Source organism: Burkholderia sp. FW306-1C-G01B (assembly GCF_058781685.1).
The window spans coordinates 57,816-115,486 of sequence record NZ_JBYSWZ010000019.1; the positions used below are offsets into that span (position 1 = coordinate 57,816).

Consider the following 57,671-nt stretch of genomic DNA (forward strand, 5'->3'; position numbering starts at 1 on the left):
GCTGTCGACCTCGGCGTCGACAGGAATTTCGTCGGCCAACAGTTCGATCACGTCGCTGTCGACGTCGACGTCCACGGGTATCAGTTCGCTGTCGACGGGCCTGAGTTCGACCAACAGCACGGTGACGTCGCTGTCGACCTCGGCGTCGACAGGAATTTCGTCGGCCAACAGTTCGATCACGTCGCTGTCGACGTCGACGTCCACGGGCATCAGCTCGCTGTCGACGGGCCTGAGTTCGACCAACAGCACGGTGACATCGCTGTCGACCTCGACTTCTACGGGCATCAGTTCTCTGTCGACTGCAACCAACAATCTTGGCAGCAGCACAGCCTCGGCACTCGGCGGTGGCGCGACCTACAATCCGGCGACTGGCACGATTTCGGCACCGTCGTACACCACGTACAACGCGAACGGAACGACGACGACTGCCAACAACGTCGGCACGGCAATCGACAACATCAACAGCCAGGGTATCAAGTACTTCCACGCGAACTCGACCGCGCCGGACAGTGAGGCATTAGGCACCAACTCGGTCGCGATCGGACCGAACGCGGTGGCGAACAATACTGGTGACGTAGCACTGGGCTCGGGCTCGGTGACGGCGGCGGCGAATCCGACGGCCACAGGCACGATCGGTGGCGTGACGTACAACTACGCGGGCACGACGCCGACGAGCGTCGTGAGCGTGGGTGCGCCGGGTGCGGAGCGCCAGATCACGAACGTGGCGGCCGGTCAGGTGACGGCGACAAGCACGGACGCGATCAACGGCTCGCAACTGTTCGTGACGAACACAGCGATCAACAGCCTGTCGACCTCGACGTCGACGGGGCTGTCGAGTGCAACGAGTTCGATCACGTCGTTGTCGACGTCGACGTCGACGGGCATTGGCTCGTTGTCGACGGGCTTGTCGTCGACGAACAGCAGCGTGACCTCGCTGTCGACTTCGACATCGACTGGCCTGTCGAGCGCGACGAGTTCGATCACGTCGCTGTCCACCTCGACGTCGACGGGTATTGGCTCGTTGTCGACTGGCTTGTCGTCGACCGACAGCAGCGTGACCTCGCTGTCGACTTCGACGTCAACCGGCCTGTCGAGCGCAACGAGTTCGATTACGTCGCTGTCCACCTCGACCTCAACGGGGATCGGATCGCTGTCGACCGGCCTTTCGTCGACGAACAGCAGCGTGACCTCGCTGTCGACGTCGACGTCGACCGGTCTGTCGAGCGCGACGAGTTCGATCACGTCGCTGTCCACCTCGACGTCGACCGCGATCAACGCGGCGAAGACGCACTACTACAGCGTCAACGACAACGGTACGCAGCAAGGGAACTACAACAACGATGGCGCGACGGGTATCAACGCGCTGGCGGCGGGCACGAACGCTACGGCAGCGGGTGCGAGTGCGGTTGCGGTAGGCGATGGCGCGAACGGCAGTGCAGCAGGTTCGGTCGCGGTGGGTCAGAACGCGGTGGCGAACAACACCGGCGACGTGGCGCTGGGCTCGAACTCGGTGACGGCGGCGGCCAGTCCGACGGCGTCGGGCACGATTGGTGGCGTGACGTACAGCTACGCGGGCACGACGCCGACGAGCGTAGTGAGCGTGGGTGCGCCGGGCGCGGAGCGTCAGATCACGAACGTGGGAGCCGGTCGGGTGACGGCGAGCAGTACGGACGCGATCAACGGTTCGCAGCTGTTCGCGACGAATACGGCGATCGACAGTTTGTCGACTTCGACGTCGACGGGGCTGTCGAGCGCAACGAGTTCGATCACGTCGTTGTCGACGTCGACCTCGACGGGCATTGGCTCGTTGTCGACGGGCTTGTCGTCGACTGACAGCAGCGTGACCTCGCTGTCGACTTCGACGTCGACGGGGCTGTCGAGCGCGACGAGCTCGATCACATCGCTGTCCACGTCGACCTCGACGGGGATCGGTTCGCTGTCGACGGGCTTGTCGTCGACAGACAGCAGCGTGACCTCGCTGTCGACTTCGACGTCCACCGGCCTGTCGAGCGCAACGAGTTCGATTACGTCGCTGTCCACCTCGACCTCGACGGAGATCGGCTCGCTGTCGACGGGCCTGTCGTCAACGAACAGCAGCGTCACGTCGCTGTCCACCTCGACGTCGACCGCGATCAACGCGGCGAAGACGCACTACTACAGCGTCAACGACAACGGTACGCAGCAAGGGAACTACAACAACGACGGCGCGACGGGCATCAACGCGCTGGCGGCGGGCACGAACGCTACGGCAGCGGGTGCGAGTGCGGTTGCGGTAGGCGATGGCGCGAACGGCAGTGCAGCAGGTTCGGTCGCGGTGGGTCAGAACGCGGTGGCGAACAACACCGGCGACGTGGCGCTGGGCTCGAACTCGGTGACGGCGGCGGCCAGTCCGACGGCGTCGGGCACGATTGGTGGCGTGACGTACAGCTACGCGGGCACGACGCCGACGAGCGTAGTGAGCGTGGGTGCGCCGGGCGCGGAGCGTCAGATCACGAACGTGGCGGCTGGTCGGGTGACGGCAACCAGTACGGACGCGATCAACGGTTCGCAGCTGTTCGCGACGAACACGGCGATCGACAGTTTGTCCACATCGACGTCGACGGGCTTGTCCTCGACGAACAGCAGCGTGACCTCGCTGTCGACTTCGACATCGACTGGCCTGTCGAGCGCGACGAGTTCGATCACGTCGCTGTCCACCTCGACCTCGACGGGCATTGGCTCGTTGTCGACGGGCTTGTCGTCGACAGACAGCAGCGTGACCTCGCTGTCGACGTCGACGTCGACGGGGCTGTCGAGCGCGACGAGCTCGATCACATCGCTGTCCACGTCGACCTCGACGGGGATCGGTTCGCTGTCGACGGGCTTGTCGTCGACAGACAGCAGCGTGACCTCGCTGTCGACGTCGACGTCGACCGGTCTGTCGAGCGCGACGAGTTCGATCACGTCGCTGTCCACCTCGACGTCGACCGCGATCAACGCGGCGAAGACGCACTACTACAGCGTCAACGACAACGGTACGCAGCAAGGGAACTACAACAACGACGGCGCGACGGGCATCAACGCGCTGGCAGCGGGCACGAACGCTACGGCAGCGGGTGCGAGTGCGGTTGCAGTAGGCGATGGCGCGAACGGCAGTGCAGCAGGTTCGGTCGCGGTGGGTCAGAACGCGGTGGCGAACAACGCCGGTGACGTGGCGCTGGGCTCGAACTCGGTGACGGCGGTGGCCAATCCGACGGCGTCGGGCACGATTGGTGGCGTGACGTACAGTTACGCGGGCACGACGCCGACGAGCGTAGTGAGCATGGGTGCGCCGGGCGCGGAGCGTCAGATCACGAACGTGGCGGCTGGTCGGGTGACGGCAACCAGTACGGACGCGATCAACGGTTCGCAGCTGTTCGCGACGAACACGGCGATCGGCAGTTTGTCGACATCGACGTCGACGGGGCTGTCGAGCGCAACGAGTTCGATCACGTCGTTGTCGACTTCGACCTCGACGGGCATTGGCTCGTTGTCGACGGGCTTGTCGTCGACCGACAGCAGCGTGGCCTCCTTGTCGACTTCGACGTCGACCGGCATCGGCTCGCTGTCGACCGGGCTGTCGTCGACAAACAGCAGCGTCACGTCGCTGTCGACGTCAACGTCGACCGCGATCAACGGAGCCAAGACGCACTACTACAGCGTGAACGACAACGGCACGCAGCAGGGCAACTACAACAACAACGGCGCGACGGGCGTCAACGCGTTGGCTGCAGGCACGAACGCCACGGCGGCCGGTGCGAGCTCGGTGGCAGTCGGCGACGGTGCGAACGCGAATTCGGGGGGCGCGGTGGCGATCGGCCAGAACGCGATGGCAACGGGCGGGCAGGCCGTGTCGATCGGGGTGGGCAACACGGCAAGCGGCGACGGTGCGGTGGCAATCGGTGACCCGAACGTCGCGACGGGCACGGGCGCGGTGGCGATGGGTGCGAACAACACGGCGAACGGTCAAGGTGCCGTGTCGTTGGGCAACGCGAACATTGCGACTGGTCAGGGTTCCGTGGCACTGGGTAACACGTCGTCCGCGAACGGTGCGGGTTCCATCGCGCTCGGTTCGAGTGCGGTGGCGAACAACGCGAACGACGTGGCGCTGGGCTCGAACTCGGTGACGGCGGCTCCAAACCCGACGTCGTCGAGCACGATCGGCGGCACGACGTACACCTTTGCCGGCGCGACGCCGACGAGTGTAGTGAGTGTGGGCGCGCCGGGCGCAGAGCGCCAGATCACGAACGTGGCGGCCGGTCAGATGACGGCGACGAGCACGGATGCGGTCAACGGTTCGCAACTGTTCGCGACGAATACGGCGATCGGCAGCCTGTCGACGTCGACGTCGACGGGGCTGTCGAGCGCGACGAGTTCGATCACGTCGCTGTCCACGTCGACCTCGACCGGTATCGGCTCGCTGTCGACCAGCCTGTCGTCGACAAACAGCAGCGTGACCTCGCTGTCGACGTCGACGTCGACGGGGCTGTCGAGCGCGACAAGTTCGATCACGTCGCTGTCCACGTCGACCTCGACCGGCATCGGCTCGCTGTCGACCGGTCTGTCGACGACAAACAGCAGTGTCACGTCCCTGTCCACGTCGACTTCGTCGAGCATCAGTTCGCTGTCGACCTCGACGTCGACAGCGATCAACGCATCCAAGACGCACTACTACAGCGTCAACGACAACGGTACGCAGCAAGGGAACTATAACAACGACGGTGCGACGGGCATCAACGCGCTGGCGGCAGGCACGAACGCTACGGCGGCAGGTGCGAGCGCGGTCGCGGTGGGCGACGGTGCGAACGCCAAAGCGGCTGGCACGGTGGCGGTGGGTCAGAACGCGGTGGCGAACAACGCCGGCGACGTGGCGCTGGGCTTGAACTCGGTGACTGCAGCAGCCAATCCGACCGCATCGGGCACGATCAACGGGGCGAACTATGCGTATGCCGGTGCGACGCCCGCGAGCGTGGTGAGCGTCGGTGCGCCGGGCGCGGAACGCCAGGTCACGAACGTCGCGGCGGGCCGCGTGTCGGCCACCAGTACCGACGCCGTGAACGGGTCGCAGTTGTATGCGACCAATCAGGCGGTCGACACCCTGGGCAATACCGTCAACAACATCGAGAACGGCGGCGGGATCAAGTATTTCCACGCGAACTCGACGTTGCCGGACAGCCAGGCGCTCGGTACGGACAGCGTGGCGATCGGACCGAACGCAATCGCGACCAATGCGGGCGACGTGGCGCTCGGCGCAGGCGCGGTGACGGCGGCGGCGAACCCGACGGCGTCGGGCACGATCGGCGGCGTGACGTACAACTATGCCGGCGCGACACCGACGAGCGTGGTGAGCGTGGGGGCGCCGGGGGCGGAACGCCAGATCACGAACGTGGCGGCCGGACGCGTGTCGTCGACCAGCACGGACGCTGTCAACGGATCGCAGCTCAACACCGCGATTCTGGCGATCAATAGCCTGTCGACCTCGACGATGTCGAACATCGCGTCGCTGTCGACCAGCGAAGGCGGGAGCAGTTCGCTGATCACGTCGCTGTCGACGACGATCGGCCGGCTGTCGACGACGACCATCGCGAGCGGCTCGCACTACTACAGCGTGAACGACGGTAGCGCGCAGCAGGGCAACTACGACAACAGTGGTGCGACCGGTTCGAACGCGATGGCGATCGGCCCGAATGCGGCGGCTTCCGGTGCGAACGGACTTGCGGTCGGCAGCGGTGCGAACGCCAGCGCGGACGGCGGTACGGTGATCGGCGCGAACGCGTTGGTGTCGGGCAGCAGCGGCACGGCGATCGGCACGGGCGCCACGGCGTCGGCGGCCGGCTCGGTTGCGCTGGGTGCGAACTCGGTGGCGAGCGAAGCGAACACGGTGTCGGTCGGTGCGCCGGGCAGCGAGCGGCGGATCACCAACGTCGCGCCGGGCATCAATCCGACCGATGCGGTGAACGTGTCGCAACTGGGGGCGGTCCAGCAGGACGTCAACAATGTGGCGCGCAAGGCGTATGCGGGCGTCGCGGCGGCCACCGCTCTGACGATGATTCCCGAGGTCGATGCAGGCAAGACGCTGTCGGTCGGGATCGGCGGAGCGAGCTACCAGGGCTATAGCGCGGTTGCGATCGGTTTCACCGCGCGCCTGTCGGAGAACCTCAAGCTGAAGGGCGGGGTGAGCGGCAGCAGTGCCGGCTATACGTACGGCGCGGGTCTGGGTTACCAGTGGTAACGCGGAGAGCGCGATGCACTCGTCGGAGCCTCTGTCCGTTCCGGAAGGACACCACGTTTGAAAGGATCAATCATGTCTACTACAAGAACTGGAGTGCTCCTTGCCACCGTGCTGGTGGCCGGATGCACGGCCGCGTCGGGGCCGACCTACAACGCGTATTCGGTGGCATTGCCTGACGGAGCGCAGGCTTACCGCGTGACCTGCTACGGCCTGCTCGAAGGGCCGGGCGCTTGCCGCAAGGAGGCGGCGTCGATCTGCAAGGATCAAACGGTCATGGTACTCGAGGCTCAATCGGGGCTTGGCGTCACCTCCGGTGGCCAGCCGGACGACCGTTCCCTGCTGTTCCGCTGCGGCGCGCCCACGGTTGCTGCTGCGCCGGTTGCGCAGCAGCCGTCTCCCGCGCCGTCGCCGCCTGCGGTGACGACGCTTGACGCCGATACGAACTTCGACACCGATCGCGCCGATCTGAAGCCGATCGCGCGAGACCGGCTGGACCGGCTGATCTCCGAGTCGCGCGGGGTGAGGGTCCGCACCGTGACGGTCAATGGCTATACGGATTCGGTCGGCTCGGACGACTACAACGTAGGGCTGTCCGAGCGACGCGCCCGCGCGGTCGACGCGTACCTGCAGTCGCACGGGCTGAGCGCCGGGCGGTTCGTCAGTCGCGGATACGGCAAGGCCGATCCGGTCGATTCGAACGAGACGGCGGCCGGACGCGCGCGCAACCGCCGAGTTGAGGTGCGGCTGGACGTCGATCGGCCATAACGTTTGCCGGCAGCTCGTCCGCTATCACGCTGGTGTGCTTTTCCTCGTTAGCACATTGGGCGGGGCGAGTAGCCGTGGCGGGCCGTCACGTCATCGTGGCGGTTCTTTTTAAGGTGCGCATCCCGGCCGGCAACGGTGCAGCGCGACCCGCGGAAGCTGTGTCGCGCCTTGGGGAACAGCAGGCAGGACGGAACGGGAAATGGCAATGAACGGAACGCCCGGGTGTCTGGCACCGTTGCTGGCGGCGATGGTGATGTGCGGAGCGCTAACGCCGGCGCGAGCCGGGGGGCTTGAATCGCTGCCGCCGGTTGGCCCAGCGGTGGCGCCGGCGATACAGGCTGCGCCGGGCGCCAACGTGCTCGCGCGGTCGGCGCAGGCGGTAGGTGTCCGGCGCTGCTATCCGGCGGTGGATCAGGTGTCGTCACGGATGCTCGCGGGCACGCGGCGCGCCGATGTCGCGCTGGACTGGGATCGACACGATCCTGACGGTGAGCCGTTCTTTGCGCTCGCCGGTCTCGAGTACCCGAGCTCGTCGGCCGTGCTGTCGCTGACGACGGTGCCCGCGCCGGCGGGCGGCTGCACGATTCTCGTCGAACGCGTGTCGAGCGCGCCGTTGTCGTGCAAGGCCGTGGCTGCGTCGGAATTGCGCGACTACAACGGGACGCCGCTCGTGAAGGCGGTAACCGTTTACGTCAACCGCAGTCGTTTGCGGGACACGGTCACGCTGGTGGACGCGCCGCCGGTATGCCTGATCATCCGGCGCCAGGTGCAGTTTCGGTGGGGTGCAGCCCGGTGACGGGAGTGTGGCAGGCGTATGCGCTTCGCATCCGACGAGAAACGGATCGTATCGAGGAATGTGTCATGAAGTCCTATAGCGAACTGCTGGAGCAATTGGACCAGTTGAGAAAAGAGATCGATATCGCCCGCGAGCACGAAGCTCGGCGCATTGCGCAACGCGTGCTGGAGGTACTCGCGGAGAATGGGGTGAACGTTCAGGAGCTGACGACGCACTCGTCGCGTGGCCGACGGCGGGGCACGAAACTTGAACCGAAATACTGGAATCCGGAGACCGGCGCGACATGGGCGGGACGAGGACGGACGCCGAGATGGTTAATTGATCAGAATCTCGAAAAATTCAGAATCGATCCAAGTGATGAGTTACCGAAAAATGAGTGAGTGCCGGTGAATTCAGAACGTGATCAGAGCAAGCCGAATGACAGATGGCTGGAGAGCGAATTGCTTATGAAGCTGAGTCAATATTGTCGATCGACATTGTTTCGAGCAGCATGGCTTCAACCAAATGGCGTGAACATGGTGTATGCGCATGCGAGAGATCGGACTGCGGCCATTCGGTTGTTTGAGGAGATATTGAGCCGCTTATCTCGGACACCGTCTGGACGAGTTGAATTCAACCAATTATATTCATACTCTGAAATGAAGGAAATGGGAATTAGCCAGAATTGTGATTTCCGAATTTTTGAAATGGGCTGGCAGGACGGTGCGGTAAGCCGTTGGGTAGAGCAACCGCTCTTCCTCAGTAGTGATCAAACGTTGATTGGTCAATGGGTAGCGTTGCTGATTCAGCGCACAGTGTCCGCCGCGGCAATGCGAAGCTCGTAACGCTTAAGCCGGATTATGTGGCGTTGTCCGTCCGGCACCGACGCATCGTGAATTTGCTGTTGTATGTCAATTTGTCGTGAAACATCAAGTTGATGTCATGATTCCAAGGGGAGGTGGTGATCCGTTGGTGCACACGGCCACCGGAATCACGACGTCGACATAATTCGCCGAGTCAATTTGGGCGGCTGAAATTGTTCATAAATATAATTTTATTGATTGAAGTTGCGGAAATCTGGTCATAATATTTTTCGGGTGGCGGGGATATGTTGAAGAGGATCGGTTTTGGTGATGAAGTTGCGGAAATTGATGAGATATGTTGCTGGTTATTTTTCGAATGGTGCGACAGGAGATCGATCATCGCACTGACATACCTGCTGCAGGCGTGGCCGATCTCGATTTATGGGGATGAAAATTTAAAGAAGCTGCTTGATTCTATCAAGTGTTTGTATAATTTTCATATTGATTTATTCTCCCATGACGCTGCTGATAAGGTCGAAAAATTATTCGATGCAATTGAGCGTGTAATTGTTGTGCGTGACAGGGAGGATGGTTCACTTCATAGAGCAGCGAATGAGGCTTCATTGTACATCTTGTCGGAAAAGAATGAGGATGTCGATGGGACGGGGCGGTAGATTTATCTAAATCTTCGGCGTAGTAGTTCGGTGTTTGTGATAGGTGTCGTGGGTTGGCGCCAATCAATTTTTCTTGGATGGCGCGACTTGGGTCATGTAATTGTAAGTTCATGGGACTCATGAAATCACAATCCAACGAACACATGTGGCAATGTCAGTGTGGACCGGTTACGATCACGATCGGTTGAGCCAACTGACCCCGTGACCGCGAAGCGATGAGCTGGGCGGCCACGACGGCGGGCCACAGTGGCGACATCGTGCGCGACGTGATGCTGGCTGCAGTGGAAAATCGGTTTGGCACGAGCTGCATACACTGTCCGAAATCGAATGGCTGACCGACAACGGTTCGGGCTATACGGCCGACGATATACGCCTGTTCGCGACGGCCATCGGCTTGAAGCCATTGACTACGCCGGTGTGCAGCCCCCAAAGCAACGGGATGGCCGGGAGCTTCGTGAAGACGATGAAGCGCGACTACGTCGCCTTCATGCCGAAGCCAGACGCAGCGACTGCTGCACGCAACTTGGCCATCGCGTTCATATACATTACAACGAGAAGCATCCCCATAGCGCGCTGAAGTACCGCTAGCCTCGCGAGTTCCGGCGCTCGATGGATTCAGCAACCTTAGTGTGACGCTGTCTCCGGGATTACAGGGTCAACTCCAGAAGTCTTGGCCCGGCGCACCATTACGAATATGAATCTTAGAGGCCTGTTCAAGAACCCTGCTCAGCTTGCCGAAAGCTGTTCCAGCAGACGAGTGCACAGCCAAGTTTCAAGAAGGCTCGACATTCAACACGGTTACTCAGGTCACTTCCGAAGGTACCGGCGCAGCGTCCGAACATGAACACAATAGAGGGCCGCCACCTCTGCCTCCGTGCAGATATCCAATAGTACCCGCGCTCGAACTTGATCTTGTGTAGAGAGGGAAAATGGGCGCCCAAGCTTGCTACCACGACGTCTTGCGGCCGATAGTCCGGCTCGGGTACGCTCGCTAATCAACGCACGCTCGAACTCTGCGAGGGCAGCTATCATGTGAAACGTGAAGCGGCCGACCGGGGAACCCGTATCGATGCACTCGGTGAGCGACACGAACTCGACGCCCGTTTCGCCAAGCTGCGTGATGATCTGGATCAAATGGCTGATCGACCGCCCCAATCGGTCCAAGCGCCAAACAACCAAGGTGCTCCCATCCGATATCGCATCAAGTGCCTCTCTCAGCCCGGGCCGGTCGCAGCAAATACCTGAAATTCCTTGATCAGAGAAAATGACATCACATCCGTAACTTTGTAAAGCCGAAATCTGGAGATCAAGGTGTTGCTCTTCAGTTGAGACCCGCGCGTAGCCGACCTTCATCGTTCCTCCCAACAATTGTGTCGTGGTAAGGTCTGTAAGGAGAGAGATTTTGATAGGGAGGATTCCTTATTGTGCTAACGAATAGAACTGATTGGCAGCTATTCGCGCGATGCCGTCGTCCTTCATCTATCCATCCATGAGCCTGGTTCGATCGCCCGATTTTACCTGACCTCCCGGGCGTGACAGTACCCGATTGATTTCTTCTTTCTGTAATGAATCGATCGGGAGCGCACGTCCCGATCGTTACGCTAACCGGGCGCCACGAGGATCCAGCGGCGCTCCCGCCACCCCGACCTCAACGCAACCGGATGATCGTCGACTTCAGTTCCGTGTATTTCTCGAGCGCGTGCAGCGAATTGTCGCGCCCGTTGCCCGACTCCTTGAAGCCGCCGAAGGGGAAGTTCATGTCGTCGGTTTCCTCGTAGCCGTTCACCCACACCGTGCCGGCCCGCAGCCGGCGCGCGGTTTCGTGCGCGGTCGTCAGGTTTGCCGTCCACACCGATGCCGCGAGCCCGTAGCGCGTGTCGTTCGCGAGCGCGACGGCCGTATCGAGATCGTCGAATGCCGTGACCGCGAGCACTGGCCCGAAGATCTCCTCGCGCACGATCCGCGCATCGGCGCGCGGGCAGTCGAACACGGTCGGCTCGACGTACTGGCCGCCGCTTGCGGTACGTGCGCGCTTGCCGCCCGCCAGCAGCGTCGCTTCGTCGCGGCCGGCATCGACGTAGCCGAGCACGCGCTCGACCTGCGACGCGTCGATCAGGCTGCCCATCCGCGTGTCGGGCGACAGCGGGTCGCCGGGCGCATATTCGGGGGCGATCGCGAGCACGCGTGCGACCAACTCGTCGCGAATCGCGCGATGGACGAGCAGGCGCGAGCCGGCCGTGCACATCTGCCCGGTGTTGTAGAACACCGCATGCGCGACGGTGCGCGCCGCGCGGTCGAGGTCGGGGCAGTCGGGCAGCACGATCTGCGGCGACTTGCCGCCGAGTTCGAGCCACACGCGCTTCAGGTTCGAATCGGCCGCGCAGCGCGCGACCTTGTGGCCAACCGCGGTCGAGCCGGTAAACGCGATGCAGTCCACCTCCGGATGGCGCGCGAGCGCTTCGCCCGCGTCGCCGAAGCCCGGCAGCACGTTGAGCACGCCGGCCGGCAGCCCGGCCTGCGCCGCGAGCGCGGCGAGCGGCAGCGCACTCAACGGCGATTTCTCCGACGGTTTCAGCACGACGCTGTTGCCGGCCGCGAGCGCGGGCGCGCATTTCCACATCGCGATCATCGCGGGGAAATTCCACGGCACGACCGCGGCGACCACGCCGATCGGCTCGCGCGTGACGAGCCCGACGAGATGCGCATCGGCCGGCACGACTTCGCCGCCCGTCTTGTCGATCGCTTCCGCGAACCACTCGGCGCAGTACGCGGTGGACGGAATGTCGACCGCGATCGTATCGGCGATCGGCTTGCCGGTGTCGAGCGTTTCGAGCAGCGCGAGATCGTCCGCGTGCTCGCGGATCAGCGCGGCCCAGCGCAGCAGCACGCGCTTGCGTTCGCGCGGCGTCGCGCCGCGCCATGCGCCGTGCTCGAACGAGCGCCGCGCGGCCGCGACCGCGAGGTCGGCGTCGGCCTGCCGGCAATGGGCGACCTGCGCGAGCACGCGGCCGTCGATCGGGCTCGTGCACGTGAAGGTCGCGCCGTCGTGCGCGTCGCGGAACGCGCCGTCCACGAAGGCGCGGGATTCGATCTCGAGTTGGCCGGCGCGCGTGCGCCAGGCGTCGTTCGTCTGCATGGAAGGCTCCGTCGTGGGTTCAGCGTGAAGCGGGGGCGGGGCGGCGGATCGCGATCGCGCGACCCGCGTGAGGTTCGCGCGGCGCGCGCGCATGTTCGGTGTGAATCGCGTCGAGATGCCGGCGCATCGTGGCGGGAAACGGCGTCGAGCGCTTCGTGCGCATGTCGACGTGCGTCAGCAACTGTTCGCCGGTCGCGAGCTGCGCGCCGGTCGTCGCGTGGTGCATCGAGTGGAACACGTGCAGGCGCCGGTCGTCCGCATCGAGCAGCCGCAGCGTGAGCCTGAGCGGTTCGCCGAGCATCGCTTCGCGCAGGTGACGGATGTGCGTCTCCGCCGAATAGATCGAGCAGCCGGCTTCGCGATAGTCGTCGTCGATGCCGAAGTAGCGGAAGAACGCGTCGCTGCTGTCGCCGAACACGAGCAGGTAGCACGATTCGCTCATGTGGCCGTTGTAGTCGACCCATTCGGGCTGCACGGTGCAGCGGTGCAGTTCGAGCGGCGTCGCGATCGGCGCGCCCGGGTCATACGGGCGCGACTTCTGTCCTTCGTAGGCCGAGCGCAAGCGCGGCTCGGCGGCGGGGCTGAGGTGGTTCGTCATCCGGTGCACTCCCGAGGTTCGGAACGGGCCCGCACGTCGTCCGCGGGGCTGACGGTCGATGTTATTACGGGTTGAACGTTTTTTCAATAAAGAAGTTGCCGATGCGTGTAAACACCGGTGCCGGCCGACCCATCAATCGATTGAACATTCATTCAACGAAACCTATACTCGCCAGCGCCGCGATGCCGAAGCGAAGCAGGCGAGCGGTCTTTCTCGAACAACGACAATCGATCCGCGTCGCGCGGAAACTGGAGACACCGGAAATGAAGAAACGCTTCCTGCTGGCCGGCATGATGTCGGTGATGGTCCACGGCTATGCGCACGCGCAGAGCAGCGTCTCGCTGTACGGGATCATCGACGGCGGCATCACCTATGTGAACAATGCGGGCGGCGCGCATGCGTACCTGTTCGACGACGGCGTGTCGTACGGCAACCGCGTCGGCCTGATGGGCACCGAGGATCTCGGCGGCGGCAACAAGGTCGTGTTCAAGCTCGAGAACGGCTTCCGGCTCGGCACGGGCAAGCTGAACCAGGGCGGCGCGATGTTCGGGCGCCAGACCTACGTGGGGCTCGGCAACGACTGGGGCACGCTGACGTTCGGCAACCAGTACGACTTCGCGTACGACTTCACGGCGGCGTTCAACGTCAGCGCGTTCGGCAGCGGCTATGGCGTGCATCTCGGCGATTTCGACCGCCAGAGCGGCGACCGCCTGCAGAACGCGGTGAAGTTCGTCAGCAACAGCTTCCACGGGCTCGTGGTCGGCGGCATGTATTCGTTCAGCAACGACGCGGGCAGTTTCCACGACGGCAGCGCGTGGAGCGTCGGCGCGACCTACACGCATGGCGATTTCTCGGCGGGCGGCAACTATACGCGGCTTAATTCGCCGCGCGGGCTCGCGGCGCTCGATCCGTACGCGCAGATGGGCGTGACGACGATGCTCGGGCAGACGGTCGCGACCGTCGATCCGGCGACGGGCGCCGTCACCGACCTGCACGACTCGACGCCGTTCGCGATCAATTCGCAGTCGATCTTCGGGATCGGCGCATCGTATGTGCTCGGCAAGCTGACGCTCAGCGCCGATTTCAGCAACACGACGTTCAAGGGCTACGGGCAATCGTCGACGATGCGCGTGTACGAGGCGGGCGGCTTGTACCAGGCGACCGCGCCGCTGTCGCTCGTCGCGGGCTACCAGTACTCGACGTTCGAAGGCCATCACTGGCACGAGGTTGCGCTGGGTGCGCACTACGCGCTGTCGAAGCGCACCGACGTGTATGCGGCCGTCGACTGGATGCGCGCGTCGAACGGCGTCGACGCGGTGATCGGCTACAGCTTCGCGCCGTCGACGAGCCGCACGCAGGCCGCCGCGCGCGTCGGCATGCGGCATAACTTCTGAGCCGCCTTGCTTCATGGGCCGGCGATGGCCGGCCCTGTCGGCTTTCCACGATTCATCCCGGAACGGCGGCGGCGTCGCTGCTCGCGCAGCGATGCGGAGATCGCCGCGATACACAGGCACAAGCGCGCGGGCGGTCCGCTCGCGCTGCTCGATCGCGGCAAGGTGATCCGGGTTTCGCTCCGTCAATGTGAAACCGGCCCGCCCGCGCGACACGCGAGCGGGCCGGTGCGCTTCAGGCCCGATGTCTCACGCGTCGAGCCTCACCAGCGCGTCGACCGCGACCGCGCCATGTTCCATCGCCAGCAGCGGGTTGACGTCGAGCTCGACGAGCGTATCCGCGTGCGCCTGCGCGAAGCGCGCGATCGCCATCACGTTCGCGACGACGGCGTCGAGATCGGCCTTCGGCCGCCCGCGATAGCCGGTCAGCAGCGGCCCGAGCTTCAGCCCGAGCAGTGCATCGCGCACGTCGCTTTCCCGTACGGGCAGCAGCAGCGTCGCGGTGTCGCGGATCAGCTCGACCAGCACGCCGCCGGCGCCGAGCACGAGCGCGAGTCCGAAATTCGGCTCGCGCTTCACGCCGACGATCAGTTCGAGCAACGGCGTGTCGGCCATCTTCTCGACGAGGATGCGCTCGACGCGCACGTCGGGCGCATAACGTGCGACTTGCTCGGTCATCCGCCCGACCGCGGCGGCGACGGCCTCGGGCGACGCGAGCTTCAGCGCGACCGCACCGGCCTCGGTCTTGTGCGGCAGGCGCTCGCTGACGACCTTCACGCAGACCGGAAAGCCGAGCCGCTGCGCGGCGGCCGGCGCGTCGGCGGGCGCGACGCACTCGGCCGGCGGCACGTCGAGCCCGTGCGCGGCCAGCATCCGCTTGCTCGCCCATTCGTCGTGCAGCGTGGCGGCGCCGTCGCCGCCGTGGCCGGCCCGCAACACGGGCAGCGCGTTCAGCGCATCGGCATCGAGCAGGCGGCGGCGCGTGTCGCCGTAGGTCATGGCCGCGCCGATCGCGTCGATCCCGTCGGCGAGCCCCTGCAGCGGCGCGATGCCGGCCGCGGCCATGCGCGCCGCGTGATCCGGCGGCGTCAGGTCGGGAAACACCGAGATGACCGCGCCGACCACGCCGTGCTGGCGCGCGGACGCCGCGAACGCGTCGGCCGCGATGTCGCACAGCGGCCGTTCGCCGGTCGCTTCCTGCGGATAGTCGAGGATCATCGCGGCCGCGCCCGGGCGATCGGCCAGCAGCGCGTCGCAGCATGCGCGCATCTTGTCGGGGTCGCCCCACGGCGTCGTCGTGAAGTCGAGCGGGTTCGCGATCGTCGCGTAGGCGGGCAGGACGTGGCCGAGCGCGTCGCGGCCCGCGTCGCCGACGGGCGGGAACGCGATGCCGCATGCTTCGCCGAGGTCGGCCACGAGCCCCGCGTCGCCGCCGGACGTCGCGAGCGCGGCAAGCGTGCGGCGCTCGGGCACGCCGGCGATCGCGAGCAGCTTCAGCGTCTCGACGAGGCCGACCGGATCCTTCGCGCGAATCACGCCGAGCCGCCGGAACAGCGCGTCGTACAGCGCGTCCGAGCCCGCGAGCGAACTCGTGTGGCTCATCGCGAGCTGCGCGCCGAGCGTCGACGTGCCGCTCTTCAGCGCGACGATCGGCACGCCGCGCGCGAGCGCGCGTGCGGCGGCCTCGCTGAACGCGCGCACGTCCTTCAGGCCTTCGAGATGCACGCCGATCGCGCGGATGCGCGGATCGTCGACGAACGCGTCGACGAGGCGCGCGATGTCGACCGAGGCCTGGTTGCCAACGCTCGCGAGGTACGCGAACGGCACCGAGCGTGCGCTCATCGACAGGTTGTACGCGAGGTTGCCGCTCTGCGTGATCACGGCGACGCCCGATTCGACGCGCGGCGCGCCGTGCGCGACGGGCCACAGCGCGCTGCCGTTCAGGCCGTTGATCAGCCCGTAGCAGTTCGGCCCGAGCACGGCCATGTCGCCGGCTGCGTCGACGAGCGCCTGCTGCAGCGCGGCGCCGTCGGCGCCGGTCTCGGAGAAACCCGATGCGTAGACGATCGCGCCGCCCGCGCCGCGTTCGGCGAGCGCGCGCACGACGTCGATCGCCTGCCGCGCGGGCACCGCGACGAATACGGCATCGGGCGCGGCGGGCAGGTCGGCGACGCTCGCATGGCAGCGCACGCCGTCGATCTCGGGATGGTTCGGGTTGACGAGCCGGATGTCGCCGGCATAACCGTAGTCGCGACAGCGCTGCACGGCGCCCGCGATGCCGCGTCCGCCGACAAATGCGATGCTGGCCGGCTCGAGCAGCCGGCGCAGGTTGGCGGCGGCGGCGGCGCGGCAATCCCTGACTGCGGGAGAGGAGGTCATGAAAAGTCCTTTCGGAAGTCGCGCCGGACGTGCCGGCTCGGCGGTTCGCGTCAGCTGTAGCGTCGGAGGATTTCCTTGGACAGGATATGCCGCTGGATCTCGGATGTGCCTTCCCAGATGCGCTCGATGCGCGCATCGCGCCAGAAGCGCTCGATCGGCAGTTCGTCCATCAGCCCCATGCCCCCGTAGATCTGCACCGCATGATCGGTCACGCGGCCGAGCGTTTCGGTCGCCAGCAGCTTCGCGAGCGCGGCGTCGCCGTCGGTCATCGTGCCCAGATCGAGCTTCTGCGCGGTGTACAGCGTGACGAGTTCCGCCGCGCGGATCTCGGTCTGCATGTCGGCGAGCTTGAACGACGTGCCCTGGAATTCGCCGATGCGCTTGCCGAACTGCTGGCGCGTCGCCGCCCATTCGGCGGCCATCTCGAACGCGCGCTGCGCGCGGCCGATGTTGTTGGCCGCGACCATCACGCGGCCCGCGGTCAGCCAGTCGTTCGCGAGATCGAAGCCGCGATGTTCTTCGCCGAGGATCTGCGCGGCGCTGACGCGGCAGTCGGTCAGGAAGATCTCCGACTGGTGGTAGCCGCGCAGGCTCGTGCAGTGCGGGCCGCGCCGCACGGTCATGCCCGGCGTGTCCTTGTCGATCAGGAAGCAGGTCACGCGCTTGCGCTTCTGGCCGCGCACCTCCTCCTCGCCGGTGACCGCGAACAGGATCACGAAATCGGCGGTATCCGCGTGGCTGATGAAGTGCTTGCTGCCGTTGATCACGTAGTCGTCGCCGTCGCGCACCGCGCGCGTGCGGATGCCCATCGCGTCGGAACCGGCGCCAGGCTCGGTCAGCGCGAAGCAGTCCACGCGCTCGCCGCGCACGGCCGGTTTCAGGTAGCGCTCGATCTGGTCGCCCTTGCACGCCATCAGGATCTTGCTCGGCCGCGCGACGAACACGTGCAGCGCCCAGCTCGTGCGGCCGAGCTCGCGCTCGACGAGTGCCTGCGTCACGTAGTCGAGGCCCGGGCCGCCGGCGCTTTCGGGCATGTTGAATGCGTAGAAGCCGAGCTCGATCGCCTTGCGGCGGATCGAATCGGCGAGTTCGGGCGGCACGTCGTCCGCGCGGTCGACCGCGAATTCATGGGGCTGCAGTTCCTTTTCGACGAACTGACGCAGCGACGACACCAGCATTTCCTGCTCATGGGTCAGCGAAAAATCCATGAATCATCTCCCGACAAAATGAGGTGCGCGCCCCTCGACCGACGCGCGAAGTGCTTCCTTGCCGTCCTCGCTGTGACCGCAAGCGACGCAGGCTGCCAGCTCGCCGCGCAACTGCTCGGCGAGGGTGTGCGTGAGCGATTGCGCGAGCAGCGCCTTGGCATGCCCGAACGCGACGCTCGGCCCTTGCGCGAGACGCGCGGCGAAGGCGGCGACGTGCTGCGCGAACGCGTCGGCGTCGACGACTTCGGACACGAAGCCGGCCGCGAGCGCGTCCTGCGCGTTCCAGCGTTCGTTCAGGAAGATGAAGCGGCGCACGACGTCGGGCCGCGCGAGACGCGGCAGGAACCAGCTTCCGCCCATGTCGGGGCTGTAGCCCATTCCCGTATAGCCGCAGCGCAGCGTCGCGGCCGTGCTCGCGATGCGGAAGTCGCACGCGAAGCCGATGTCGGTGCCCGCGCCGACCGTCGAGCCGTTCAGCGCCGCGACGGTGGGGCGCGGAAATGCCGCCAGCGCCGCGACGAACCGGTGCGCGCGTTCGCTCCACCCGTAGGTGTCGAGTTCGCCGTTGCGCTCGGCCTCGGCCCATTCGTCGACGTCCGCGCCCGCGCAGAACGCGCTGCCCGTGCCGGTCAGCACGAGGCAGCGCACGGCCGGGTCGCTCGCGAGCGCGTCGAGCGTGTCGCGAAGAAAGTCGAGATGCGGCCGCGCGAGCGAATTGCGCTTCGCCGGGCGGTTCAGGCGAAGGGTCACGACGCCGTCGTGCCGTTCGATTCGGATGTCCTCGATGCGCATGCTGATCACTGTCTCCTTGGTGTTGGGTGTCGTGTTGTGTCAGGGCCGGCGAGGGTCGCCGCTACTTGCGAACCGCATTTCGGCATAGTATAAGTTCTGTTAAATGAACGTTCAACCCAATTGTGAGCCGACAGGAGACACACGATGAGCGCGGTGATGGAGACGTCGGCAGGTGTGGGGGAGGGAAGGCCCGGTGCGCATGCGGCTCGTGCGGAACCGGCGGGGCGCACGGCGAGCGGCGCGGGCCTGCAGATCGACCGCGTGTCGAAGCGCTACGGCAGCGTGCATGCGCTGCGGGAAACGACGCTCGACATTCCGCGCGGCGAATTCCTGACGATCCTCGGGCCGTCGGGTTCCGGCAAGACGACGCTGCTGACGATCGTCGCGGGGTTCGAGCACCCGAGCACCGGCGACCTGCGCGTCGGCGGCCGCAGCATCGTCGCGTTGCCGCCCGAGAAGCGCAACTTCGGGATGGTGTTCCAGGGTTATGCGCTGTTTCCGCACATGACGGTCGAGCAGAACGTCGCGTATCCGCTGATGGTGCGCAAGCAGAAGGGGCCCGACGCGGTGAAGCGCGTGAAGGCCGCGCTCGATCTGGTGCGGCTCGGCCATCTCGCGAGCCGTTTGCCGCGCCAGTTGTCCGGCGGCCAGCAGCAGCGCGTCGCGATCGCGCGCGCCCTGGTGTTCGATCCCGATCTCGTACTGCTCGACGAGCCGCTCGGCGCGCTCGACCGCAAGCTGCGCGGCGAGGTGCAGGTCGAATTGAAGGCGCTGCACGAACGGCTCGGCGCGACGTTCCTGTTCGTCACGCACGACCAGGAGGAGGCGCTGTCGATGTCGGACCGCATCGCGATCATGCGCGACGGACGGCTCGAACAGGTCGGTACGCCGGACGGGCTGTACGAACAACCGGCCAACCGCTTCGTCGCCGATTTCCTCGGCAAGAGCAACTTCATCGAAGGTGTCGCGCTCGGCGGCGATGCCGCGGCGACGCACTATCGCGTCGGCGATGCGCGTTTCGTCGCGCCCGCGTGCGGCGCGCGGCCGGACGACACGCTGCTGTTCGCGCTGCGGCCGGAGAAGGTCGCCGTGTCGGCGGCATCGTGCGGCGGCGCGCACAACGAAGTGGCCGGCCGGATTCGCCACTGGAGCTATTTCGGTTCGTCGTACCGCTTCGAGATCGAGACCGCGGCGCTCGGTTGCGTGACCGCCGACGTGCCCGCATGGCGCGGGCTCGCGTCGCCGCACACCGGCATGGACGTGTTCGTGCAGTGGGAGCGCGACGCCACTTGCCGGATCGCGTCGGACTGACGCGGCGCACGATGCATTCCGCGCGACGCGGCGAGCGCCGTCGTCGCCGGCAGATTCGCCGGTGCCCGGAAACGACGAGACGCGTGCGGGCGCTGCCCAGCCTGGAGGAGACACCATGACGAACCGCTATCTGCAGGACCTGCTCGACCAAGCGCGCGAGTTTCAAACCGCGACATCGCAGCGCCGCCGCGACTTCCTCCGGCTGTGCGTGGCCGCCGGCCTCGCGCCGACGCTGCTGGCGGCGAGCGCGAAGGATGCGCTGGCCGCGAATCCGAAGGAGATCGTGCTCAGCGCGTGGGGCGGCGAGGCGCGCTCCGCGTTCCGCTCCGCTTACATGGACCCGTTCACGAAGGCGAGCGGGATCAGGATGGGTTACGACTCGTCGCCGGAGGACGGCAAGATCAAGGCGATGGTCGAGAACCGGAACGTGATCTGGGACGTGATGGATCTCGACGGCTTCGCGGCGATAAAGCTCGGCAAGCAGGGGTTCCTGCGGCCGATCGATTATTCGGTCGTCGGCCGCAATACGTTGCCGGGGCTCGCATCGGATTTCGGCGTGCCGTCATACCTGCTGAGCTACGTGCTCGTCTACGACGCGCGCAAGTTCGGCGCGAATCCGCCGAAGAACTGGGCCGATTTCTGGAACGTCGGCAAGTTTCCGGGCAAGCGCGGGCTGTGGAAGTGGATGGGCGGCGCGCTCGAGGCCGCGCTGATGGCCGACGGCGTCGACAAGGACAAGGTCTACCCGATCGACGTGCCGCGCGCGCTGAAGAAGCTCAAGGAACTGCGCTCGAACGTGCTGCTGTGGGATTCCGGCGCGGACAGCCTGCAACTGCTGCGCAACGGCGAAGTCAGCATGGCGTGCATCTGGCATACGCGCGCGAACGTGCTGCAGCGCGAAAGCAGCGGACGGTTCCGCTATACGTGGGAGCAGGGGCTCGCGTCGTGCGACGTGTGGGGCGTGCCGAAGAACAATCCGTCGGGCGACGCCGTCTGGCAGTTCATCAAGTTCGTGCAGGGCGTCGAGCCGCAGGTGCGCCTGCTGTCGCTGCTCGGCAACGGGCCGGTGACGCCGGCCGCGACGGCCGCCGTGCCGCAGGCGCTGCGCGCGGACAATCCCGGCACGCCCGAGAACTGGGCGAAGCAGTGCAAGGTGAATCCCGAGTGGTGGGCGCAGCATTACGAAGCGACGCTCGCGCAGTACACCGACCTGATGTCGTCCTGAGCCGCCGCCTCGTGAGCGTGACGCGATGAATACCCTGTCTTCCCCTGTCGCGGGCGCCGCCCCGCTCGGCCGCGCGAAAGCCGACCGCTACTGGCTGCTCGTCGTGCCGCTGCTCGCGGTGCTGATCGTGCTGTACGTGTATCCGCTCGTGCGCGTGCTGTGGCTCGGCTTCGCGGTGCCTGAACCCGGCCTGCACAACTACGTGCGGCTGCTGGAAAACCACGGCGTGCACCGCGTGCTGTGGACGACGCTGCGCGTGTGCGCGGTCACGACCGTGTGCTCGGTCGCGCTCGGCTACGCGATCGCGTATGCGATGGCGCACGTCGGGCCGCGCCAGCGGATGGCGCTGATGTTCGGGCTTCTCGTGCCGTTCTGGGCGTCGGTGCTGGTGCGCGCGTTCTCGTGGTTGTTCCTGCTCGGCGAGCAGGGGCTCGTCAACACGCTGCTGATGGGCATCGGGCTGATCGACGCGCCGCTGCCGCTGATGCGCAACGAGATCGGCGTCGTGATCGGGATGATCCACTTCATGATCCCATACGCGGTGCTGCCGCTGTACGCGAACATGAAAGGCATCGACCCGCAGCTCGCGCGCGCGTCTCAGGGGCTCGGCGCAGGCGCGCTCGTCACGTTCCGCAAGGTGTATTTCCCGCAGACGCGGCCGGGCATCGTCGGCGCGGCGATCCTCGTGTTCATCTTCTCGCTCGGCTTCTACGTGACGCCGGTGATTCTCGGCGGCGGCCGCACGGTGATGATCGCCGAATACATCAGCACGCAGATCCTGCAGCTCATGAACTGGGGCAGCGGGGCGGCGCTCGCGTCGCTGCTGCTCGCGTCGATCCTGGCCGCGCTCGCGCTGCTCGCGCGTTTCGTCGACCTGCGCGAGCTGTTCGGCGCGCGCTGAATCCGACCGGAGGAATCGAAGATGAAGACCAGACTGACGGCCGGACGCGCGCTGGTGATCGGCATCGCATGGGCCGCGATCCTGTTCCTGATGCTGCCGCTGCTCGTGTCGGTGCCCGTGTCGCTGACGCCGAGCGACTACCTGTCGATGCCGGACGGCGCGCTGTCGCTGCGGCACTACCGCGTGCTGCTCGACGACGACGGCTGGGTGTCGAGCTTCCTGCAGAGCGGGCTGATCGCGCTCGTTTCGTCGGCGATCTCGGTAACGCTCGGCACCTTGTGTGCGATCGGCTTGTGGAAGGTCGCATCGCGGCGCGGCGAGCTCGTGCGCGGCGCGATCCTGTTTCCGCTGATCGTGCCGCCGATCGTGTCGGCACTCGCGTTCTACCGGCTGTGGGGCGAGCTCGGGATGCTCGACAGCTACCCGGCGGTGATCCTGTCGCATGTCGTGCTGTCGGTGCCTTACGTGGTCGTCGCGGTATCCGCATCGCTCGCGACGGTCGGCCTGCGGATCGAGCAGGCGTCGCGCAGCCTCGGCGCGAACCTGTCGCAGACGCTGCGCTACGTGATCCTGCCGTCGATCCGGCCCGGTGTGCTGTCGGCGGCCGTGTTCGCGTTCATCCTGTCGTGGGACGAACTGGTCGTCACGCTGTTCATTTCGAGCCGGGGCGTCTACACGCTGCCGCGCCGCATGTGGGACGGGATGCGCGAGAACGTCGATCCGGCGATCGCGTCGGTCTCCACGCTGTTGCTGGCCGCGACCTGTGTCGCGATCGGCCTGTCGCTGCTGCGCAGGCGCGCGGCCGGGCCCGTCTGATTTCAACGTTATGTCGCGGAGAAAAAAAGCACCATGAAAGTCCTGATCGTTCACGCCCATCCCGAACCGCAGTCGTTCACGACGTCGATGCTGCACCGCGCGGTGAGCACGCTCGAAGCGCAGGGGCATACCGTGACGGTGTCCGACCTGTACGCAATGCAGTGGAACCCGGTCGCGAGCGCGGCCGATTTCGGCGTGCGGAAGAACCCGGACTATCTCGTCTACGCGCTCGAGCAGCGCGAAAACGTCGCCGCGCACGCGATCGCGCCCGACATCGCCGCCGAACTCGACAAGCTGGTCGCGTGCGATCTGCTGATCCTGAGCTTCCCGCTGTTCTGGTGCTCGATGCCGGCGATCATGAAGGGTTGGGTCGACCGTGTGCTCGTGTCGGGCAAGGTGTACGGCGGAGTGCGTTTCTACGATCGCGGCGGGATGCGCGGCAAGCGCGCGCTGCTCGCCTATACGTGCGGCGGCCGCGACTACATGTTCGGCGCGGACGGCGTGCACGGCGAGATGGACCTGATGCTGCGCCACGTGCTGCGCGGCACGCTCGGTTATGCGGGCTTCGACGTGCTGCCGTCGTTCGTCGGCTATCACGTGCCGTATATCGGCGACGCCGAGCGCGCGGCCGTGCTCGAACGGTACGACGCATACCTGGCGCAGCTCGACCGGCTCGAGCCGATGGCGTTTCCGACGCTCGACGATTTCGACGGCGACATGCGGCCGCGCGAACGCGCGCCGCAGGAAGCCGCGCAGGACTGAACGATTCGATTCCGGGGGATGAATGAGCATCAAGGTACTGGTGGCAGTGAAGCGGGTGGTCGATTACAACGTGAAGGTCCGCGTGAAGTCGGACAACACGGGCGTCGACATCGCGAACGTGAAGATGTCGATGAACCCGTTCGACGAAATCGCCGTTGAAGAAGCGGTGCGCCTGAAGGAAGCGGGCGTCGCGACCGAAGTGATCGCGGTGTCGGTGGGCGTCACGCAGGCGCAGGAAACGCTGCGCACGGCGCTGGCGATCGGTGCGGATCGCGCGATCCTGGTCGAGTCGAACGACAGCGTCGAGCCGCTGGCCGTCGCGAAGATCCTGAAGGCGCTGGTCGACAAGGAACAGCCGCAGCTGGTGATCCTCGGCAAGCAGGCAATCGACGACGATTCGAACCAGACGGGCCAGATGCTGGCTGCGCTGGCCGGCCTGCCTCAAGCGACGTTCGCGTCGAAGGTGACGGTCGCGGACGGCAAGGCCACGGTTGCGCGCGAAGTCGACGGCGGCGCGGAAACGCTGTCGCTGACGCTGCCGGCGGTGATCACGACCGACCTGCGCCTGAACGAGCCGCGCTACGTGACGCTGCCGAACATCATGAAGGCGAAGAAGAAGCCGCTGGAAACCGTGAAGCCGGAAGACCTGGGCGTGGACGTCGCGCCGCGTCTGAAGACGCTGAAGGTGGTCGAGCCGCCGAAGCGCGCGGCCGGCGTGAAGGTGCCGGACGTGAAGACGCTGGTCGAGAAGCTGAAGACCGAAGCCAAGGTGCTGTAAGAGGGAGCGCAAAGAAATGACGATTCTGGTGATTGCAGAACACGACAACGCGTCGATCAAGGCCGCGACGCTGAACACGGTGGCAGCGGCGGCCGAGGTTGGCAAATTCGTCGGCGGCGACATCCACGTGCTGGTCGCGGGCCACAATGCGCAAGCGGCTGCAGACGCAGCAGCGAAGATCGCAGGTGTTTCGAAGGTGCTGCTGGCCGACGCGCCGCAGCTCGAAGCGGGCCTCGCGGAAAACGTCGAAGCGACCGCGCTGAACATCGCGAAGGACTACTCGCACATCCTCGCGCCGGCCACGGCGTACGGCAAGAACATCGCGCCGCGCATCGCCGCGAAGCTGGACGTCGCGCAGATTTCGGACATCACGGCGGTCGATTCGGCCGATACGTTCGAGCGCCCGATCTACGCAGGCAACGCAATCGCGACGGTGCAGTCGAGCGACCCGATCAAGGTCATCACGGTGCGTGCGACGGGTTTCGATCCGGTGGCGGCCGAAGGCGGCAGCGCTTCGGTCGAGAAGATCGAAGCGGCAGCCGACGCAGGCAAGTCGCAGTTCGTGAGCCGTGAAGTGACGAAGCTGGACCGTCCGGAACTGACGTCGGCAAGCATCATCGTGTCGGGCGGCCGCGGTCTGGGCAGCGGTGAAAACTACACGAAGGTGCTCGAGCCGCTGGCGGACAAGCTGTCGGCCGCACTGGGCGCATCGCGCGCGGCAGTCGACGCCGGCTACGTGCCGAACGACTACCAGGTCGGCCAGACCGGCAAGATCGTCGCGCCGCAGCTGTACATCGCGGTGGGCATCTCGGGTGCGATCCAGCATCTGGCAGGCATGAAGGATTCGAAGGTGATCGTCGCGATCAACAAGGATCCGGAAGCGCCGATCTTCAGCGTGGCCGACTACGGCCTCGTCGGCGACCTGTTCTCGATGGTCCCCGAACTCCACGCCGAACTCGGCTGACGGCGAACCGCAACCGCGATGCCATTGCGCCTCTCATCCACCCGACCGCATCCGAGTGCGAACGATGACCCTGACGTCGAGCGACGTGCTGCTGTTCCTGACGGGCCTGCTGACGCTGTTCTGTCCGCCTGTCGCGATCCCGATGTACGCGGCGGTCACCGGGCATTTCCCGGACGCGACGCAGCGGCAGATCGCGTTCAGGCTGTTCGCGTGGATCGCGACGCTGATGGTCGGCGCGGTATGGGGCGGGCAGTTCCTGCTGCGCATGCTCGGCCTGACGCTCGGCGCATTGACGCTGACGGGCGGCCTCGTGCTGTGCCTGTGGTCGATCCCGATGATGCGCGGGACGGCGAACGACGAGCGCAGCGGCGGCGACACGCGGCTCGAGTATGCGCAATGGCGCAACTGCATCGCGGTGCCGCTGATCTTCCCGCTGTCGATCGGCAGCGCGGTGATGTCGCTCGTGATCACGACCGCGACGCGCTTCCATACGCCGGCCGACCTGCTGGCATTGAGCGCCGCCTGCGTGCTGCATGCCGGCGTGATCGGGCTCACGTATGCGTGCTCGGCGTCGTGGTGCCGCCGGCTCGGCGAGATCGGCCGGACGCTGGTCGAGCGCTTGTCCGGCATCGTGCTGACCGCGATCGCGTTCCAGATGCTCGCGCAGGGCGTCCGCGAACTGCTGCCGGGGCTCGCGCATTGACGGCAGCGGCCGGCGTACGATCCTGAAACCTGTCCTGAACCATGGAACCCTTATGAGAACAGTAGGCATGTACCTCGTCGACCTGCTCGCCGCCTACGGCGTCGACACGGTGTTCGGCATTCCCGGCGTGCATACGATCGAGCTGTACCGCGGCCTGGCCGGCAGCGCGCTGCGTCACGTGAGCGCGCGCCACGAGCAGGGCCTCGGCTTCATGGCGGACGGTTATGCGCGCGCGACCGGCAAGCCCGGCGTGTGTTTCGTGATCACCGGGCCCGGCATGACCAACATCGCGACGTCGATGGCGCAGGCCTATGCGGATTCGATTCCGATGCTGGTCATCTCGAGCGTCAACGCGTCCGGCGACATCGGTTCGGGCAACGGCCATCTGCACGAATTGCCGGACCAGCATGCATTCGCGGAAAACGTCGCCGCGTTCAGCTACACGGTGCCGCGCGCCGACGCGCTGCCGCAGGCGATCGCGCGCGCATTCGCGGTGTTTTCGGGCGGCCGCCCGCGCCCCGTGCATATCCAGATTCCGCTCGACGTGCTCGCGGCGCCGGCCGCTGCATTGCCGCCCGTGCCGGCCGCGCCGCCGCGCATCGCGCCGGGCCCCGCGTCGGCCCACGGCATCGACGCATTCCGCGCGAAGGCGGTTGCCGCGCGCGCGCCGCTGATCCTCGCGGGCGGCGGCGCGCTCGACGCGGCCGACGACGTGCGCTGGCTCGCGGAAACGCTCGACGCGCCGGTCGTGATGACGATCAACGGGCGCGGCGTGCTGCCGCCCGCGCATCCGCTCGGCATCGCCTGGTCGGCGTCGAGCGACGCGGTGCGCGCGCTGATGCGCGACAGCGACCTGATCGTCGCGCTCGGCACCGAGCTGGGGCCGACCGACTACGATCTGTACGCGACGCGCAGCTCCGCGATGCCTGAGCCGCTCGTGCGGATCGACATCGACCCGCAGCAGTTGTGCCGCAACGCGGTGCCCGCGCTGCCGCTGCTCGGCGACGTCGGCGAAACCGTGCGCGCACTCCGGCGCATCTGGCCGGCCGATGCGCCCGCGCGCACGGACGGCGACGGCATCGAACGCGCGGCGATGTGCCGCGCGGCGGCGCGGCAGGAACTGAACGACGAGATGCGGCGCGACCTCGCGCTGCTCGACAGCGTGCGCGACGCGTTGCCCGATGCGGCGATCGTCGGCGATTCGACGCGCATCGTCTACGCGGGCAACGTCGGTTTCGCGGCGTCGCGCCCGCGCAGCTGGTTCAACGCGTCGGTGGGATTCGGCTCGCTCGGCTACGGGCTGCCGGCCGCCGTGGGCGCGAGCATCGGCGACGCGTCGCGTCCGGTCGTCTGCGTGGCCGGCGACGGCGGGTTCCAGTACACGCTCGCGGAGCTCGGCACCGCGGTGCAGCATCGCGCGCGCGTGATCGTCGTGCTGCTGAACAACGGCGGGTACGGGGAGATCAAGCGCGCGATGGTCGACGGCGGCGTCGAGCCGGTCGGCGTGGATCTGCACACGCCGGATTTCGTCGCGATCGCGCGCGCGTACGGATGGGGCGCGCAGCGGGTCGAAGAGGGGACATCGCTGGCCGGTGCACTGAACGAAGCGGCCGCCCACGACGCGCCGTACCTGATCGAGATCCGCGCGGCCTGAATGCGCGAACGGTCTTGCTGTGCGAGGCCGTCGTTCCTGCCGCGGGTTGCCCGGCGGCGCTTGCGCACGTTATACCCATTACACCCATTACGCCCGTTTGCGGGCCGTCTTCGGCGGCGGGAGGAACGTATCGACGACGCGCAGGCAGCTCGTCAGCGCGTCTTCCGCGGTGAACGACGTCGGGTCGCGCGCCAGCTCCAGCCAGAAGCCGTCGATCACGGCCGTCAGCGTCAGTGCGGCGAGATCGCTGTCGACGGTGCTGCCGCGCACTTCCGCGATCTGGTCGAACAGCTTCTTCAACGCTTGCCGGTAGCCGCTGTACAGCTCCTTGTGCGCCTTGCGGATCACCGGGTCGCTGTGCGCGACGCTCCAGAAGCCGAGCCATACCTTCACGTTCTTCGGCGCGAACACCGGCGCGGCGAAACAGACCCTGATGATCGCATCGAGCTTTTCCTCGGGGCCCGTCGCGTTCGCGGCCGCCGCGCGCGACACGTCGAGCAGGTCGGTCGCGAGTCGCTTGTAGGTCTGCGCCATCAGTTCGTCTTTCGACTGGAAATGATGATTGATCAGCCCGCGCGATACCTTCGCTTCCGCACAGATGCGGTCGATCGTGGTCTCGGAATAGCTGTAGCGCGCGATACAGCGCATCGTCGCGTCGATGATCGATTGCTGACGTACCGCGGGTGTTTCTCTGATGCCGCGGCTGCGTGCCTGAACCGGTGCCGTGCCAGGAGTCTTTTTCACGTGTTGACCTTACGGAATCGTCATGGAACCGATTATAGGGGAGTGCCGGACGCTTGTTCAATTACAGCAGTGAAAGCGTCGCGAAACCCGCGAAAACCCTCGCTCCGGATTTTTTTAAAACTGTTGAACCACTGTTCAACAGAGCCTATACTCGACTTCGCATGAGGTTGGTCGGCCATTCAACAAGACGCCGCGATCCCACGCGGGACGGGCGTGAGAATTCGACACAGGAGACAGCATGTTGGCGCGGGTGGAGAGCGTGAAAGCGAACGTCGAGGAACGCGTGCAGGTGGAAGATCTGCACAAGCGGTTTGGCGAACTGGAAGTGTTGAAGGGCGTGTCGCTGAGCGCGCACGAAGGCGAGGTGATCTCGCTGATCGGCGCGAGCGGATCGGGCAAGAGCACGCTGCTACGCTGCATCAACCTGCTCGAGACGCCGACCCGGGGGCGCATCGTCGTTGACGGCGAGGAGATCGGGCTGAAGGTCGACCGCAAGGGGCGCACGGTGCCGACCGATCCGCGCCAGGTCGAGCGGATCCGCACGCGGCTCGGCATGGTGTTCCAGAGCTTCAACCTGTGGGCGCATCGCACGGTGCTCGAGAACGTGATCGAGATGCCCGTGCACGTGCTGCGCGAACCGCGCGCCGAAGCGATCGCGCGCGCCGAGCAACTGCTCGAACGCGTCGGCCTGGCCGACAAGCGCAACGTCTATCCGGCCTTCCTGTCCGGCGGCCAGCAGCAGCGCGTCGCGATCGCGCGCGCGCTGGCGATGCGGCCGAAAGTCATGCTGTTCGACGAGCCGACCTCAGCGCTCGATCCCGAGCGCGTCGGCGAAGTGCTGAAGGTGATTCGCGATCTCGCGTGCGAAGGCCGCACGATGATTCTCGTCACGCACGAGATGGCGTTCGCGCGCGACGTGTCGAACAAGGTGCTGTTCCTGCACCAGGGGCGCGTCGAGGAGAGCGGCACGCCGGCGGAAATCTTCGACGCGCCGCAGAGCGAACGCTGTCGCCAGTTCGTCAACGCGCACCGGCAGCACCACTGAACCACGGGAGCCGCCCGCGAGCGCGCGGGCCGGCCCGCCCGATCCGTATCTTTCCCGCAAGGAGTCCGACCATGAAACGCGTCGTACGCAGTCTGCTGTGCCTGTTCAGTCTCGTCGTCGCGGCGCTCGCGCCGCTCGGTTCCGCGCATGCGTCGTCGGGCGTGCTGCGCTTCGGCGTCGCCGCCGAACCGTATCCGCCGTTCCTGATGAAGAGTCCGACCGGGCAGTGGAGCGGTTTCGAGGCCGACCTGATCCGCGCGCTGTGCGACCAGATGAAGGCGAAGTGCGAGATCAAGGAAGTCGCGTGGGACGGCATCATCCCGGCATTGCTCAGCGACAAGATCGACGTGATCTTCAACTCGATGTCGATCACGCCGGAACGCCAGAAGGTGATCGCGTTCTCGCGGCCGTACTACGAGACGCCGGGCACCTTCGTCGGCGCGAAGAACACGAAGCTCACGCTGACGCCCGACGGCCTGAAGGGCAAGGTGATCGGTGTGCAGGGTTCCACCGCGAACGCCGAGTTCATCAAGATGGCGTACGGCAAGAGCGCGACGGTGCGCCTGTACAACACGCAGGACGACTGCAACGCGGACCTCGTCGCGGGCCGGATCGACACGATATATCTCGACCAGCTCGGCATCCTCGATTTCCTGAAGTCGAAGGATGGCTCGACGTTCGAGCTGAAGGGCCCCGGCAGCGTGAAGATGGATCCGGCGATCTTCGGCTACGGCGTCGGCGCGGGGATGCGCAAGGCCGATGCGCCGTTGAAGCAGCAGATGGACCAGGCGCTCGAACAACTGCATGCGTCGGGCAAGTACGCGCAGATCGCGAAGAAGTATTTCCCGATCGACCTCTGGCCGCACTGATCGCGCGGATACGGGAATACCGGGACACGAGCGCAAGCACGGACGAGGAGGCGGCATGGACGGTTGGGGATGGGTGCGCTACCTGGGCATGGACCCGGACGGCTGGGGCGTCGCGCTGCTGCAGGGCGCGGGCGTGACGCTCGAGATTTCGCTCGGCGCGTTCGTCGTCGGCATCGTGCTCGGGTTGCTGGGTGCGGCCGCGAAGCTGTCCGGCGTGCGTGTGCTCGAGCGGATCGCACAAGCCTACACGACGCTGTGTCGTGCGGTGCCCGAACTGCTGCTGATCCTGCTGCTCTACTACGCGGGCACCGACGCGATCAACCTGCTGATGACGGCGATCGGCGTCGGGCCGGTCGCGGTCAACGGTTTCGCGGCGGCGGTGATCGTGCTCGGCATCGTGCAGGGCGCGTACGCGGCGGAGATCATCCGCGGCGCGATCCTCGCGATCCCGTACGGGCAGATCGAGGCCGGCCGCGCGTTCGGCGCGCGGCCGGCGCTCGTGTTCCGGCGCGTGACGCTGCCCGCGATGGCGCCGTACGCACTGGCGGGCTTCGCGAACCTGTGGCTGATCCTCGTGAAGGACAGCGCGTTGATCAGCGTGGTCGGCTACAGCGAGCTGCTCTACACCGCGAAGCAGGCGGCCGGCTCGACGCGCGAGTACCTGCACTACTACCTGATGGTGGCGGCCGTGTATTTCGCGATCACGTCGCTGTCCGGTGTGCTGTTCCGCGAAATCGAGCGCCGCTTCGGCCGCTGGATGCCGGCATCGTGAGCCGCGCCGCGCTTTCCCGCACGCCTTCCCACGCACTTTCCCATCGAACCGGATCAACGTCATGGATCTGAGCGTACTGTCCTCCTACGGGTCGCTGCTGCTGCTCGGCGTGCTGACCACCGTCAAGCTGCTCGTCATCTCGGCCGTATTCGGCTTCGGGCTCGCGATCGCCGTCGCGTTCGCGCGACTGTCGCCGAACCCGGTCGCCGCGCGCGTCAGCAAGGGTTTCACCGAGGTGATACGCGGCACGCCGCTGCTCGTGCAGATCTACCTGATCTACTACGGCGTCGGCTCGCTGTTCGCGGGCTGGCCCGCGCTGCGCGACAGCGTGTTTTGGCCGTTCCTGCGCGACGGCTTCTGGTATGTCGCGTTCGCGCTCGTGATCAGCGTCGGCGCGTATGTCGGCGAGGTGCTGCGCGCCGGCCTGCGCGGCGTGCCGAAGGGCGAGATCGAGGCCGCGCGCGCGATGGGGATGCGCCCGTCGATGATCGCGCGCCGCGTGTGGCTGCCGCGCGCGATCCAGATCCTGCTGCCGACGCTAGCCGGCGAGACCGTGATGTTGCTGAAATCGACGGCGCTCGCGTCGACGGTCGCGGTGATGGACGTGCTCGGCGCCGCGAACTACATTCGCGCGCAGACGCTGCGGACCTACGAGCCGTTGCTGGCGATCGCGGTGATCTATGTCGCGCTCGCGTTCATGATCGAGCGCGCGTTCGGCCGGCTCGAGCGGCGCGTGCCCGTGCGCATGCCGCGCTGAATGAACCCACTGACGGCGCGGCGGCCGGGCGGGCGCCGCGCGATGGAGGACGCATGAACTATTCGAAGCTGGTTGATCGCCTGCAGGGCAAGCGCACGACCGCATGGGACATTCACTATGCGGCGCAGCAGGCCGTCGCGGCCGGCGAGCCGGCGATCGTCCTGAGCGTCGGCGATCCCGATTTCGCGACGCCCGACGTGATCGTCGAGCGCGCGGTCGCCGCGCTGCGCGGCGGCGACACGCACTACAGCGAAGTGCGCGGCCGCGCCGAACTGCGCGCGGCGATCGCGCGCGAGCACGCGCAAGCGTCGGGGCAGGCGGTCGGCCCCGAGCACGTGATCGTGACGGCCGGCGCGCAGAACGCGCTGTTCGCGATGGCGATGTGCCTGTGCGAGGCGGGCGACGAGGTGATCGTGCCGGAGCCGATGTACCTCACCTACGAGGCGAGCGTGCGTGCGTCGGGCGCGACGCTTGTGCCGGTGCCGGTCGATGCGTCGCGCGGCTTTCATCTCGACTTCGACGCGCTCGAAGCGGCCTTGACGCCGCGCACGAAGGCGATTTTCCTTGCGACGCCATGCAACCCGACCGGCGTCGTGATGCCGCGCGCCGACCTCGAACGGATCGCGCGGCTCGCATGCGAGCGCGATCTGTGGGTCGTGTCCGACGAGGTGTATGCGGCGCTGACGTTCGAGCGCGACATGGTCAGCATCGCGTCGCTGCCGGGGATGGCCGAGCGCACGGTGACGCTCGGCAGCCTGTCGAAATCGCATGCGATGCCGGGCTGGCGGGTCGGCTGGGCGATCGGCCCGACGGAACTGATCGAGCATGCGGAGCGGCTCGCGCTGTGCATGCTGTACGGGCTGCCGGGCTTCATCCAGCAGGCGGCCGTCACCGCGCTCGACAACCGGGCCGCGATCGTCGCGGACATGCGCGAACTCTATCGGCGCCGCCGCGATCTCGCGTACGCGCGCCTGCGCGACGTGCCGGGGCTGCGCTGCCTGCTGCCGGAGGCCGGGATGTTCATGATGGTTGACGTGCGCGGCACCGGGCTGGACGCGCATGCATTCACGTGGGGGCTGTTCCGCGCGAAGCAGGTCGCGCTACTCGACGCCAGCGCGTTCGGCGACACCGCGTCGGGCTTCGTGCGCTTCGGCTTCGTCGTCGACGAAGCGCGACTGACCGACGCGTGCGAGCGCATCGCGGCCTTCGTCGCAAGCCTCGGCGCCGCTTCGCGTTCGTCGTCGTGAATCGTCGTGAATGACGCACCGGTCCTGAAGGGGGAAAGACGATGATCGAAACGCTGACGTGGCAGGTGCCGGGCGACAACGGGCAGCCGCTCGCGATCCGCGCGTGGCGGCTGTCGGCCGGCGACGGGCCGCGCGTGCACCTGCAGGCCGGCGTGCATGCGGACGAGATCGCGGGCATGCTCGTGCTGCATCGGCTGCTGCCGCAACTGTGCGCGGCGCACGATCGCGGCGTGTTGCGCGGCACGGTGACGGTCGTGCCGCAGGCCAACCCGCTCGGGCTCGCGCAGTTCCGGCAGGGGCGGCTGCTGGGCCGATTCCACGAAACGACGCACCGCAATTTCAACCGGCATTTCCACGAATCGGCGGCGATGCGCCGGCCCGCGACGACATTTGCCGCGTGGCAGCGCACGCTGCTTGCCGCCGCGTGCGACGCCGATATCGTGCTCGATCTCCATACCGATTCCGAGGCGCTGCCGTACGTGTATCTGCATCACGAACTGTGGCCGGCCGGCCGCGACCTCGCCGCGGCGCTCGGTGCCGATGTCGCGATCCTGTGGGACGAGGACGACGACGGCGCGTTCGAAGGCGCCGTCGCCGCGCACTGGGCGCGCGACGGCGGCCTGCGCGACCGGCTCGTCGCGACCGTCGAGCTGCGCGGGCAGTCCGACGTATCGGACGCGCTCGCCGAGCGCGACGCCGACGGCGTGCTCGCGTTCCTGCGCGGCCGTGGCGTGATGGCGGAATCGCCCGGCGTGCTCGACTGGCATGGCGAAGCCGTGCCGATCGCGAACATGGAGACGGTGATCGCGCCCGTGTCGGGCGTGCTCGTCTACGAACGCGAACTCGGCGCGACGGTCGAGGCCGGCGAGCGCGTCGCGCGGATCGTCGCGCATCCGGGCGTGCCCGGCAGCGAGCATGTGCTGGTCGCGCCGCAGGCCGGCCGTATCGTCACGCGCAACCGCGAGCGGCTGGTCGCGCAGGGCGACGTCGCGTTGAAGCTGACGGGTTCGCGGCCGTCGGCCGGTTGGTCGGGCGGCGCGCTCGATCCGTGAACGACGACGCGACAATGAATCGACTCGCACGATAATGCGCAAACGTTTTACCGTTATTCAATAAAATCGATTGGGCGGAACGCGAATAAAACAATGAATATCCGTTACTCCGCCGATTCGGCAAACTCCGCAGCGTTGGTGGTCGGGTGTTAACGGCAAACCCGCAAAGAACTTTAGCTTTTTCCTGCCGTAATTAATCATTCCAATTTCCTCAATGATCGATTGATTAACGGTCATCGGACAGTCATACACCATCCCCGATAATTCGCCGCTCATATTCTTTCAATAGACCAAACGGCGATCGAAGCCGGATCGCTGCGGGGAGCTGTACTCATGACCATCCGTCATCGCATTACGCTGCTAGTCGTCCTGACGTTCTTCGCGCTGTCCGCGATCGGCATCTATGCCGTGTACCAGACGCGCAAGAGCGCGTCCGAGGTGCGCCAGGTTACCCAGGGCATCGTGCCGAGCGCGCTCGCGTCGGCCGATCTCGTCGCCGAGGTGAAGAACATCCAGATCGCGACGATGACGCTCGTCTATGCGCCCGACGCGAATACCGCCGCGCAGGCGCGCGACGAGCTGAAGGCGAAGCAGGCCGCGCTGCGCGCCGCGCTCGACGCGCAGGCGAAATCTGCGGTCGGCCGCGCGCAGGAAGGCCTCGTCGCGCAGGCGAAGGACAGCGCCGCAAACTATTTCGCGGCGATCGACGACACCGTCAAGATGAAGGCCGACGGCAAGGCCGAGATGGCGCAGGCCTACCTGTTCGCGAACGTCGCGCAGTATCGCGACGAACTCGAAAGCATCGTCGACACGCTGCGCGTCGAGAAGAACCGCCAGAAGGACGACGCGATCAGCGCGCTGAACGGGATGCTCGCGACGACGGCAACCGCGATCGCGGGCGTCGCGGGCACGGTGATCGTGCTGCTGACCGCACTCGGCTTCGTGCTGTATCGCCAGATCACGCGTCCGCTGATCGGGATGCAGACGATGATGAGCGAGATCGCGACGAGCCAGGATTTCACGCGCCGCGTGCCGGTGGGCCGGATGGACGAGATCGGCCATTCGATCGTCGCGTTCAACGGGATGATCGAGAAGATCCAGGAGAACGCCGCGCAGCTCAAGCAGAAGACGGCGGACATCCAGGCTATGCTGCAGAACATGCAGCAGGGGATCCTGACCGTCGTCGAAGGCGGCGTCGTGCATGCGGAGTATTCGGCGTACCTCGAAACCATCTTCGAGACGAACGACATCGCCGGCCGCGACCTGATGGCGCTCGTGTTCGACGATTCGGCGATCGGCGCCGACGCGCGCTCGCAGGTCGATGCGGCCGTGCACGCGTGCCTCGGCGAAGACAGCATGAACTTCGAATTCAACGCGCACCTGCTCGTCAACGAAGTCGCGAAGCGGATGCCGGACGGCCGCGAGAAATGGCTCGACCTGAGCTGGTCGGCGATCACCGACGAGACCGATACGGTCGTGCGCCTGATGCTTTGCGTGCGCGACGTGACCGAGATTCGCGAGCTGACCGCGCAGGCCGGCGAGCAGCAGCGCCGCCTCGAGATGATCGGCGAGATCCTGTCGATCAGCCAGGACAAGTTCCACGACTTCGTGCACAGCGCGAAGGGCTTCCTCAGCGAGAACGAGCGGATGATCCGCCAGCACGAGCGCGCCGATCATTCGATCGTCGCGGCGCTGTTCCGCAACATGCATACGATCAAGGGCAATGCGCGCACGTACAGCCTGCAGCACCTGACGAACATCGTCCACGAAGCGGAGCAGGCATACGAATCGCTGCGCCGCGCGGACGGCGGCCCCGAGTGGAACCGCGATGCGCTGATGGACGACCTGGCCCGCGTGCGCGAGGCCGTCGAACGCTACGCGACGATCAACGCGGTCACGCTCGGCCGCAGCGGCGAACCGGCGCAGGGCGGCACCGACTACCTGATGGTCGAACGCGCGCACATCAGCGAAAGCCTGCGCGTACTCGACGGCGCCGATCCGGCGAACGCGGCCGACTGGCAGGCGGCACGCGATGCCGTGCGCCGCATGCTGAGCCAGCTCGGCACGCAGGGCATCGGCGACACGCTTGGCGGCGTGATCGAGTCGCTGCCGTCGCTCGCGGCCGAACTCGGCAAGCCGGCGCCCGTCGTGCATATCGACAGCCACGGCCATCGCGTGCGCAGCGAGATCGGCGCGACGCTGAAGAACGTGTTCATGCACCTGCTGCGCAATTCGATCGACCACGGGATCGAATCGTCCGAAGAGCGGCGCGCGGCCGGCAAGGCGGCGTCCGGCACGATCGACATCGCGGTCGGCGTCGGCGGCGGCGAGTTGTGGTTCGTGTTGAGCGACGACGGCCGCGGCCTCGCGCTCGACCGGATTCGCGGCATCGCGCGCGAGCGCGGGTGGATCGATGCCGGCAACGAAGCGGCGCTCACCGACGAAGCGGTGGCCGAGCTGATCTTCCGGCCGGGCTTCTCGACCGCGCACGCGGTAACCGAGGTGTCGGGGCGCGGCGTCGGCATGGATGCGGTGCGCAGCTTCCTGAAGCGCGACGGCGGCGACATCGCGCTGCGCTTCACCGACGATCGCGTCGGCGCGCCGTATCGCGCGTTCGAGACGATCGTGTCGCTGCCCGCGCGCTTCGCGGCGGACGGTGCCGGTCACGGCGCCGCGCACGAGCGCATTGCAGACGTCGGCGCAGCGGAGTGATGGCGTGATCGTGGAGGCGTGGATGATCCCGATTGCCGCCGCGCTGGCGGGCGGCTTCGTCGTCGCGGTGGCGGCGGCGGTCGTGTTTCGCGTGATGCGCAAGCGGCTTGTCGCGGCGCTGGAACGCGACGCGCATGCGTTGCGCGGCGCGCTCGACGCGGCCGGCGCGAGGGCGGCAGAAGCGGCGTCGGCACATGCCGAAGCCGCCGACGCATGGGCGCAACGCGAGGCGCAGCTCGAGGATGCGCTGGCGCGCGAGGCGTCCGCGGCCGGTGCGCAGCGCGACGCGCTGCAGGCGCTGTCGGCGAACCGCGCCGCGCTCGCGCAGCATGCGATGAAGATCGCCGACGAAGCCGCGCGCCTGCGCGGGCTCGCCGGCACGTTCGAGCGCTGGCACGAGCAGATGATCTCGCTGACCACGCAGAACCAGGACATGCGCTCGAAGAACCAGGAGCTGTCGGCGATCGTCGCGCACGTGTCGATCGTGTCGCTGAACGCGTCGATCGAGGCCGCGCGCGCGGGCACGGCCGGCCGCGGCTTCTCGATTGTCGCGAGCGAGGTGCGCGGGCTGGCCGCGCGCTCGCAGGAGCTGTCGAACAGCTATCGCGACAGCCTGAACCGCAACGATCTCGTGACGGCCGCGACGTTCCAGGACATCCAGGCCGGCGGCAAGATGATCACGGCCGCGCTAGCGACCGTCGAGACGCTGGCCGGGCAACTGCACGCGCGGATCGAAGGAGCGGCGGCGTGATCAGCGCGCAGGCGAAAGCCGGCTTCGAGCGGATCTTCTTTGATGCGGCGCGCACGCGGCTCGCGTCCGGCGGCGCCTGCGAGATCCGGCCGTCGGCCGGCGATGCGCCCGATTCTGCGCGCGCGACTTCGCGATCGAAACCGAAGGTGCCCGAGTACGTCGTGGTGCTGACGATCTCGGCGCTGCATTTCCGCCTGCTGCTCGCGCTGCGCTTCGGCGACGACGATGCGACGCGCGGCCATTTCTCCGGCGCGATGGCGGGCACGAGCGGCCAGCGGCCGCTGCCCGAAGCGTTCATGGAAGTCGCGAACCTGTGCTGCGGCGCGATCAACCAGGCGCTGACCGTGCCGTTTCCCGATCTGGGAATGTCGACGCCTTCCCTGCTGAGCGGCGCGAGCATCGACTGGCTGCCCGCGCTCGCACCCGATTACGCGGCCGCCTACGATCTGACGCTCGACGGCGACGTGCGGGTCGGCGCGACGCTGTGCGTGTGTGCGAACGCACCGGTCGATTTCCATGTGCCGGAAACGGCCACGGTGGATACCGGCGGCGAACTCGAACTGTTCTGATCGACCATGAGGAACCCTTGAGATGACCGAAGACCAACCCGTCAGCAAGGTGCTCGTGCTCGACGACAGCCGCACGCATGCCGATGCGATCAAGCGTTTCTGCGACGAGCACAACCTGGTCGGCCTGACCGTGCGGCGCAGCCGGCTGCTGAAGGTGCTGCGCTCGAATATCGATCTCGGCGCGATCCTGCTGGCCGAGGATTACGGCGGTTCGCCGGTCGAGAGCGCGATCATCGCGACGCAGATCGACGCGCTGCGGCCCGAGCTGCCGATCATCCTGCGCCGCGAATCGCTCGCTTCGCGCGACGGGCTGCCCGACGCGCTTGCGCGGGTGGCATGCGCAGCCTACGTCGCGGACGACATGACGCCGCTCAAGCGCGCGATCGACGAATACCTGTTCGGCCGCGACTACCCGAACGCGCTCGTGCGCGGCATCTCGGAGATCACCGAGGCGCGCATCGACAGCCTGTTTCCGGACATGACGATCGAGCACGAAACGCCGTGCATCGTGCGCGACCAGATCATCTTCGGCGAGGTGTTCAGCCTGATCGCGCTCGAAAGCGCGTGGTGCCGCGGCTACATGCTGCTGCAGACGAGCGAGCAGCCGCTGCTCGACATGCTCGGCGGCACGCGCGACGACGGCCGCGCGCCAGACTTCCGCGACGTGAACAGCCTGCTCGGCGAGCTGACCAACCTCGTGTGGGGAGCGTTCAAGAACCGCTATCTCGGCGACGCGGAGGCGCTCGCGCGCCATCCGGTGCAGGTGCCGCTCGTCGTCAATCACAAGCAGAAGTTCATTTCGTTCGGCGGCGACTGTCCGCAGCTCTGTTTCAAGTACCGGATGACCGACCGCGCATCGGGGCGGTCGGTGCAGCTCGATCAGCGTTTCGTGTTCAGCCTGAGCTGGTCGCCGGAGGATTTCCGCGAATCGGTACAGGACGTGGGGCCGATGGTCGAATCGGGTGAACTCGAACTGTTTTGAATGTTGAAGTAGTCACAACGAAAGAGGAACACGGCATGGCAAAGATTCTGGTGGTCGACGATTCGGGCACGGTGCGCGATGAAGTCGCGGGTTTCCTGCGCAATCACGGGCTCGACGTCGCGACGGCGGTGGACGGCAAGGACGGGCTCGCGAAGCTCAAGGCGACGCCCGGCGTGCGCCTCGTGATCAGCGACGTGAACATGCCGAACATGGACGGCCTGACGATGGTCGAGAAGATCCGCGGCGAACTGGCGAACGCGTCGGTCAACGTGGTGATGCTGACGACCGAAAGCAGCCCGGCGATGAAGGAGCGCGGCAAGGCGGCCGGCGTGAAGGGCTGGATCGTGAAGCCGTTCAAGGGCGACGCGGTGCTCGACGCGCTGAAGAAGCTCGCGGGCTGAGGGTGGGTCGGAGAGCGCGGCGACGGGAGCATCCTGTGCTATGGGGTTGTATCGAGAGAATCGTCACGGCCGGTGTACATTCGATGAATTGTATTTACATCGTGTCTTTCGCGCGTGCCGGCCAAGATGAGTCGGACGTTGTTGGGCGACGAGGCATAGGCACGAATCGAGTTCGTATTACCGGGCAAGGAAGGCAGTCGGGGGCGAACGGCGGCGAACAGTCGTTGGTTTGTCGAAGCCGTTTTCCTGGATCGATCAAACGTGCTGCCTGTGACACGATTTTCCGAAGGACGTCGGCCGATGGCACATGGTGTACTTGCGCTTCTTGTGGTGGCGTCGTCAAGGTGTGTGGGAGCGCATGCCGCGCGCAGTATCCGACGAGCTGGAGATCAAATGTATTAGCTAGGACAGCACCGACGGGTGGTCGGGCCGGTACGCCAGTGTTTGTGCATTGCAGTACGGGAACTAGCGTTCACGCGGCGTGGGCTTTTGACCGAGGCGCACGCGGGCCACGTAGTGTCCCGATGGATCGAGCGTCCACAGCAAGGCGCGCAGGCGTCGTAGCCACGACAACACCGTCGCTCGCGTGACGTGCATTTCGGCGGCGACCGAGTCGAGCGGATGTCGATGCGCTAGATAAGGTAGGAATTCAAACAACTTCTCCTTGTTTTTCAGATTTTGAATTGACGTGCCGTGAAGACGCGTGAAGGTTCGGTTGCAAGCGTCACAGCAAAATGTGGGAATGGGGTAGCTGCTGCTGCTGCGATAAACGAGCCACGTGTTGTCGCTTGCGCACCTCGGACAAGATGGCGGGGCGGGATCATCGGACAGGATCTGCCTAATGGCGCGTGTGAGAAACGCTGTCAACTCGGGATCGTCCGTGCGGCGAAGCGACGTATCGCTCGCCTCCATTCCGAAGCGGTGCCGAAAATGCCGGGCCACCTGATCCAGGCTGATTGACCACTGCGCCATGAGCTCAGTGATCTGATCGAGCGGACCACCCACTTCCTGTTCGCGGGTGATCCGAATTTCCGCGTCGAGGCGATCGAGTTCGCTCTGCAGTTCTGCTGCTGTCTTCGTCATCTCGTTTTTCCAACTTCGCGCTGAATATCGGGCCTTCCCTCGCTGTCCAGCGTGTCTGCACACCTGTGTATCCACACGGGCTAGGCAGCAAGATGTCCGTTGCTATCCACTCTCGGTTTCTTCCCACTGCGCCAGCAGCTCGGCTGGAATTGCCGTGACGACCTCGGCGTAAGGCTTGCCGACGAACTGCTCCGCACGTTTGAGCAACACAGGAATCGGGCTGCTGGGTTCGTGGGTCTCGAACCACGTTCGCGCCGTACGAATCAGAGCGAGCGCGGCCTGACGGTCCGCCGGTGCGGATCTCAGTTGGGCCGTTATGCGCTCGGTGGCGCTAACCGATCCGTCATTCGGCGGTTCGAGCGGCGCTGACGCATCACTTCCTGATGATTCGCCGGAGACCGATGGGGGATCATAGGATTCTTCCAACTGCTCGATCGCGTTCGCCGATGCGGGCGCATTCAACCTGCCGAGGAGCCGCGTGAGCGACGACAGCTCCGGCAGGTAGCCGTCGAGATGCACGGCGCACCATGCATCGATTGCAGCGAGATGCGTAATCGCATCGTCGAAACCTGCCATCACTTCGGGCTGTTGCGCGCGCACATCCTGCAACTGCTGCGTAACGGACTCGGGCGCGAGAGCATCGGCGGGGCGGGGATGCGCAAACGCACGCTCGACATCGCGCACCTGCAGCCGCGCGAGCGTCGACTTCGAAAGCACGATCTCGCGCACGTCGGCGAGCAGTCCGTCCGGATCAGCGAGCGCCTGTATCGCATTCATCCGCATTTCACGTGCGGCGTCGCGCCCACCGTCGACATCGGGCTGTGGATGCACCTGTTCGGCAAACGCATCGAGCCAGGCGGCCAGCAATCCTGTGCCATCTGCAAGACCTGCGGCACCGGCGAGCCGCGTGCGGCTTCGCGTGTACAACACAGCGACTCGAATATCCTTCGTGCGCAGCATGAGCCGCTGGCAGTCGCGTTCGATCTCGCTCCAGTTGACCGGATCGGGGGCACCGACGAATGCGCCGTACTGCACGTCCTGCCTGGGCGCCGCACTCGCGAACAGCACCACGAAATCGTGGTCATATTCGAGGTCGGGGCCGCAGGGCATGGAGTTGCTCACGGGCGCGAGCCAGTCGTGATGCGGCGTGTCCTTCGCGGTACCTTTACCGGATATGGACTGTCGGGGTGACTGCTTTTTGCTCATGGTCGATTGTCGGATTCAGTCGTGTGCTGTTCGAAATGTCGCACGTAACGCTCGGGCTCGAACCGCATGCCGGTAATCGGCCGGTCGGGGTTCGGACGGCCCAGCCACCCGGACCACCCCATGCGCTGCCGGCCGCCCATGACGGCTGGTGGCGCACTTTCGGGTTTGATGCGCAGCTCGAGCTCCCATTCCAGTTCATAGCCAACGAACGCACGCACCCATTCGACGAGACGCGGCAGATCCTGGCCCAGTGGCGTGAAGCGCAGATATGCGTCGAGATCGACCGGGCCGATCACGATGCGGAATCGGTGCTGACGGTCCGGCGCTACGCGCCCGAGCATTGCTGCCTGCCCCATCGTCGCGGCCGGACCAGGGCGCCCCATGCGTCCTTGATCGACTGGATCGATCGCGATCCAGTGGAACACGTTCTCCTCGATCGCTATCGGCACGCCGAAGTAGTGATCGAGTGTGGCGCGAAGTCCATCCGAGTTGCGCGATTCGCGTACGAGATGTGCTGATGCGGCAAGTCGCGCGTGGGAAGGCAGGGGGCGCCGGCCGATTTCGGCGGTATCGAGGCCCGTGAGGCTCGCGATGTAAAACGAAAACTGCTCGTCGTCTTTCCGGTCGAGGCCGGCCGTCGACTGTGCCGATGCCCACGCGCGATAGAACAGCGTCAGGAAGCGGTGATGGAAGATGTCGAGGAAGTCGACCGTCGTCGTGTCGCGACGGCCCTCTTCGCGTTCGCGTGCCCATTCGGTTACATGGATTGGCAATGGCCCGTTCGGCCCGAGCATGCCGAGACCGAAGAGCCGCACCTTGAGTCGTCCCGCTGCTTCCTGGACGCTGGCGATTTCGCGCGGCGCGAAGGCGAGACTGGGTTGCTGACCGAGCCGGAACGGCTCCGCCTGCGGCCGGCGCGCGGTGCCGACCGGATCGACGGTGGAGTTCGCACCGACGCGTCGCAACAGCGACAGGAACCCGAAGCGCCACGGCTCCATTTGAAGACTTTCCAGCAGGTCGGGCGAGAGCGTGCTGTCGCGCACGAGCGCCGGCAGGGTGGCACGTTTCATCACAGCACTCCGCGTGTCCCGGTGCGCACGGGCCAGCGTGCGATACGGCCACGCTGCATCGAATGCAATTCGGTCTGCGTGAAGCTGTTGATCGACACGTGCCGTGCCAGCCAGTGCTCGAGAATCGTACCGAATAGATAGGGGCTGACGCCGGAGAAGCCTGCCTCGTCGACCGTCACTGCACACTCGATGCCACGCCCGAACGTCATCGGACCCGTGCCCGGCAGCTTGCGTGTTACCGGGCGAGTCTTGACGCCGACGAGGCTTTCGACTTGCCGCGAATGTTCGTTGTTGTCGTTCGAAAGGTATAGGCGCAGCAGGTCGCGTAGTCCCTGACCGCCGTCACGGTGATCGAGACCTTCGAGCGGCAGGTAGTTGAAGTTGAGCTGGCGGATCAGGCGCCATGCCATCTCTCGCTCCGCATACGGGGCTTTGGGCGGACTCGGCGGGCGAATGAGACCGATGCTTTCGACGGGTGCGGACTCCTCCATTGCCAAGTCACGCACGCCGTCGCGCGGCACGAGCGTGGCGAGATCCCGGTTCGTCAGCAGCGCATCGACTGACAGGAAACGGATGTCTTCACCGTAGGGAGCCTCGTTCTGGTCAACCAGCGAGAGAAACACTTCGGTGCCGACATAAGGGGTTCGCGTGCCGTAACGGCGAGCCGAATCGGACGCGAGCCGCCGTTCGCGCCGTGTCGAGAAGTACCGCCCGTGGTTACCTTCGTCGTTGTTCAGCGTTTGATACAGCGGACGGAATTCCAGTTCGTCCGAGGTCGCTGCGACCTGCCCGTACACCGTCTCTACCGAAAACACTTCATAGTCCAGCGGTGCGAGTCGCGCGGGTACCAGATGAAATTCGGTCTCGCGGGGAGAAATCTCGATGCGATCCGTGTGCCGTTTGAAGAGGTTGATGACGGGCGTGCAGAACAGCGCGAAGCGCGACGCGTCGACAAGGTTCGCGAGCTGGCCCGGCGCCCGGTCGAGCAGCACGACGATTTCGACCTCGCGACCGTTCACGCGGGACAGGCCTTCGGCAAGGCCGTTGAGTGCGAAGAACCAGAACCGTGCCGGGCACGCGAAGTATTCGTGCAGCAGGTTGTGTCCGTGGAACTTCGTCCAGGTGAGTGGCAGCAAGTTCTGATCGGTGCACAAACCCTCGTGTTCGACCGCACCGTGAATCACGGCGGCGGGAGAGCGGCCCGGTACGCCGAATTCTCCGGGCGCGGCAATCACGGATGCGACGCCGGCGACGTGCAGCAGCTCGAACAGGTGCGAGGCGACCTGTTCGTCACCGGCCAGATACACGGGCAGCCGGTCGAGCCCCTTCAGATCGGCGATGCGAACGTCGCCGGTCGTCGCCAGCCGCAGCCGCAATGCACCGCGCACGTGTCGGTCGGGCGGAACATGGCGGTCGAGCGCCGGAATGTCGGGCGGAATGCCCGTCAGGCGCGCATCGGTGATTGTGAGCGGCCAGAGCGTGACGTCCTGTCCGCTCGTAAACTGGCAAGCGGTTTTTTCGCCATCCGGAACCCGCGCCTTGAACGACGTGCCGCGCGCAATACGATAGCCGGCGGCCAGATTGCCTTCGGCCTGACCGGGATACAGGCGCGCGACCGAGATCGACGGCGTGGGCGCGACGTAATTCGGGTAGATCACTTCCAGCAGCCGCCCCGTGAAGCGCGGAAACTCGGCATCGAGCTTGAGCTGCAGGCGCGCGGCCATGAAGCAGAACGACTCGATCAGGCGTTCGACGTAGGGGTCCGCCACTTCACCGGCCTGCATGCCGAGCCGGCGCGCGATTTTCGGGTGCGCCTGTGCGAACTCGGTGGCGAGCTCGCGCATGTAGATGAGTTCCTGGTTGTAATAGTCGAGTAGTCGCGGGTCCATCGGAAAGGTCTCGTTTTGTCGTTATGCCGTGCCTACCCGGAGCGCATGCCGGTGATCTGGATCTCGCTCGTCTCGAGATCGAGCGAGCTCTGCACCATGAATTCGAGCGGATACGGGTCCATGTGAACCAGGCCGCGCACCTCGAACGCGAGCACATTGTGATGGCCGCTGGCGTCGTCGCCCTGACGGGGCGACACCGCCAGCGAATCGGGGATCAGCCGTGGTTCGAAATCGGTGATGGCCTGCCGGATCATCCGCTCGATGTCGTTCCACTGGCGCGACGCGAGAAAGGTGCCCGCGAGCGGCGGCACGCCGAAATTGACGGTCGATGCGGCCGCCTGTGGGTGGCGTTCGCGCTCGATCCGATCTTCAATGCTTGTCGTGTTGAGCAGATAGGCGAGATCGCGCTGGACGATGTCGCGCATCTGCTTGCGTGTGACGGCATATTCCTCGGGTGCTTCGATGAGCCGATGTGGTGCGTCGTCCCGTAGCCGGTCGAGCAGGGTCGGCATCAGATGCGCGTTTGGCCGCCGCGGCGGGCGCGCGACGAGCGAGTTGCCCAGCGTGAGAGGTCGCTTGCGCTCAGTCATCGACCGGCTCTCCGGTGGTGGCGCCGTCCGCAACACGCGAGCCGAACTGCGCGTGGGCCAATTCGAATAGACCGAAATCGCCCCGATCCGTTGTCCAGGTTTTTTGTCCGTGCGCGATGACGGCGGTACGTCCAGCCTCATGCCAGGCCGTTTCGCGCCCCAGACGCAGTGCATCGGTCGCGGCCTCCGAGCCGGGGTAGCGGGCAGGCATGAAGCCGTGCACGGTACTGCCGTCGGTCAGTGTCAGCACACACGACGCCCAGACGAGATCGATGAGGTTCGCAGGAGGGACCATGCGCCACGCGGCGAGATCGGCGAACGGTACCCAGCGGTAGTGGCCGGCCGTCATGACTTCGCACACCGGTCCGAAACGCGAATCGCTGTCGGCGATCCAGCTCGCGCCCCCCCGGGGCGTGTGCGCTGCGATGAGCGGCGCCGCGTCGAGTGCTTTTTCTCGCGCTTCGTCGGCGTGTCCGCGTTGCCCGTCGCCAGCAAGTCGCAGTGCGAATGCCAGTTCCATGACCCACGGAGCCGGTTCGAGGACGAACCCAGGGCGTTCGAATCCCGCGACAACCTTCTGTCGCCAGCGCTCGGCCCGGACCAGGTCACGATAAACCTGGGCGGCCTGCGTTTGTTGCGGCTCAAGCTTCGCCCACGTCTGCAGTTGAATCGCGGCGCGTGCCCAGTCGCCTGTTACGCACAGCCACTGGAACAGCGCCCACCGATGGGCGGCGAAGGTCGGCTGCGCGCGAATATGCGATTCGATCCGCTCGATCTGCGCGGCGATCGGCACATCGTCCAGGCCGTGGCCAGACGGTTCTTCGGCAGCAAATGGCATCTTCATGCGTCGTCCTTGCATACAAGCGCGGCGGCCAGCGGGCTATCGACCGACAGCATGTGATGCTCGCGCCGGGTGAGCGTAGGCGGCAGGGCTGATGCGCGGTGGGCTTCGGCCGCATGGAATTCGGGGGGCGCAAAGAGGCGCAGGACTTCCGGCACGGGTTCGATCTCCAGCTCGGGAGTGAAACCAGTGTCCAGGTGGCCGAACGCGTCCTCGAGGCTGCGTTTGCCTGACAGCATCACTTCGATCGAACCGAAGGCGGCTGCGTTTGCCGGTGTTGGCCGGACATCGTGCGAATCGGGTGTAACTGACGCAACAGGTGTCGCAGGCGAATCCAGCTGTTCGCCCCATGAGCAGGGAAGAGCGGTGTGCGGGTCCGTCAACGCACCCCAGTATTGCGCATGAAGTGTTTCGACGAGGTCGTCGGTGTGATCAGGAAACGGCATCGTCTGCAACCCGGTGCCGCGCTTCCCACGAGCGGCATTCGCAGTCCCGCCGTGGCTGCCGATCAGATCGAGGATCGACTGATTGCTCCCCACTCGATCTGATGATTCGAACAGGAGAGGGGCCGCGCTGTCCTGCTGCTGCTGGGGACCGCACGGCTCGTGACGCAGTTCGGGCTCGGTAAGCGAGGTGTCGGGCTGGCGGTGCCACGGCAAGCGGAATGAGCGCATGGAAGAGGCAGGTATGACGGAGTGCGCATTTTACCCACGGGAGTGTGTAATTCGTCCATTAGAAATGGGGTATCGCTATTTGAAAATATTATCGAGATTAAATCTCGAAATAATCAATTAATTTGAGTGGTGTGACTGTGGTAATTTGTGAATATCAAGATATTGGCTGGTCAATGTGGGAAATTGTTAAAAATTTTTTCACATCTATGGCGGAATTGATCAATTGCAACAAAGGCTTGCGTATCGTGCTTGCGTGTCGTAATGTTTGTGTAATGCGTGCGTTTGTGCAACGCAGTTGGTAATTGCTGGGTTCTTGGTTAGAGTGAGGTGACAAGGCGTTATTCGGTGCGGATTTTCTCATTCGCATGGGTTGATGGCGCCGCAAATTACTTGAAATAATGCGCAGCCCGAGAGGATTTCACTTTCTTAATGTATGAAATGCGGCAGTAGTCCAATGCCGGCTGAATAAGATTCCTGATCGCTACGGCCAGAGCCAGGAACATACCGAATAAACAACAAGAAGGTTCGCATGACGATTTCACGCCAGGCTCTATTCGGCAAGCTCGGGGTTCAGCTCTACCGCAGCATCGAATCGGCGACACAGTTCTGCAAGTTGCGCGGCAATCCGTACGTGGAACTCATTCACTGGTTGCATCAGCTCCTGCAGCAACCCGATAGCGACCTGCATCGCATCGTGCGGCACGCGGGCATCGAGCGCGACGTGCTCGATCGCGACTTCGCGCGGGCGTTGGCGATGCTGCCGGCCGGTGCCAGTTCAATCAGCGACTTTTCCTGGCACATCGAGGCGGCGATCGAACGCGCGTGGGTTCTCGCGACGCTGAGTCATGGCGATCGCCGTGTGCGCGGCGCGTGGCTCGTTGCTGCGCTTGTCTCGACGCCCGAGTTGAGGCGTGTTCTGCTGTCGATCTCTCCCGCGTTCGGCAAGATCCCTGTCGACGGGCTGGGCGATGAGCTGCCGGCATGGATCGACGGCTCGCCCGAAGCCGCCGATGCGCCGTACGACCACGGCGACCTTTCGGCGGCAACGCCGGGCGAGGCGTCCGGCGCGATTCCAGTCGCATCGAAGCGTGGTTCGCTCGACCAGTATTGCGCTGACCTGACAGCGCGCGCTCGCGTTGGCGAGATCGATCCGGTCATCGGCCGCGAACTCGAGATTCGCACGATGATCGACGTGCTGCTGCGCCGTCGGCAGAACAACCCGTTGGTGACGGGTGAGGCCGGCGTTGGCAAGACGGCCGTCGTGGAAGGGTTGGCGCGCGCGATCGCATCGGGCAATGTGCCGCCGAAGCTTGCCGATGTGCGGCTGCTGTCGCTCGACGTCGGCGCATTGCTCGCCGGCGCGAGCATGAAGGGGGAGTTCGAAGCGCGTCTGAAAGGGCTGCTCGAAGCCGCTGGAAAATCGCCGACGCCGGTGATCCTCTTCATCGACGAGATTCACACCCTGATCGGCGCGGGCGGCCAGGCGGGCACGGGCGATGCCGCCAATCTGCTGAAACCCGCGCTTGCGCGTGGCACGATCCGTACGATCGGCGCGACGACCTGGGCCGAGTACAAGCGCCACATCGAGAAGGATCCGGCGCTCACGCGACGCTTCCAGGTGCTGCAGATCGCGGAGCCGTCCGAGGCTGCTGCGATCGATATGGTGCGCGGGCTTGTGCAAACGTTTTCCCGACATCACGGCGTCGTGGTGCTCGACGCAGCGATCCGTGCGGCGGTGACACTATCACACCGGTATATCCCATCGCGTCAGTTGCCGGACAAGGCCATCAGCCTGCTCGACACCGCCTGTGCGCGTGTGGCGCTGTCGCAGCATGCGACGCCGCGTGAACTGGACGACGTGCGTCAGCGTCTCGCCGCCGCGCGTGCCGAGGAGGCGTTGCTCGTGCAGGAAGCCCGTATCGGCCTGGATACCGACAGGGCGTTGACGGGCGTGCGAGCGCGCATCGATACATTGGGAGCCGAAGCGGCGGCGGTCGAGCATCGCTGGCGCGCTCAGGCCGCCGCCGCGCAGGCGTTGCTGGCCGCGCGCGAGGCCATTGGACCCGACGACGGGAAAACCCCACGGGACGATGTGGCGGCGCTCCCGAAGCTGCGCGAACTCGAACACGCGCTCGTTGCGCTGCAAGGCGATGCGCCGCTCGTATTCCCCGAGGTCGACGAGGCGATCGTCGCGGAAATCGTATCCGATTGGACCGGCATTCCTGTTGGCCGGATGGTGACTGATGAGGTCGCCGCGGTGCGCAAGTTGCCCGAGACGCTCGAGGCACGCGTGATTGGCCAGACCGACGCGCTGCGTCAAATTGGCGAACGTGTGCAGACCGCACGCGCAGGCCTAACGGACCCGAGGAAACCGGTCGGCGTGTTCCTGCTCGCCGGTCCGTCGGGCGTCGGCAAGACTGAAACCGCGCTGGCGCTGGCCGAAGCGCTGTACGGCGGTGAACAGAACCTGATCACGATCAACATGAGCGAGTATCAGGAGGCACACACCGTTTCGGGCCTGAAAGGGGCGCCGCCGGGGTATGTCGGCTACGGCGAGGGCGGGGTGCTGACCGAGGCGGTGCGCCGCCGTCCGTATTCGGTCGTACTGCTCGACGAGATCGAGAAGGCCCACCGCGACGTGCATGAGATGTTCTTCCAGGTATTCGACAAGGGCTACATGGAGGACGGCGACGGCCGCTACATTGATTTCCGCAATACGACGATCCTGCTCACGAGCAACGTCGGTTCCGAACTGAGTACGAGTCTCTGCGCCGATCCGTCGCTCGCGCCGAATCAGGATGGCCTGCGGGAAGCACTGACGCCCGAACTACTCAAGGCTTTCCCGGCGGCATTCCTCGGGCGCGTGACCGTCGTGCCCTACCGGCCACTTGCCGACAGCGTACTCGCCAGCATCGTCCGCCTGCATCTGGGGCGCATCGTCAAGCGTATGGCCGACGGCCACGGCATCGCGCTGACGTATGACGACGCGGTCGTCAATTACATCATCGGCCGCTGTCTCGTGCAGGAGACCGGTGCGCGCGTGCTGATCGGATTTATCGAGCAGCACGTATTGCCGCGACTGTCCGCACTATGGCTCGACGCCTTCGCTTCGAAACGGGCACTGTCGCACATCGTGATCGGCGTGGCGGATCCGTCCTGCATGCCGGCGCAGGCACTCTCGTTTGACGCGATCGCCTTCCATTCAGACGAGCCGGTTCTCTGAGCTCGCCGCCCAACCACCACCGTCCAGGAGCCTCATGTATGTCCGCTTCCAGCAGTTCGCAGAAATTCATTGCGCGCAACCGTGCGCCGCGTGTGCAGATCGAGTACGACGTCGAGGTCTACGGCTCGGAGAAGAAAGTCGAGCTGCCGTTCGTGATGGGGGTGCTCGCCGATCTGTCGGGGAAGCATCCGGTCGAGCCGCTACCGGCGGTGTCGGACCGGCGCTTCCTCGAGATCGACATCGACAATTTCGATGAGCGCATGAAGGCGATCCGGCCGCGCGTCGCGTTCGCCGTATCGAATACGCTGACGGGCGACGGCCAGATGATGGTCGACATGACCTTCGAGAGCATGGAGGATTTTTCGCCGGCTGCGATTGCCCGCAAGGTCGAGCCGCTGCGCCAACTGCTGGAAGCGCGTACGCAACTCGCCAATCTGCAGACCTACATGGATGGCAAGTCGGGTGCAGAGGCGCTCGTCACGCAGTTGCTGCATGACCCGGCGCTGCTCAAATCGCTGGCTGCCGCGCCGAAGCCCGAGCGGCAAGCGGACGAAACTGCCGATCAAGACGGCGCGAACTGACCGACGAACCGATAAAGGATGAGCATCATGGCGAAACAGGAAGTACGGCCCGCAGTTGCGCAGACGGCCACCCAGTCCGATTTCACTCAACTGCTGGAACGCGAGTTCCGTCCCAAGACCGACGACGCGCGCGAAGCCGTTGAACTGGCCGTTCAGACGCTCGCCGAGCAGGCGCTGGCACAAACGGCGACCATCAGTGACGACGCCTACAAGAGCATCGCGGCGATCATCGCGCAGATTGATCACAAGCTCTCCGAGCAGATCAACCTGATCCTGCATCACGCGGATTACCAGGCGCTCGAATCCGCTTGGCGCGGCTTGAATCACCTCGTGTCGAACACCGAAACCGATGAACACCTGAAGATCCGCTTCATGGATGTCTCGAAGGCCGAACTGCATCGTACGATGCGTCGCTACAAGGGCCTTGCCTGGGATCAGAGCCCGCTCTTCAAGCAGATCTACGAACAGGAGTACGGCCAGCTCGGCGGCGAACCGTACGGGTGCCTCGTTGCAGACTACTACTTCGACCATACGCCGCCAGATGTCGATCTGCTCGGCTCGATCGCGAAGGTATCGGCTGCCGCGCACACACCGTTTATCACCGGTGCCGCACCGTCGGTGTTGCAGATGGAATCGTGGCAGGAGCTGGCGAATCCGCGCGACCTGACGAAGATCTTCACGCAGAATCTCGAATACACCGCGTGGAACTCGATGCGCAGCACCGAGGACGCGCGCTACGTAGGGCTCGCGATGCCGCGATTCCTCGCGCGCCTGCCATATGGCGCGAAGACCAATCCGGTCGACGAATTCGATTTCGAGGAAGACACGAACGGTTCGGACCATGGCCGCTATGGCTGGGCGAACGCGGCGTACGCGATGGGCGTCAACGTCAACCGCTCGTTCAAGCAGTACGGCTGGTGTTCGCTGATACGCGGCGTCGAGTCGGGCGGCACGGTCGAGAACCTGCCGACCCACACCTTCCCGACCGACGATGGCGGCGTCGACATGAAGTGCCCGACCGAAATCGCGATCTCGGACCGCCGCGAGGCCGAACTGTCGAAGAACGGCTTCATTCCGCTCGTGCACCGCAAGAACACCGATCATGCGACCTTCATCGGCGCCCAATCGCTACAGAAGCCTGCCGAGTATCACGATCCCGATGCGACGGCCAACGCGAACCTGTCCGCACGCCTGCCGTACCTGTTCGCGTGCTCACGCTTCGCGCATTACCTGAAGTGCATCGTGCGCGACAAGATCGGCGCGTTCAAGGAACGCGAAGACATGCAGCGGTGGCTGAACGAATGGATCATGCATTACGTCGATGCCGATCCGACCAACTCGTCGCAGGAGACGAAGGCACGCCGGCCGCTTGCGGCCGCTGAAGTGGTCGTCGAGGAGGTCGAAGGTAATCCCGGCTACTACAACTCGAAATTCTTCCTGCGCCCGCACTTCCAGCTCGAGGGGCTGACCGTCTCGCTGCGGCTCGTGACGAAGCTGCCGTCGATCAAGGAAGCGGCTTAACCATCCGATAGGTCCCGCAGGGCCGGACATCGAATTGCTTCGGTGGACGATGATGCCCAGTTTCCAATCATTTAATAGAAGGAGTACTACGCATGGCACAAGACATTTTCCTGAAGATCGACGGCATCAACGGCGAGTCGCTTGACGAAAAGCACAAGGACGAAATCGAGGTTCTGAACTGGGAGTGGGACATCCAGCAGGAATCGACGATGCACGCTGGCAGCGGCGGCGGTGCGGGCAAGGCGACCGTCAAGGATCTGACGTTCGAACACAACATCGACCGCGCCAGCCCGAACCTGATGAAGTACGCGCTCACGGGCAAGCACATCGACCAGGCAACGCTGGTCATGCGCAAGGCCGGCGGCAACCCGCTTGAATACCTGAAGCTCACGATGAGCGACGTGATCGTCACGCGCGTGAAGCCGTCGGGCAGCAAGAACGATGCGGAAAAGAGCCGCGAATCGGTGTCGCTGTCGTTCGCGAAGGTCAAGCAGGAATACGTCGTGCAGAACGCGCAGGGCGGCAGTGGTGGCGCCGTGACCGCGAGCTTCGACATCAAGGGCAACAAGGAAGCGTAATCGCGTGGATTCCTCGCGACTGGCGCGGGCGCATCGCCTCCGCCGGTCGCGGGGCGTCCCGCACTGTGAATAAGGTTCATAGCCGCATGCGTTCGATACCGACCGTCGCCACGCTCGCCTGCGCGCTCGCGCTTTCCGCCTGCGCGAGCAGTGGCGAACCGAAGCAGAAGGAGCCGATCCGGCTCGACATGCGCGTGAACGCGCTGCCCGACGTCAATCCGGACGACCGGGGAAGGGCTGCGCCGATCGTCGTGCGCATTTACGAACTGAAGAACGACGGCGCCTTCAACGCGGCCGACTTCTTCACGCTGCAGACCCGGGACAAAACGGCGTTGGCCGACGACGTTGTGAAACGCGACGAGCTGCAGTTGCGCCCCGGTGAGCACCAGACGCTCGTTCGCCGGCCCGACCCGGCCACGACCACCATCGGCGTGATCGCGGTTTATCGTGATTTGCCGAACGCGGTTTGGCGCGCGGTCTACACGATGCCGGCCGCACCGGACAAGGCGTGGTACCGCCTGTTCACGCCGAAGCTGAAACTGACCATCGATCTCGAGGCCAAGGCCGTCAAGATCACGGAAGCCAAGAAATGAAACACGTCGCGCAACAAAACGGACGGCACGCATGAGCTGGTATGCCAAGGTCGCCTGGCAGGAAGGGCTATTCTTTCGTCCGCAGCTGTTCCAGCAGCAGGACCGCTATTTCGAGAAATACGCGCATCAGCGCGCGGCGCCGCTATCGCCGTTCTTTTTCGGTTTCACGCACTTCGCGCTCGATCACGAGGCGCTGGCGCTCGGCAAGGTCGTCGTCAAGTCGACCGCGGGCGTGTTTGCCGACGGCACGCCGTTCGATGCGCCGGGTAACACGCCGTTGCCGCCGCCGCTGACGATCCGGCCCGAACATCTGGACCAGGTGATCTATCTGGCCGTACCGGTCCGGTTGCCGAATTGTGAGGAGACCACCTTCGACGACACCCCGGATTCGCTCGCACGCTATCAGGTGTTCGACACCGAATTGCGTGACACGAATTCGATGGGTCTTGCCCCCGAATCGGTGCAGTTGTCGAACCTGCGCGTGCGTCTGCTGCCGGAAAAGGAGCTGGGCGATGCCTGGATCGGTCTCGCGCTCACGTGTGTGACGACGATTCGCGCGGATGGCAGCATCGCGCTCGACGACACGCTCGTGCCGCCGGTATCCGGTTACGGCGCAAGCGACCTGCTGACAAGCTGGGTCACGAAGATTCATGATCTCGCGCGCCTGCGCGCGAATGCGCTTGCGCAGCGGCTCGCCGGTACCGACGACACGACCGCAAGCGCGGCGACAGTTACCGATTACCTGCTGCTGCAGATCCTGAACCGCTACGAGCCGCTTCTGCAGCATCTTCTGCGTGTGCCGGCGACGTCGCCGGCTGACGTGTATGCGCTGCTGATCGGCATGGCGGGTGAGTTGTCGACGCACTTGCGCACCAACACGCGCCGGCCACTCGAGACGCACCCGCCGTATCAGCATACGACGCCGCACGTGTGCCTGAAGCCGGTCGTCGACGACACGCATCGGCTGCTCAATGCCGTGCTGGTGCGCAGCGCGCAGAGCATCGTGCTGGAGGACCGCGGTCACGGCATGCGCAACGCGGTGGTCGATCCGGTCGATATGCAAGGGTTCACCGCACTGGTGCTGGCCGTGCATGCGGCGATGCCGCAGGATGTACTGCAACAGCAGTTTCTTGCGCAGGCGAAGGCGGGGCCTTCGGACAAGCTGCCTAGCCTGGTGCGCAGTCACTTGCCGGGCATTGGCCTGCAGGCGCTGCCGGTGCCGCCGCGGCAGATTCCATTCAATGCGGGCTACATCTATTACGAGCTGACCCAGGGTGGGCCGCTTTGGGAGGAAGTCGTGCGGCATGGTGGCATCGCATTGCATGTGTCGGGAGAGTTCCCGTCGTTGAGGCTTGAGTTGTGGGGCGTGCGCTGAACAATGCGGCAATTATGAAGGCGTTAGATAGCGCAACACATAAAATAGTGGGTTTTATTGATTCTAATTTTGAAAATGAAAAAATCAAATGAAGAAAAATTGTCAGAAATATTTCTTGGACTTGTCACCACTGTTGGCGTATTGATTGTGGCGGCAATTATTTTTATTGTCGTTTTTTTTAATGAGCCGCATTCATTTGTTAACGAGTGGAAATAAGGGGGTATAGGCGTCACAGGCATAACACGAAACAGATGCTCAGTGATTCGAGCGATTCAAGGAGATGCCGGAATGGCGTTGTTTGATGCACCACGGACGCTGTCGGTTTCCGGCGCGGCTCTGCCGATGTACGGTGATCGTCCAATCCTCACGCCGGTCAAGCTTGCCGGTGCCGAGACGATCGGCGAGTTGTTCGAGTACAAGCTCGAGCTGAAAACTCCGGATGCGCTCGGGTTTTCGCAGAGCATCGCGGCGAATGTCAAACTCGACAAGCTGATCGGCACGGAAGTCACCGTCTCGATTCAGCTCGAGGGCAAGGGCCGTTTCATTCCCGGCTTGGCCGGCAATGCCGGAATGGCCAATCTTGGTGCGGGCGCACGCGAGATCACCGGTATCGTCAGCCATGCGACGATCGTGCGTGAAGACGGTCGTTCGATCGTGTATGCACTCACGCTGCGGCCGTGGCTCTGGCATGCAACCAAAAATTGCGACTGTCGCATCTTTCAGGACATGTCCATGGTCGAGATCACCGATGCGGTGCTCTCGTCCTATCCGTTCCCGGTCGAAAAACGCCTTACCACCCCTCGGCCGAACAAGGGATGGCCGAAGCGGGACATTCAGCGTCAGCACTTCGAGAGCGACTGGGCGTTCTTGCAGCGTTTGTGGGAAGAGTGGGGCATCTACTACTTCTTCGAGCATAGCGAAGGCAAGCATCGCCTTGTGCTGTGCGACTCAATGGGTGCGCTCAAACCGCTAGGTGAAGCTTATGCCGCGCTTCGCTACGAGCCGCCGACCGGTCGACGGCTTGACGAGGAACACATTCAGGACTTCTCGGTCGCCCATGCGCTGACAACGGGCGCGGTGACGAGCGTCGACTACGACTATACGTTGCCGCGCGCGGACCTGAAGGTGATGCGCGAAGATCCTCGTGACACCGGGCTCGCTCATCAGGAGCATTACACGTGGGGCGATTACGCGCAGCCGCAAGCTGGCGCGGCTGGGCTCGCGGGCGATCACAACGAGCCGCGCACGGAAGCGGAGTACCTGACGCTCGTGCAGATGGAGGCTTGGCGTTGTCAGGGGCTGAGGGGCTACGGCAAAGGCAACCTGCGAGGCGTGGTGACCGGCCAGACGTTCGTGCTGTCGCATTATCCGCAGGATGCGGCGAATCGCGAGTATGCGGTGATCGCCTGCAAGCTGACAATCGAGGAGATTGGCGAAGCGTCGGGATCCGGCCAGCGATACCGTTGCGAAGCGGATTTTACGGTGCAGCCGACCAATGAGCCGTTCCGGCTGCTGCGTACGATTGCAAAGCCACGTATGAACGGCGTCGAATATGGCGTCGTGACGTGTCCGGAGAATCAGGAAATCTGGACCGATGCACACGGTCGGGTGAAGCTCCAGTTTCTGTGGGATCGGCTGGGCAAGAACGATGAGCGATCGAGTTGCTGGGTACGCGTGGCCGGTGCCTGGCATGGCGATCAGTTTGGTGGAATCTTTCTGCCGCGTCGGGGACATGAGGTCGAAGTCGCATTCGTCAACGGCGATCCGGATTTGCCGATCATCGTGGGCAGCGCGACCAACGCGTTCAACATGCCACCGTTCGACTTGCCGAAGAACCAGGCGCTCGCCGGCTATCGCAGCCGGGAGATCGACGGCCGGCGCGCGAATACGCTCGCCTTCGACGATACGAACGGAAAAATCCAGGCCCACCTGTCGAGCGACGAAGGCGCCTCGCAGTTGAATCTCGGGTATATCACGCGCATTGCCGGCAATGCTGGGCGGCAGGATGAGCGTGGTCGAGGGGCTGAATTGCGCACGGACGGCAAAGCTGCGGTTCGGGGTGCCGAAGGGCTACTGCTCACGACCTTCAGTCGACCAGCCGCCAATGGCGACGCATTCAGCGTCGACGAGATCGATGCGCAGCTTTCCGAGTCCCAGGAGCTTGCAGAAGGGCTTGCGCACACTGCTCAGTCCGTTCATGCGCACGATGGTGAACAAACCACCATTGTGACGTCTTTGAAAGCACAGGCGAATGCTATTCGGGGCGGCGGCAAGCTGAAGCAGTTCCGGGACCCTCAGCTTGTACTCGCCAGTCCCGCCGGCATCGTTGCGAGTACGCCGGAACAGATTCATCTGAGCAGTGGCCGTGCTGCCGCGGTGACTGTCGGTACCGACATGTCGGTCAGCACGGGCGGTGGCTTGTTCGCGAGCATGCGCAAGGCGCTACGGTTGTTTGTCTATCAAGCCGGTATGCGCTTGGTGGCCGCGGCAGGTGACATCGATCTAAAGGCGCTGAAAGACAGTATCAACCTGCTCGCGAAACTCAATGTCACGGTCGTTGCCGACAGGATTCGCATCAGTGCTCAGCAGGAAGTGGAAATAAGCGGAGGCGGTAGCTACACGCGCTGGCGTGCCGGTGAGATCACAAGCGGTACAAACGGG

48 protein-coding genes and 1 pseudogene (1 of these 49 only partly in view) are annotated in these 57,671 nt (G+C 65.1%); 35 read left to right on the forward strand and 14 right to left on the reverse strand.

Translation table 11 applies throughout. From position 1 onward, the window contains the following. The 7 genes and pseudogenes from AC3WLY_RS30475 to AC3WLY_RS30505 all read left to right on the forward strand — a co-directional run. On the forward strand, positions 1-6,250 hold a 6,250-nt coding region (locus tag AC3WLY_RS30475; protein WP_492332743.1), incomplete at its 5' end, for a YadA-like family protein. 72 nt (positions 6,251-6,322) lie between these two features. Next, positions 6,323-7,015, forward strand: a complete 693-nt coding sequence (locus AC3WLY_RS30480) for an OmpA family protein (protein WP_492309379.1) — start codon at positions 6,323-6,325, stop codon at positions 7,013-7,015. Positions 7,016-7,214: 199 nt separating this feature from the next. Next, positions 7,215-7,811 (forward strand): hypothetical protein, encoded by a 597-nt coding sequence (locus AC3WLY_RS30485; protein WP_492332744.1) that lies wholly within the window; start codon positions 7,215-7,217, stop codon positions 7,809-7,811. A gap of 65 nt (positions 7,812-7,876) precedes the next feature. Beyond that, positions 7,877-8,191: an H-NS histone family protein gene (locus AC3WLY_RS30490; protein ID WP_492309381.1), complete on the forward strand. Its 315-nt coding sequence runs from the start codon at positions 7,877-7,879 to the stop codon at positions 8,189-8,191. A 6-nt stretch (positions 8,192-8,197) separates the two neighbouring features. Then, on the forward strand, positions 8,198-8,635 hold the full coding sequence (locus AC3WLY_RS30495; RefSeq protein ID WP_492309382.1) for a hypothetical protein: 438 nt from the start codon (positions 8,198-8,200) through the stop codon (positions 8,633-8,635). A gap of 263 nt (positions 8,636-8,898) precedes the next feature. After that, positions 8,899-9,267 carry a hypothetical protein gene (locus tag AC3WLY_RS30500; protein WP_492309383.1) on the forward strand — a complete coding sequence of 123 codons (369 nt, stop codon included), beginning with the start codon at positions 8,899-8,901 and terminating at the stop codon, positions 9,265-9,267. A gap of 203 nt (positions 9,268-9,470) precedes the next feature. Next, positions 9,471-9,855, forward strand: a pseudogene (locus AC3WLY_RS30505) (integrase core domain-containing protein); the annotation flags it as partial. 219 nt (positions 9,856-10,074) lie between these two features. Here AC3WLY_RS30505 and AC3WLY_RS30510 read toward each other — a convergent pair. The 3 genes from AC3WLY_RS30510 to AC3WLY_RS30520 form a co-directional block, all read right to left on the reverse strand. Continuing rightward, complete coding sequence (locus AC3WLY_RS30510) at positions 10,075-10,620, reverse strand: recombinase family protein (protein ID WP_492309384.1); 546 nt, start codon at positions 10,618-10,620, stop codon at positions 10,075-10,077. A 295-nt stretch (positions 10,621-10,915) separates the two neighbouring features. Further along, positions 10,916-12,403, reverse strand: a complete 1,488-nt coding sequence (locus tag AC3WLY_RS30515) for an aldehyde dehydrogenase (protein ID WP_492309385.1) — start codon at positions 12,401-12,403, stop codon at positions 10,916-10,918. A 19-nt stretch (positions 12,404-12,422) separates the two neighbouring features. Further along, complete coding sequence (locus AC3WLY_RS30520; protein ID WP_492309386.1) at positions 12,423-13,001, reverse strand: thioesterase family protein; 579 nt, start codon at positions 12,999-13,001, stop codon at positions 12,423-12,425. 263 nt (positions 13,002-13,264) lie between these two features. On the opposite strand from AC3WLY_RS30520, the gene AC3WLY_RS30525 reads away from it, so the two are divergent. Next, positions 13,265-14,395, forward strand: coding sequence for a porin (locus tag AC3WLY_RS30525; RefSeq protein WP_492309387.1), 1,131 nt, complete (start codon positions 13,265-13,267; stop codon positions 14,393-14,395). 246 nt (positions 14,396-14,641) lie between these two features. Here AC3WLY_RS30525 and AC3WLY_RS30530 read toward each other — a convergent pair whose 3' ends face one another. From AC3WLY_RS30530 to AC3WLY_RS30540, 3 genes are read right to left on the reverse strand one after another with little or no spacing between them, the layout of a single operon-like run. Further along, complete coding sequence (locus AC3WLY_RS30530; RefSeq protein ID WP_492309388.1) at positions 14,642-16,771, reverse strand: acetate--CoA ligase family protein; 2,130 nt, start codon at positions 16,769-16,771, stop codon at positions 14,642-14,644. Between the two features lie 50 nt (positions 16,772-16,821). Next, complete coding sequence (locus tag AC3WLY_RS30535; protein ID WP_492309389.1) at positions 16,822-17,979, reverse strand: acyl-CoA dehydrogenase family protein; 1,158 nt, start codon at positions 17,977-17,979, stop codon at positions 16,822-16,824. A 3-nt stretch (positions 17,980-17,982) separates the two neighbouring features. After that, positions 17,983-18,771 (reverse strand): enoyl-CoA hydratase/isomerase family protein, encoded by a 789-nt coding sequence (locus tag AC3WLY_RS30540; protein WP_492309390.1) that lies wholly within the window; start codon positions 18,769-18,771, stop codon positions 17,983-17,985. A gap of 144 nt (positions 18,772-18,915) precedes the next feature. Here AC3WLY_RS30540 and AC3WLY_RS30545 point away from each other — a divergent pair, with 144 nt between their 5' ends. The 9 genes from AC3WLY_RS30545 (at position 18,916) to AC3WLY_RS30585 (ending at position 27,885) form a co-directional block, all read left to right on the forward strand. Next, positions 18,916-20,082, forward strand: coding sequence for an ABC transporter ATP-binding protein (locus AC3WLY_RS30545; protein WP_492309391.1), 1,167 nt, complete (start codon positions 18,916-18,918; stop codon positions 20,080-20,082). 115 nt (positions 20,083-20,197) lie between these two features. Beyond that, complete coding sequence (locus AC3WLY_RS30550) at positions 20,198-21,307, forward strand: ABC transporter substrate-binding protein (protein ID WP_492309392.1); 1,110 nt, start codon at positions 20,198-20,200, stop codon at positions 21,305-21,307. A 25-nt stretch (positions 21,308-21,332) separates the two neighbouring features. Beyond that, the gene (locus tag AC3WLY_RS30555; protein ID WP_492309393.1) at positions 21,333-22,208 is read left to right on the forward strand and encodes an ABC transporter permease; all 876 of its coding nucleotides are present in this window, start codon (positions 21,333-21,335) and stop codon (positions 22,206-22,208) included. A gap of 21 nt (positions 22,209-22,229) precedes the next feature. Next, entirely contained in the window at positions 22,230-23,024 is a 795-nt protein-coding gene (locus AC3WLY_RS30560; protein WP_492309394.1) for an ABC transporter permease, read from the forward strand. 33 nt (positions 23,025-23,057) lie between these two features. Further along, entirely contained in the window at positions 23,058-23,786 is a 729-nt protein-coding gene (locus AC3WLY_RS30565; protein ID WP_174383918.1) for an NAD(P)H-dependent oxidoreductase, read from the forward strand. A 28-nt stretch (positions 23,787-23,814) separates the two neighbouring features. Next, entirely contained in the window at positions 23,815-24,564 is a 750-nt protein-coding gene (locus AC3WLY_RS30570; protein ID WP_492332746.1) for an electron transfer flavoprotein subunit beta/FixA family protein, read from the forward strand. A 16-nt stretch (positions 24,565-24,580) separates the two neighbouring features. Then, positions 24,581-25,528: an electron transfer flavoprotein subunit alpha/FixB family protein gene (locus AC3WLY_RS30575; RefSeq protein ID WP_492332745.1), complete on the forward strand. Its 948-nt coding sequence runs from the start codon at positions 24,581-24,583 to the stop codon at positions 25,526-25,528. A 64-nt stretch (positions 25,529-25,592) separates the two neighbouring features. Further along, positions 25,593-26,231, forward strand: coding sequence for a MarC family protein (locus tag AC3WLY_RS30580; RefSeq protein ID WP_492310566.1), 639 nt, complete (start codon positions 25,593-25,595; stop codon positions 26,229-26,231). Positions 26,232-26,283: 52 nt separating this feature from the next. After that, positions 26,284-27,885 carry a 5-guanidino-2-oxopentanoate decarboxylase gene (locus AC3WLY_RS30585; protein ID WP_492310567.1) on the forward strand — a complete coding sequence of 534 codons (1,602 nt, stop codon included), beginning with the start codon at positions 26,284-26,286 and terminating at the stop codon, positions 27,883-27,885. Positions 27,886-27,972: 87 nt separating this feature from the next. Here AC3WLY_RS30585 and AC3WLY_RS30590 read toward each other — a convergent pair whose 3' ends face one another. Then, positions 27,973-28,629: a TetR family transcriptional regulator C-terminal domain-containing protein gene (locus tag AC3WLY_RS30590; RefSeq protein WP_492310568.1), complete on the reverse strand. Its 657-nt coding sequence runs from the start codon at positions 28,627-28,629 to the stop codon at positions 27,973-27,975. Positions 28,630-28,867: 238 nt separating this feature from the next. On the opposite strand from AC3WLY_RS30590, the gene AC3WLY_RS30595 reads away from it, so the two are divergent. The 11 genes from AC3WLY_RS30595 (at position 28,868) to AC3WLY_RS30645 (ending at position 39,786) form a co-directional block, all read left to right on the forward strand. Further along, the gene (locus AC3WLY_RS30595; RefSeq protein ID WP_174384232.1) at positions 28,868-29,674 is read left to right on the forward strand and encodes an ABC transporter ATP-binding protein; all 807 of its coding nucleotides are present in this window, start codon (positions 28,868-28,870) and stop codon (positions 29,672-29,674) included. Positions 29,675-29,745: 71 nt separating this feature from the next. Beyond that, on the forward strand, positions 29,746-30,543 hold the full coding sequence (locus tag AC3WLY_RS30600; RefSeq protein ID WP_213267022.1) for a transporter substrate-binding domain-containing protein: 798 nt from the start codon (positions 29,746-29,748) through the stop codon (positions 30,541-30,543). 55 nt (positions 30,544-30,598) lie between these two features. After that, positions 30,599-31,315, forward strand: a complete 717-nt coding sequence (locus AC3WLY_RS30605) for an ABC transporter permease (protein ID WP_492310569.1) — start codon at positions 30,599-30,601, stop codon at positions 31,313-31,315. Between the two features lie 61 nt (positions 31,316-31,376). Then, positions 31,377-32,072, forward strand: coding sequence for an ABC transporter permease (locus AC3WLY_RS30610; RefSeq protein ID WP_492310570.1), 696 nt, complete (start codon positions 31,377-31,379; stop codon positions 32,070-32,072). Between the two features lie 53 nt (positions 32,073-32,125). Then, positions 32,126-33,319: a pyridoxal phosphate-dependent aminotransferase gene (locus AC3WLY_RS30615; protein ID WP_492310571.1), complete on the forward strand. Its 1,194-nt coding sequence runs from the start codon at positions 32,126-32,128 to the stop codon at positions 33,317-33,319. Positions 33,320-33,360: 41 nt separating this feature from the next. Further along, positions 33,361-34,371, forward strand: a complete 1,011-nt coding sequence (locus AC3WLY_RS30620) for a succinylglutamate desuccinylase (protein ID WP_492310572.1) — start codon at positions 33,361-33,363, stop codon at positions 34,369-34,371. Positions 34,372-34,704: 333 nt separating this feature from the next. After that, entirely contained in the window at positions 34,705-37,083 is a 2,379-nt protein-coding gene (locus AC3WLY_RS30625; RefSeq protein WP_492310573.1) for an MCP four helix bundle domain-containing protein, read from the forward strand. A gap of 22 nt (positions 37,084-37,105) precedes the next feature. Then, positions 37,106-37,834 (forward strand): methyl-accepting chemotaxis protein, encoded by a 729-nt coding sequence (locus AC3WLY_RS30630; protein ID WP_492310574.1) that lies wholly within the window; start codon positions 37,106-37,108, stop codon positions 37,832-37,834. After that, the gene (locus AC3WLY_RS30635; RefSeq protein ID WP_492310575.1) at positions 37,831-38,403 is read left to right on the forward strand and encodes a hypothetical protein; all 573 of its coding nucleotides are present in this window, start codon (positions 37,831-37,833) and stop codon (positions 38,401-38,403) included. Before AC3WLY_RS30630 ends, AC3WLY_RS30635 begins: the two co-directional genes overlap by 4 nt. Positions 38,404-38,425: 22 nt before the next feature. Then, entirely contained in the window at positions 38,426-39,385 is a 960-nt protein-coding gene (locus tag AC3WLY_RS30640; protein WP_425130796.1) for a chemotaxis protein CheX, read from the forward strand. A gap of 35 nt (positions 39,386-39,420) precedes the next feature. Next, positions 39,421-39,786, forward strand: a complete 366-nt coding sequence (locus AC3WLY_RS30645) for a response regulator (protein ID WP_060238818.1) — start codon at positions 39,421-39,423, stop codon at positions 39,784-39,786. A 465-nt stretch (positions 39,787-40,251) separates the two neighbouring features. On the opposite strand, the gene AC3WLY_RS30650 is transcribed toward AC3WLY_RS30645, so the two are convergent. The 7 genes from AC3WLY_RS30650 to AC3WLY_RS30680 all read right to left on the reverse strand — a co-directional run bounded on the left by AC3WLY_RS30650 (position 40,252) and on the right by AC3WLY_RS30680 (position 47,139). Continuing rightward, complete coding sequence (locus tag AC3WLY_RS30650; RefSeq protein ID WP_175958831.1) at positions 40,252-40,869, reverse strand: DUF746 domain-containing protein; 618 nt, start codon at positions 40,867-40,869, stop codon at positions 40,252-40,254. A 102-nt stretch (positions 40,870-40,971) separates the two neighbouring features. Next, positions 40,972-42,075, reverse strand: a complete 1,104-nt coding sequence (locus AC3WLY_RS30655; RefSeq protein ID WP_425130797.1) for a type VI secretion system protein TssA — start codon at positions 42,073-42,075, stop codon at positions 40,972-40,974. After that, positions 42,072-43,145 (reverse strand): type VI secretion system baseplate subunit TssG, encoded by a 1,074-nt coding sequence (gene tssG, locus AC3WLY_RS30660; RefSeq protein ID WP_492310576.1) that lies wholly within the window; start codon positions 43,143-43,145, stop codon positions 42,072-42,074. Before tssG ends, AC3WLY_RS30655 begins: the two co-directional genes overlap by 4 nt. Beyond that, the gene (gene tssF / locus AC3WLY_RS30665) at positions 43,145-45,034 is read right to left on the reverse strand and encodes a type VI secretion system baseplate subunit TssF (protein ID WP_425130798.1); all 1,890 of its coding nucleotides are present in this window, start codon (positions 45,032-45,034) and stop codon (positions 43,145-43,147) included. Before tssF ends, tssG begins: the two co-directional genes overlap by 1 nt. Before the next feature lie 32 nt (positions 45,035-45,066). Beyond that, a complete protein-coding gene (gene tssE, locus AC3WLY_RS30670; RefSeq protein ID WP_175958835.1) occupies positions 45,067-45,624 on the reverse strand; it encodes a type VI secretion system baseplate subunit TssE in 558 nt (185 codons plus the stop codon). Then, positions 45,617-46,468, reverse strand: a complete 852-nt coding sequence (locus AC3WLY_RS30675; RefSeq protein WP_425130799.1) for a type VI secretion system accessory protein TagJ — start codon at positions 46,466-46,468, stop codon at positions 45,617-45,619. The genes tssE and AC3WLY_RS30675 overlap by 8 nt, the downstream gene beginning before the upstream one ends. Beyond that, the gene (locus AC3WLY_RS30680) at positions 46,465-47,139 is read right to left on the reverse strand and encodes a TagK domain-containing protein (RefSeq protein ID WP_492310577.1); all 675 of its coding nucleotides are present in this window, start codon (positions 47,137-47,139) and stop codon (positions 46,465-46,467) included. Before AC3WLY_RS30680 ends, AC3WLY_RS30675 begins: the two co-directional genes overlap by 4 nt. 529 nt (positions 47,140-47,668) lie before the next feature. Here AC3WLY_RS30680 and tssH point away from each other — a divergent pair. The 7 genes from tssH to AC3WLY_RS30715 all read left to right on the forward strand — a co-directional run. Next, entirely contained in the window at positions 47,669-50,362 is a 2,694-nt protein-coding gene (gene tssH / locus AC3WLY_RS30685; RefSeq protein ID WP_175958838.1) for a type VI secretion system ATPase TssH, read from the forward strand. 38 nt (positions 50,363-50,400) lie between these two features. Continuing rightward, positions 50,401-50,943 carry a type VI secretion system contractile sheath small subunit gene (gene tssB, locus AC3WLY_RS30690; protein WP_006750147.1) on the forward strand — a complete coding sequence of 181 codons (543 nt, stop codon included), beginning with the start codon at positions 50,401-50,403 and terminating at the stop codon, positions 50,941-50,943. Between the two features lie 27 nt (positions 50,944-50,970). Next, positions 50,971-52,464: a type VI secretion system contractile sheath large subunit gene (tssC, locus tag AC3WLY_RS30695; RefSeq protein ID WP_175693566.1), complete on the forward strand. Its 1,494-nt coding sequence runs from the start codon at positions 50,971-50,973 to the stop codon at positions 52,462-52,464. 92 nt (positions 52,465-52,556) lie between these two features. Then, a complete protein-coding gene (locus AC3WLY_RS30700; RefSeq protein WP_175671864.1) occupies positions 52,557-53,042 on the forward strand; it encodes an Hcp family type VI secretion system effector in 486 nt (161 codons plus the stop codon). 86 nt (positions 53,043-53,128) lie between these two features. Then, complete coding sequence (gene tssJ / locus AC3WLY_RS30705) at positions 53,129-53,635, forward strand: type VI secretion system lipoprotein TssJ (RefSeq protein ID WP_492310578.1); 507 nt, start codon at positions 53,129-53,131, stop codon at positions 53,633-53,635. A gap of 31 nt (positions 53,636-53,666) precedes the next feature. Next, complete coding sequence (tssK, locus tag AC3WLY_RS30710; protein ID WP_175958841.1) at positions 53,667-55,010, forward strand: type VI secretion system baseplate subunit TssK; 1,344 nt, start codon at positions 53,667-53,669, stop codon at positions 55,008-55,010. Positions 55,011-55,298: 288 nt separating this feature from the next. Next, positions 55,299-57,671, forward strand: the 5' portion of a protein-coding gene (locus AC3WLY_RS30715) for a type VI secretion system Vgr family protein (RefSeq protein WP_244137176.1). The gene runs 357 nt beyond the window's last position; 2,373 of the gene's 2,730 nt are visible here — the first part of the coding sequence; the start codon lies at positions 55,299-55,301; its stop codon lies beyond the right edge, outside the window.

Excerpts from the sequence above, each read along its gene's own strand:
- AC3WLY_RS30605 (WP_492310569.1), top strand. The coding sequence starts at position 30,599 with ATGGACGGTTGGGGATGGGTGCGCTACCTGGGCATGGACCCGGACGGC.
- AC3WLY_RS30535 (WP_492309389.1), bottom strand. The coding sequence starts at position 17,979 with ATGGATTTTTCGCTGACCCATGAGCAGGAAATGCTGGTGTCGTCGCTG.
- AC3WLY_RS30545 (WP_492309391.1), top strand. The coding sequence starts at position 18,916 with ATGAGCGCGGTGATGGAGACGTCGGCAGGTGTGGGGGAGGGAAGGCCC.
- AC3WLY_RS30525 (WP_492309387.1), top strand. The coding sequence starts at position 13,265 with ATGAAGAAACGCTTCCTGCTGGCCGGCATGATGTCGGTGATGGTCCAC.
- AC3WLY_RS30650 (WP_175958831.1), bottom strand. The coding sequence starts at position 40,869 with ATGACGAAGACAGCAGCAGAACTGCAGAGCGAACTCGATCGCCTCGAC.
- tssE (WP_175958835.1), bottom strand. The coding sequence starts at position 45,624 with ATGACTGAGCGCAAGCGACCTCTCACGCTGGGCAACTCGCTCGTCGCG.
- AC3WLY_RS30510 (WP_492309384.1), bottom strand. The coding sequence starts at position 10,620 with ATGAAGGTCGGCTACGCGCGGGTCTCAACTGAAGAGCAACACCTTGAT.
- AC3WLY_RS30520 (WP_492309386.1), bottom strand. The coding sequence starts at position 13,001 with ATGACGAACCACCTCAGCCCCGCCGCCGAGCCGCGCTTGCGCTCGGCC.
- AC3WLY_RS30530 (WP_492309388.1), bottom strand. The coding sequence starts at position 16,771 with ATGACCTCCTCTCCCGCAGTCAGGGATTGCCGCGCCGCCGCCGCCGCC.
- tssK (WP_175958841.1), top strand. The coding sequence starts at position 53,667 with ATGAGCTGGTATGCCAAGGTCGCCTGGCAGGAAGGGCTATTCTTTCGT.
- tssG (WP_492310576.1), bottom strand. The coding sequence starts at position 43,145 with ATGAAACGTGCCACCCTGCCGGCGCTCGTGCGCGACAGCACGCTCTCG.
- AC3WLY_RS30640 (WP_425130796.1), top strand. The coding sequence starts at position 38,426 with ATGACCGAAGACCAACCCGTCAGCAAGGTGCTCGTGCTCGACGACAGC.
- AC3WLY_RS30655 (WP_425130797.1), bottom strand. The coding sequence starts at position 42,075 with ATGAGCAAAAAGCAGTCACCCCGACAGTCCATATCCGGTAAAGGTACC.
- AC3WLY_RS30580 (WP_492310566.1), top strand. The coding sequence starts at position 25,593 with ATGACCCTGACGTCGAGCGACGTGCTGCTGTTCCTGACGGGCCTGCTG.
- AC3WLY_RS30680 (WP_492310577.1), bottom strand. The coding sequence starts at position 47,139 with ATGCGCTCATTCCGCTTGCCGTGGCACCGCCAGCCCGACACCTCGCTT.
- AC3WLY_RS30555 (WP_492309393.1), top strand. The coding sequence starts at position 21,333 with ATGAATACCCTGTCTTCCCCTGTCGCGGGCGCCGCCCCGCTCGGCCGC.
- AC3WLY_RS30585 (WP_492310567.1), top strand. The coding sequence starts at position 26,284 with ATGAGAACAGTAGGCATGTACCTCGTCGACCTGCTCGCCGCCTACGGC.
- tssB (WP_006750147.1), top strand. The coding sequence starts at position 50,401 with ATGTCCGCTTCCAGCAGTTCGCAGAAATTCATTGCGCGCAACCGTGCG.
- AC3WLY_RS30480 (WP_492309379.1), top strand. The coding sequence starts at position 6,323 with ATGTCTACTACAAGAACTGGAGTGCTCCTTGCCACCGTGCTGGTGGCC.
- AC3WLY_RS30540 (WP_492309390.1), bottom strand. The coding sequence starts at position 18,771 with ATGCGCATCGAGGACATCCGAATCGAACGGCACGACGGCGTCGTGACC.
- AC3WLY_RS30565 (WP_174383918.1), top strand. The coding sequence starts at position 23,058 with ATGAAAGTCCTGATCGTTCACGCCCATCCCGAACCGCAGTCGTTCACG.
- AC3WLY_RS30630 (WP_492310574.1), top strand. The coding sequence starts at position 37,106 with ATGATCCCGATTGCCGCCGCGCTGGCGGGCGGCTTCGTCGTCGCGGTG.
- AC3WLY_RS30615 (WP_492310571.1), top strand. The coding sequence starts at position 32,126 with ATGAACTATTCGAAGCTGGTTGATCGCCTGCAGGGCAAGCGCACGACC.
- AC3WLY_RS30575 (WP_492332745.1), top strand. The coding sequence starts at position 24,581 with ATGACGATTCTGGTGATTGCAGAACACGACAACGCGTCGATCAAGGCC.
- tssC (WP_175693566.1), top strand. The coding sequence starts at position 50,971 with ATGGCGAAACAGGAAGTACGGCCCGCAGTTGCGCAGACGGCCACCCAG.
- AC3WLY_RS30625 (WP_492310573.1), top strand. The coding sequence starts at position 34,705 with ATGACCATCCGTCATCGCATTACGCTGCTAGTCGTCCTGACGTTCTTC.
- AC3WLY_RS30560 (WP_492309394.1), top strand. The coding sequence starts at position 22,230 with ATGAAGACCAGACTGACGGCCGGACGCGCGCTGGTGATCGGCATCGCA.
- AC3WLY_RS30500 (WP_492309383.1), top strand. The coding sequence starts at position 8,899 with ATGTTGAAGAGGATCGGTTTTGGTGATGAAGTTGCGGAAATTGATGAG.
- AC3WLY_RS30485 (WP_492332744.1), top strand. The coding sequence starts at position 7,215 with ATGGCAATGAACGGAACGCCCGGGTGTCTGGCACCGTTGCTGGCGGCG.
- AC3WLY_RS30595 (WP_174384232.1), top strand. The coding sequence starts at position 28,868 with ATGTTGGCGCGGGTGGAGAGCGTGAAAGCGAACGTCGAGGAACGCGTG.
- AC3WLY_RS30675 (WP_425130799.1), bottom strand. The coding sequence starts at position 46,468 with ATGAAGATGCCATTTGCTGCCGAAGAACCGTCTGGCCACGGCCTGGAC.
- AC3WLY_RS30645 (WP_060238818.1), top strand. The coding sequence starts at position 39,421 with ATGGCAAAGATTCTGGTGGTCGACGATTCGGGCACGGTGCGCGATGAA.
- AC3WLY_RS30620 (WP_492310572.1), top strand. The coding sequence starts at position 33,361 with ATGATCGAAACGCTGACGTGGCAGGTGCCGGGCGACAACGGGCAGCCG.
- AC3WLY_RS30610 (WP_492310570.1), top strand. The coding sequence starts at position 31,377 with ATGGATCTGAGCGTACTGTCCTCCTACGGGTCGCTGCTGCTGCTCGGC.
- AC3WLY_RS30550 (WP_492309392.1), top strand. The coding sequence starts at position 20,198 with ATGACGAACCGCTATCTGCAGGACCTGCTCGACCAAGCGCGCGAGTTT.
- AC3WLY_RS30700 (WP_175671864.1), top strand. The coding sequence starts at position 52,557 with ATGGCACAAGACATTTTCCTGAAGATCGACGGCATCAACGGCGAGTCG.
- AC3WLY_RS30515 (WP_492309385.1), bottom strand. The coding sequence starts at position 12,403 with ATGCAGACGAACGACGCCTGGCGCACGCGCGCCGGCCAACTCGAGATC.
- AC3WLY_RS30490 (WP_492309381.1), top strand. The coding sequence starts at position 7,877 with ATGAAGTCCTATAGCGAACTGCTGGAGCAATTGGACCAGTTGAGAAAA.
- tssJ (WP_492310578.1), top strand. The coding sequence starts at position 53,129 with ATGCGTTCGATACCGACCGTCGCCACGCTCGCCTGCGCGCTCGCGCTT.
- AC3WLY_RS30600 (WP_213267022.1), top strand. The coding sequence starts at position 29,746 with ATGAAACGCGTCGTACGCAGTCTGCTGTGCCTGTTCAGTCTCGTCGTC.
- tssF (WP_425130798.1), bottom strand. The coding sequence starts at position 45,034 with ATGGACCCGCGACTACTCGACTATTACAACCAGGAACTCATCTACATG.
- tssH (WP_175958838.1), top strand. The coding sequence starts at position 47,669 with ATGACGATTTCACGCCAGGCTCTATTCGGCAAGCTCGGGGTTCAGCTC.